The sequence below is a fragment of the Gemmatimonadota bacterium genome (assembly GCA_026705765.1).
Lineage (GTDB): Bacteria > Latescibacterota > UBA2968 > UBA2968 > UBA2968 > VXRD01.
The window spans coordinates 1-57,671 of sequence record JAPPAB010000023.1; the positions used below are offsets into that span (position 1 = coordinate 1).

At 48.9% G+C, this 57,671-nt stretch carries 52 protein-coding genes (1 of these 52 running past the window's edge); 22 read left to right on the top strand and 30 right to left on the bottom strand.

Annotated elements, in window-relative coordinates; genetic code table 11:
• Positions 1-2,733: UvrD-helicase domain-containing protein (locus OXH16_02600; protein MCY3680259.1), on the top strand; the 2,733-nt coding region annotated here is incomplete at its 5' end.
• Here the strand turns inward: OXH16_02600 and OXH16_02605 are convergent.
• From OXH16_02605 to OXH16_02665, 13 genes are all read right to left on the bottom strand, one after another.
• Positions 2,730-4,034: a hypothetical protein gene (locus tag OXH16_02605; protein MCY3680260.1), complete on the bottom strand. Its 1,305-nt coding sequence runs from the start codon at positions 4,032-4,034 to the stop codon at positions 2,730-2,732. The genes OXH16_02600 and OXH16_02605 overlap by 4 nt on opposite strands.
• Before the next feature lie 12 nt (positions 4,035-4,046).
• Complete coding sequence (locus tag OXH16_02610; protein ID MCY3680261.1) at positions 4,047-5,180, bottom strand: FAD-dependent oxidoreductase; 1,134 nt, start codon at positions 5,178-5,180, stop codon at positions 4,047-4,049.
• A 20-nt stretch (positions 5,181-5,200) separates the two neighbouring features.
• Complete coding sequence (locus OXH16_02615; protein ID MCY3680262.1) at positions 5,201-6,043, bottom strand: amidohydrolase family protein; 843 nt, start codon at positions 6,041-6,043, stop codon at positions 5,201-5,203.
• 96 nt (positions 6,044-6,139) lie between these two features.
• Complete coding sequence (locus tag OXH16_02620) at positions 6,140-7,069, bottom strand: hypothetical protein (GenBank protein MCY3680263.1); 930 nt, start codon at positions 7,067-7,069, stop codon at positions 6,140-6,142.
• Between the two features lie 412 nt (positions 7,070-7,481).
• Positions 7,482-7,865 (bottom strand): hypothetical protein, encoded by a 384-nt coding sequence (locus tag OXH16_02625; protein ID MCY3680264.1) that lies wholly within the window; start codon positions 7,863-7,865, stop codon positions 7,482-7,484.
• Positions 7,866-7,877: 12 nt separating this feature from the next.
• On the bottom strand, positions 7,878-8,132 hold the full coding sequence (locus OXH16_02630) for a hypothetical protein (protein ID MCY3680265.1): 255 nt from the start codon (positions 8,130-8,132) through the stop codon (positions 7,878-7,880).
• Positions 8,133-8,309: 177 nt separating this feature from the next.
• On the bottom strand, positions 8,310-8,546 hold the full coding sequence (locus OXH16_02635) for a hypothetical protein (protein ID MCY3680266.1): 237 nt from the start codon (positions 8,544-8,546) through the stop codon (positions 8,310-8,312).
• A gap of 124 nt (positions 8,547-8,670) precedes the next feature.
• Positions 8,671-11,112 (bottom strand): hypothetical protein, encoded by a 2,442-nt coding sequence (locus tag OXH16_02640; protein MCY3680267.1) that lies wholly within the window; start codon positions 11,110-11,112, stop codon positions 8,671-8,673.
• 66 nt (positions 11,113-11,178) lie between these two features.
• Positions 11,179-13,482, bottom strand: coding sequence for a DUF262 domain-containing HNH endonuclease family protein (locus tag OXH16_02645; protein MCY3680268.1), 2,304 nt, complete (start codon positions 13,480-13,482; stop codon positions 11,179-11,181).
• Between the two features lie 93 nt (positions 13,483-13,575).
• A complete protein-coding gene (locus OXH16_02650) occupies positions 13,576-14,382 on the bottom strand; it encodes a phosphoadenosine phosphosulfate reductase family protein (protein ID MCY3680269.1) in 807 nt (268 codons plus the stop codon).
• A 1-nt stretch (position 14,383) separates the two neighbouring features.
• Complete coding sequence (locus OXH16_02655; protein ID MCY3680270.1) at positions 14,384-17,692, bottom strand: hypothetical protein; 3,309 nt, start codon at positions 17,690-17,692, stop codon at positions 14,384-14,386.
• On the bottom strand, positions 17,682-18,596 hold the full coding sequence (locus OXH16_02660; GenBank protein MCY3680271.1) for a DUF4007 family protein: 915 nt from the start codon (positions 18,594-18,596) through the stop codon (positions 17,682-17,684). The genes OXH16_02655 and OXH16_02660 overlap by 11 nt, the downstream gene beginning before the upstream one ends.
• Positions 18,593-19,774, bottom strand: coding sequence for a cysteine desulfurase family protein (locus tag OXH16_02665; protein ID MCY3680272.1), 1,182 nt, complete (start codon positions 19,772-19,774; stop codon positions 18,593-18,595). The genes OXH16_02660 and OXH16_02665 overlap by 4 nt, the downstream gene beginning before the upstream one ends.
• 583 nt (positions 19,775-20,357) lie before the next feature.
• On the opposite strand from OXH16_02665, the gene OXH16_02670 reads away from it, so the two are divergent.
• Complete coding sequence (locus OXH16_02670) at positions 20,358-20,609, top strand: hypothetical protein (GenBank protein MCY3680273.1); 252 nt, start codon at positions 20,358-20,360, stop codon at positions 20,607-20,609.
• 126 nt (positions 20,610-20,735) lie between these two features.
• Here the strand turns inward: OXH16_02670 and OXH16_02675 are convergent, their stop codons facing one another.
• The 7 genes from OXH16_02675 to OXH16_02705 form a co-directional block, all read right to left on the bottom strand.
• Positions 20,736-23,171, bottom strand: coding sequence for an ABC transporter permease (locus OXH16_02675; protein MCY3680274.1), 2,436 nt, complete (start codon positions 23,169-23,171; stop codon positions 20,736-20,738).
• 115 nt (positions 23,172-23,286) lie between these two features.
• The gene (locus OXH16_02680) at positions 23,287-23,544 is read right to left on the bottom strand and encodes a hypothetical protein (protein ID MCY3680275.1); all 258 of its coding nucleotides are present in this window, start codon (positions 23,542-23,544) and stop codon (positions 23,287-23,289) included.
• Positions 23,545-25,671 carry a PBP1A family penicillin-binding protein gene (locus OXH16_02685; protein MCY3680276.1) on the bottom strand — a complete coding sequence of 709 codons (2,127 nt, stop codon included), beginning with the start codon at positions 25,669-25,671 and terminating at the stop codon, positions 23,545-23,547.
• Between the two features lie 69 nt (positions 25,672-25,740).
• The gene (locus OXH16_02690) at positions 25,741-27,348 is read right to left on the bottom strand and encodes a thiamine pyrophosphate-binding protein (protein ID MCY3680277.1); all 1,608 of its coding nucleotides are present in this window, start codon (positions 27,346-27,348) and stop codon (positions 25,741-25,743) included.
• 12 nt (positions 27,349-27,360) lie between these two features.
• Positions 27,361-28,437 (bottom strand): glycosyltransferase family 4 protein, encoded by a 1,077-nt coding sequence (locus OXH16_02695; protein ID MCY3680278.1) that lies wholly within the window; start codon positions 28,435-28,437, stop codon positions 27,361-27,363.
• A 2-nt stretch (positions 28,438-28,439) separates the two neighbouring features.
• Complete coding sequence (locus OXH16_02700) at positions 28,440-29,495, bottom strand: hypothetical protein (GenBank protein MCY3680279.1); 1,056 nt, start codon at positions 29,493-29,495, stop codon at positions 28,440-28,442.
• Entirely contained in the window at positions 29,495-30,397 is a 903-nt protein-coding gene (locus tag OXH16_02705) for a UTP--glucose-1-phosphate uridylyltransferase (GenBank protein MCY3680280.1), read from the bottom strand. Before OXH16_02705 ends, OXH16_02700 begins: the two co-directional genes overlap by 1 nt.
• Before the next feature lie 113 nt (positions 30,398-30,510).
• Here OXH16_02705 and OXH16_02710 point away from each other — a divergent pair, with 113 nt between their 5' ends.
• Genes OXH16_02710 through OXH16_02720 form a run of 3 tightly spaced genes read left to right on the top strand, consistent with a single transcriptional unit; the run spans position 30,511 to position 33,471 of the window.
• Positions 30,511-31,452: a TauD/TfdA family dioxygenase gene (locus OXH16_02710; protein ID MCY3680281.1), complete on the top strand. Its 942-nt coding sequence runs from the start codon at positions 30,511-30,513 to the stop codon at positions 31,450-31,452.
• Positions 31,445-32,569 (top strand): GNAT family N-acetyltransferase, encoded by a 1,125-nt coding sequence (locus tag OXH16_02715; GenBank protein MCY3680282.1) that lies wholly within the window; start codon positions 31,445-31,447, stop codon positions 32,567-32,569. The genes OXH16_02710 and OXH16_02715 overlap by 8 nt, the downstream gene beginning before the upstream one ends.
• Positions 32,570-32,586: 17 nt before the next feature.
• Positions 32,587-33,471, top strand: a complete 885-nt coding sequence (locus OXH16_02720) for a DUF1932 domain-containing protein (GenBank protein ID MCY3680283.1) — start codon at positions 32,587-32,589, stop codon at positions 33,469-33,471.
• Positions 33,472-33,473: 2 nt separating this feature from the next.
• Here OXH16_02720 and OXH16_02725 read toward each other — a convergent pair whose 3' ends face one another.
• Both OXH16_02725 and OXH16_02730 read right to left on the bottom strand, forming a co-directional pair.
• Positions 33,474-33,704, bottom strand: a complete 231-nt coding sequence (locus tag OXH16_02725; protein MCY3680284.1) for a type II toxin-antitoxin system HicA family toxin — start codon at positions 33,702-33,704, stop codon at positions 33,474-33,476.
• Entirely contained in the window at positions 33,697-33,945 is a 249-nt protein-coding gene (locus OXH16_02730) for a type II toxin-antitoxin system HicB family antitoxin (protein ID MCY3680285.1), read from the bottom strand. The genes OXH16_02725 and OXH16_02730 overlap by 8 nt, the downstream gene beginning before the upstream one ends.
• A gap of 209 nt (positions 33,946-34,154) precedes the next feature.
• Between OXH16_02730 and OXH16_02735 the strand changes: the two genes are divergently transcribed.
• The 15 genes from OXH16_02735 to OXH16_02805 all read left to right on the top strand — a co-directional run bounded on the left by OXH16_02735 (position 34,155) and on the right by OXH16_02805 (position 50,817).
• A complete protein-coding gene (locus tag OXH16_02735; protein ID MCY3680286.1) occupies positions 34,155-35,198 on the top strand; it encodes a zinc-binding dehydrogenase in 1,044 nt (347 codons plus the stop codon).
• 52 nt (positions 35,199-35,250) lie between these two features.
• Positions 35,251-36,828, top strand: coding sequence for a gamma-glutamyltransferase (locus tag OXH16_02740; protein MCY3680287.1), 1,578 nt, complete (start codon positions 35,251-35,253; stop codon positions 36,826-36,828).
• Between the two features lie 38 nt (positions 36,829-36,866).
• Positions 36,867-37,985: a PLP-dependent aminotransferase family protein gene (locus OXH16_02745; protein MCY3680288.1), complete on the top strand. Its 1,119-nt coding sequence runs from the start codon at positions 36,867-36,869 to the stop codon at positions 37,983-37,985.
• Positions 37,986-38,041: 56 nt separating this feature from the next.
• Positions 38,042-38,230: a hypothetical protein gene (locus OXH16_02750; protein ID MCY3680289.1), complete on the top strand. Its 189-nt coding sequence runs from the start codon at positions 38,042-38,044 to the stop codon at positions 38,228-38,230.
• Positions 38,231-38,435: 205 nt separating this feature from the next.
• On the top strand, positions 38,436-39,419 hold the full coding sequence (locus OXH16_02755; protein ID MCY3680290.1) for a type I restriction enzyme HsdR N-terminal domain-containing protein: 984 nt from the start codon (positions 38,436-38,438) through the stop codon (positions 39,417-39,419).
• A gap of 232 nt (positions 39,420-39,651) precedes the next feature.
• Entirely contained in the window at positions 39,652-39,960 is a 309-nt protein-coding gene (locus tag OXH16_02760) for a plasmid stabilization protein (protein ID MCY3680291.1), read from the top strand.
• Positions 39,961-39,963: 3 nt separating this feature from the next.
• Complete coding sequence (locus OXH16_02765) at positions 39,964-40,398, top strand: type II toxin-antitoxin system HicB family antitoxin (GenBank protein ID MCY3680292.1); 435 nt, start codon at positions 39,964-39,966, stop codon at positions 40,396-40,398.
• A 102-nt stretch (positions 40,399-40,500) separates the two neighbouring features.
• Positions 40,501-41,292: an Mrp/NBP35 family ATP-binding protein gene (locus tag OXH16_02770; GenBank protein MCY3680293.1), complete on the top strand. Its 792-nt coding sequence runs from the start codon at positions 40,501-40,503 to the stop codon at positions 41,290-41,292.
• A 219-nt stretch (positions 41,293-41,511) separates the two neighbouring features.
• On the top strand, positions 41,512-42,723 hold the full coding sequence (locus tag OXH16_02775; protein MCY3680294.1) for an efflux RND transporter periplasmic adaptor subunit: 1,212 nt from the start codon (positions 41,512-41,514) through the stop codon (positions 42,721-42,723).
• Between the two features lie 95 nt (positions 42,724-42,818).
• Positions 42,819-46,859 carry an efflux RND transporter permease subunit gene (locus tag OXH16_02780; GenBank protein MCY3680295.1) on the top strand — a complete coding sequence of 1,347 codons (4,041 nt, stop codon included), beginning with the start codon at positions 42,819-42,821 and terminating at the stop codon, positions 46,857-46,859.
• A gap of 178 nt (positions 46,860-47,037) precedes the next feature.
• Positions 47,038-48,411, top strand: coding sequence for a TolC family protein (locus OXH16_02785; protein ID MCY3680296.1), 1,374 nt, complete (start codon positions 47,038-47,040; stop codon positions 48,409-48,411).
• A 15-nt stretch (positions 48,412-48,426) separates the two neighbouring features.
• Positions 48,427-48,885 (top strand): hypothetical protein, encoded by a 459-nt coding sequence (locus OXH16_02790; GenBank protein MCY3680297.1) that lies wholly within the window; start codon positions 48,427-48,429, stop codon positions 48,883-48,885.
• 80 nt (positions 48,886-48,965) lie between these two features.
• Positions 48,966-49,460, top strand: coding sequence for a metal-binding protein (locus OXH16_02795; GenBank protein ID MCY3680298.1), 495 nt, complete (start codon positions 48,966-48,968; stop codon positions 49,458-49,460).
• Positions 49,461-49,519: 59 nt separating this feature from the next.
• Positions 49,520-50,350: a peptidoglycan DD-metalloendopeptidase family protein gene (locus OXH16_02800; GenBank protein ID MCY3680299.1), complete on the top strand. Its 831-nt coding sequence runs from the start codon at positions 49,520-49,522 to the stop codon at positions 50,348-50,350.
• Complete coding sequence (locus OXH16_02805; GenBank protein ID MCY3680300.1) at positions 50,317-50,817, top strand: polymer-forming cytoskeletal protein; 501 nt, start codon at positions 50,317-50,319, stop codon at positions 50,815-50,817. The genes OXH16_02800 and OXH16_02805 overlap by 34 nt, the downstream gene beginning before the upstream one ends.
• Before the next feature lie 93 nt (positions 50,818-50,910).
• Here OXH16_02805 and hflX read toward each other — a convergent pair whose 3' ends face one another.
• The 7 genes from hflX to OXH16_02840 form a co-directional block, all read right to left on the bottom strand.
• The gene (gene hflX, locus OXH16_02810) at positions 50,911-52,206 is read right to left on the bottom strand and encodes a GTPase HflX (protein MCY3680301.1); all 1,296 of its coding nucleotides are present in this window, start codon (positions 52,204-52,206) and stop codon (positions 50,911-50,913) included.
• Positions 52,207-52,284: 78 nt separating this feature from the next.
• Positions 52,285-52,788, bottom strand: coding sequence for an HIT family protein (locus OXH16_02815; GenBank protein ID MCY3680302.1), 504 nt, complete (start codon positions 52,786-52,788; stop codon positions 52,285-52,287).
• Entirely contained in the window at positions 52,785-53,252 is a 468-nt protein-coding gene (locus OXH16_02820) for a GNAT family N-acetyltransferase (GenBank protein MCY3680303.1), read from the bottom strand. Before OXH16_02820 ends, OXH16_02815 begins: the two co-directional genes overlap by 4 nt.
• A 4-nt stretch (positions 53,253-53,256) precedes the next feature.
• On the bottom strand, positions 53,257-53,856 hold the full coding sequence (locus OXH16_02825; protein ID MCY3680304.1) for a GNAT family protein: 600 nt from the start codon (positions 53,854-53,856) through the stop codon (positions 53,257-53,259).
• 76 nt (positions 53,857-53,932) lie between these two features.
• Positions 53,933-54,193, bottom strand: a complete 261-nt coding sequence (locus OXH16_02830; GenBank protein ID MCY3680305.1) for a helix-turn-helix transcriptional regulator — start codon at positions 54,191-54,193, stop codon at positions 53,933-53,935.
• Positions 54,194-54,246: 53 nt separating this feature from the next.
• Entirely contained in the window at positions 54,247-54,867 is a 621-nt protein-coding gene (locus OXH16_02835) for a hypothetical protein (GenBank protein MCY3680306.1), read from the bottom strand.
• Positions 54,868-54,919: 52 nt separating this feature from the next.
• Positions 54,920-55,765 (bottom strand): aminoglycoside phosphotransferase family protein, encoded by an 846-nt coding sequence (locus OXH16_02840; protein MCY3680307.1) that lies wholly within the window; start codon positions 55,763-55,765, stop codon positions 54,920-54,922.
• 209 nt (positions 55,766-55,974) lie between these two features.
• Between OXH16_02840 and tnpA the strand changes: the two genes are divergently transcribed.
• Positions 55,975-56,388 (top strand): IS200/IS605 family transposase, encoded by a 414-nt coding sequence (gene tnpA, locus OXH16_02845; GenBank protein ID MCY3680308.1) that lies wholly within the window; start codon positions 55,975-55,977, stop codon positions 56,386-56,388.
• The gene (locus tag OXH16_02850) at positions 56,388-57,494 is read left to right on the top strand and encodes a transposase (GenBank protein ID MCY3680309.1); all 1,107 of its coding nucleotides are present in this window, start codon (positions 56,388-56,390) and stop codon (positions 57,492-57,494) included. Before tnpA ends, OXH16_02850 begins: the two co-directional genes overlap by 1 nt.
• A gap of 97 nt (positions 57,495-57,591) precedes the next feature.
• Here the strand turns inward: OXH16_02850 and OXH16_02855 are convergent, their stop codons facing one another.
• On the bottom strand, positions 57,592-57,671 hold the end of the coding sequence (locus OXH16_02855; protein MCY3680310.1) for an NAD(P)-binding domain-containing protein. It continues 655 nt past the right edge of the window; only the last 80 of its 735 coding nucleotides appear in the window; its start codon lies off the right edge, out of view; the stop codon is at positions 57,592-57,594.

A 57,671-nucleotide genomic window follows, 5' to 3' on the forward strand; every position in this document is an offset into this window, starting at 1 on the left:
CCACCTCACTTCGCGAGCTTGGGCGCGAGTTCCGGGTTTGACACCCTGGAAGAATGTTTTGAAGACATGCTCCCCCACATCTTCGCCGTAGAAACCGGCCTGTCTTCTGATCCGCCGATGAACTGGCGTCTCTCCATGCTGGACAACTACGCAATCGTCTCCAATTCAGACGCTCACTCCCCGCAAAAACTCGCCCGCGAAGCCACCTGCTTTAATACCGACCTATCATTCCGCGGAATGTATAACGCATTAAAAGACCGCGACCCAACGCGCTTCACGGGCACCCTGGAATTCTATCCCGAAGAAGGCAAATACCACTTTGACGGACACAGAAAATGCGACATATGCTGGAAACCCGCGCAAACCCTCGACGCAAACGAAATCTGCCCGGTATGCGGCCGCAAATTGACCGTTGGTGTACTCCACCGCGTTGAAAAACTCGCAGACCGCGCAGAAGGCGACCGCCCCGACATCGCGATGCCCTTTGAAAACCTGATCCCACTGCAGGAAATCATCGGCTCAGTCCTCCAGGTAGGCCCCACCAGCAAACGCGTACAAACCGTGTACGAACAAATGCTATCAACACACGGAGCAGAGCTAAAAATCCTGCGCGAATTGCCCATCGAAGAAATCGCAAAAACAGGAGACCCCCTCATCGCCGAAGGCATTCACCGCATGCGCGAAGGGGAAGTACACATCGCGCCGGGATACGACGGCGTGTACGGAAAAATTCAAGTCTTCTCCGACGAAGACCGCGCACGCCTGAGCGGGCAGAAATCGCTATTTCACATACCAGCCGAGGAGCCTTCGAAAGAGAAAGAAGAGAGCGCAAGCCTGGACAAAAGTGCAGAAATCGAGATCGTCAAAGATTCTCCCGTCTCACTTCCCACTTCCCAATTCCCACTCCTCGACCCCCACCAGCAAGCAGCCGTAACCATGGACAACGGTCCCGTCATCGTAACCGCGGGACCTGGCACCGGAAAAACCCGGGTCCTCACCCATCGCGTAATCGACCTGACCCAGAACCGCGGTGTATCACCCGCTTCTATAATGGCCGTAACATTCACCAACCGCGCCGCAACTGAAATGTGGGAACGGATCGTATCCCTATCCTCCGGGGGCGAAGAACTCGTCCCAATGCGCGTGGGCACATTCCACCGCCTATCACTGGACCTCCTGCGAGAATACGCCCCCGAACGGCTGGGCGCAATAGCCGACCGCGGAGAAGCCCGCACCGTCTTACAGGAAGCAATCGCCGACATCGACACCGAAATACCGGTTGATGATGCCCTCTCCCAAATCTCGCTATGCAAAGCCCAGGGACATGAAATACCCGACATCACCGACACTGAACTCCAAACCATTTACACCAATTATCAACACCGCCTGACCGCTTATGGCCTCATGGACTTTGACGACATCTTGCTCATCCTCCACAATGTCCTCTGCGGCGACATTTTACAAACAGTCCAGGCGCGATTTACCCACGTACTCGTCGATGAATTTCAAGACGTCAACGCCGTACAGTACGCACTAATTCAAAAATTAGCCGGAGATGGATCGGGCCTCTTCGTCATCGGCGACCCCGATCAAGCCATCTACGGTTTTCGGGGCGCGAGCGCGGGATATTTTGCCCAATTAAAAGCGGACTATCCCGGATCAAACGAAGTAATCCTGCGGCACACATATCGCTCCACCCCACAGATCATCTCCGCAGCATCCAGCCTGCTTCGCGGACGATCGTACGTCCCCGTAAGAGAAAACGGTCCTAAACTGAGAGCCTTATCCACACCCGGCGAAACCAGTGAAGGCATCGCCATCGTCGAAGAAATCTCTCGAATGGTCGGCGGCGCAGACCTATTGCAAGCCAATGAAGAAGGCAAACGCAGCCTGGACGACTTCGCTGTCTTATTCCGCACCGGACGCCAGGCAGACGCCCTGGAAACATGCTTCTTACAGGCGGGGATCCCCTACCGCGTCATCGGACAAAAAAACTATCTGGACGCAGCTTCGGTACAGCACGCCCTATCGTTTTTTAAGTGTGTCCTGAGGGACGACATTTCCAGCACCCCAACCTCCAGAGATATAATCGACCTCCTCTCCATCCCCGCATTTGACCCTGGCCGAGAAGCCCGCGCAACAATGCGTCGTCAGACTCAAAACAACACACTATCAGACACAGTGCAGGAAAAATTGGACGCCGCGATGGAAGCTATAGGTCGCTTCCGCAATGAAACATCTCACCTATCGCCTTCCGAACGCATAGCGAAATGGGCAGAAGAATTTGCGACATCAGACGACATCGACCTTGAGCGATTGAGCCTATTGGCTCAGGGCGTGGATACCATCGCAGAGCTATTGGACATCATCACCCTGGGACAGGATGGCGACTTTGTGCGTCGTGGAAAGATAGCGCGGCCCGAAGCCGTCACGCTAATGACCCTGCATGCGTCTAAGGGCCTGGAATTCCCCGTGGTATTTATCTGTGGGGTTGAGGAAGGATTGATACCGCACGCCGATGCGGATATCGAAGAAGAGAAACGCCTATTTTTTGTCGGCATAACCCGCGGACAAGACGAAGTGATCTTGACCCGCGCCCGAAGCCGCAGGCGATTTGGCGAACGCATCACACCTGAAATATCGCGCTTTATAGCCGACATACCCGAAGACATCATCGACTTTGTCGATCTGCGCACCAGACGCAAACCCGCCGAACAACTATCCCTATTTTAAATACCGAGCATCTCGTGTACCGCGTTGTGAATACGGTCTTCTGTATCTTCAATGAACGGACCCGTGCGCTTCCAGTGTTGCTGATTGAACCAGACCTCGTAGCCCCCTTCTGGGATCTGCCGTTTAACGGGAATATAACCCACGATGTCATTCGTATAAGCCGCCACCAGAAGGTTCTGAAAATAAGGCGCCAGTTCTCTTTTCAAACGCAACCCGTGCTCCACATTCATCTCAGCGGCAAGCCCGACAATAGCCAGCGCATTTCCAAAACGCACCGTCTGGATCTCAAACGGAAAGCTGGTCGCAACCGGAATATTGTTTTCAACACTCTCGAACAGATGTCGCGCCCATGCCCGTACATAGTCCGAACCGGCATCCAGGCTGGCCTTGACCAGATCCATATCAATGGGTTCGGTCTCTATATCCAGAATCGTCTGCGCAATAGAAATCGGACCGCTGATGTGCCGCAGGTCTTGCGAAGCGAGTACCCAGGCAACGGACTCACCCAATTCGACGCCAATATCGCGGATCTCATCGACCTCTCGCTGAACAAAAACATTTGACGTCGGATCGACGGGCTTCGTCTTCTGATCTCCGGCACAACCCTGCAAAAAACAAGTCGCGACATCGGGATACGCCGCTTCGATATGATCACACGCAAAACACACGTAATCCCCCCCAATAAGCGTCCCGCTGCGGCTGGTGGGATGACATGCATAAGAAAAAATAACACACCGCAACTCGCCTTCGGGAGACTCCACTGCAATAACCGGCACATCGTGGTCGTGAGGCGCTTCCAAAGAGGGCACCCACGCCACACCGCCTTTCCCATCTGGCTTGCGACGAGACCTCGCGATATCGCAACGCCCCGTACCAAAACGAAGACGCGCAGGAGACCGTGCTTCCCAGGCCATTTTTGCACAGCGCGCGACATTTTCAAAAAGATCTTCGAGATAATCGTCGTCCAGTTCCCCGTGTCGCTCCCTGTCCATCTCCCGGATACAGGGACCGCAATGCGTATGCGAGCCATTGAGAATAATATGCTCCGGATCAATACCCGTAGCCGCGTTAATCCTGCTTCGTACCTCTTCGGTACGCTCGTAAAAACCCAGAATCTCGGCACCGACAATAAGCAGCGGTGTCGCGCCGTCATCTATCGCAACCGCCGTAGCCTTCAAAGGATGATAAACCTCAGTAGAAGGCTCTTGCCGCGCCGCGAACCCGGCCAGATAAATCCCCACGGGCGGGGTAATATCGACCGTGCTAACGCCGACTTGATAGGTATGATTGGATGATGACATGACATATATTCCCTATAAAAATCGCGTAATTTGATACGCATCAATCTCTGTCTCGAGATCTTTCCCCGGAACCAGATCCGCGATGAGTTTCCCGCTATACGGACCGAGTTGCAAGCCCGTGGGACCGTGCCCGGTAGCGAGATAGACATTTTGAATACTGGGAACATGCCCCAGCACCGGCAAATGGTCCTCCGTGTAAGGACGCAGCCCAACCCGAATCTCGCGCACCTCTGCCTGCGCCAGACCGGGTGCAACCCGCAAGGCTTCTGCCAGAACCTCGAGCACCCCCGCAGCAGTGGTGCGAGCCTCAAAACCCGATCCCGTCTCCCGCGTCGCCCCCACAACCACGCGGCCATCCGGCCAGGGAACCATATAATGACCCCGCACCGCACTGATAATGGGCCAGGACGACGTATCTGTATCGCCCAGACTCAGATGAATAATCTGACCGCGCTGAGGCTCAACCGGAATATGAACGCCAAGCTGATCTCCAAAGGCCTGCGACCAGGCCCCACCCGCGATAACAACCTTACCGGCAGAGATCGTTTCTCCGTCTGTAATAACACCCGTAACCGCATCATCCTGGATACATAGCTGATCAACCCCAGCATGTTTGACCACAAGCCCCTTCGCTTCAGCAGCCCGATGCAGGGCAGCCGCCAGAAGCCGACCATCCACGCGGGCGGCATCGCGGTAGTAAATCGCACCGCGCACATCCCCTAGAGCGGGAAAGCGTCTGCGCGCCTCATCCGAAGAAATCTCGTACAAATCTTCCTCAGCCGGTTCACCGCGTTGGTCCCGGCGGTTAAAAATGTGTTGCCGCGCAATAGCAAAGGAATCTATTTCGTCATAAGAAACAGCGACAAGCATCATCCCACACGTTGCAAAACCCGTTTCCCCATCCTGTTCCGCCTGCAAATTATCCACCAATTGTGGATAATATTCGGAAGCAAACGCGGCGAGACGCAGCCAGGGATCTGGATCACGGGTATTGGTAGCGGGCGAAAGAATACCCGCACCAGCATCCGTAGCGCGCCCCGCATCCCTCCGGTCAACGAGCAGAGTCTTTGCACCGTCGCACACCAGATGATACGCGGCAGAAATCCCGACAACACCACCGCCGATAACAATAGTGTCATAAGTCATTTTTTCGATCTCTCTCCGTATTATCCCGACAGACCCCATATCTCAGCCGCAGTCCCGCCCAGAATGCGTTCTATATCCCCATCCGTCAGAAAGGGCAACCCCTCGCGAATAAGACGCAGTTCATCAGCAAGCGTGGGCCACTTGTGCTTGACCCGGTGATACCCGGGATAACCAGTCCCCCAGACCGTACGCTGAGCAGTAAAAACCGCCAGCGCCGCCTCAATATAGGGATGCACATCTTTGTACGGATGAGCTTCTTGCGAACGCCCAGCCACATCCGAAAGTTTAAAAAACACATTGTCAAAACGCGCCAGATCCAGAATCGGCTGATATTTAGCAAGCGGACAATCTATTTGCGGGTACCCCATATGGTCTAAGATAAGAACAGTATCCGGACACCGCCGCGCAATCGCAGCGACCTGATCCGCATCCTCGGGCCGCAAATGAAACTGGATAATCGCATCAAGCGCCGCGATCTCTTCCCACATCGGACCGTTCTGCTCCGTAAGCAGAATCTTCTCATCGAGATAATACATCGGATGCAAACGGAACCCAACCAGACCGCGCTCCCGAATCCAGTAGCGCACCTGCTCGGCATTATCGGGATCCTGGGGATCAACAAGACCATGCCCGACAAACCGATCCGGATACCGAACCACCGAATCCGCGATATAACCATTATCCCAGGTGGACCAACTCGTCTGCACGAGCACCGTCCAATCCACCCCTTCGGCATCCATATCAGCCAAAAGTTCCTCGGCAGTACCCGGCTCATCAGGATAGCTATTCCACGTCGGCGCAGTGGGACCAACCGGATACTTATCCGAAATTTCCCAAATGTGAACGTGCGTATCTACAATCATAAAAAAGTCCTATAAGAAGCAAAAGCCCGATGGATAACCGGTCCACCGGGCTTATTCATATAGCTTGAGGGATGTGCATAATTCCACATAATCGCGTCACACATCCAACGCTTGCTCAAATGCCTCAAGACTGGACACCTGGATCGCCGTACGATGCAACTTCTTCAGGCGTTGCAAATCTTCTATAGCTGCAATGCGTGTGGATAGAGGGTGCGCTTCGCCCAAGTCAAATCGAATCTCCAACACTTCGAGGATATCTTCGAGCGTGCTTTTTCTTTCGCCCTGCTCAATACCTTGCTCAATACCTTGCTCAATACCTTGCTCAATACCTTGCTCAATGCCCTGCTTCATAATGTATTGTGTAAACGATGATTCGCGCATGATTGCGTCCATAAGACCCTCCTGTAAGAGAATGCGATTGATCAGTGTCTGATCATACTCTAACCCACTCAATATCATCAACCGCTCCAAAATGTCAACCTTTATTGATTCATCCACCGGCAACCCATTCGCAGCGTCAACACAGTGACGCAGCCACGCCTCTGAATCTATCCCAACAGGACGTTTCATCAATGATACAAACGGAAACAAGCCCGAAGGTCCGCCATCTATAATGTCCTGTCCGTCTATTCCACTCAGCCGAATCACGCTATATTTGATCACAGCAAGATGGCCGGATATTTTCTGAACAAAGTGCCCCGGATCGCGCCGACCTGCACCGCGCCGCAAGTAGATCACACTGGAATAAATCGGCAGGTCGTGCTGCTCTATCGCACGTATAATATAGCCAGCCATGCGCAGCGGCATAGAAGGATCGTCAGTGGTTTGAAACTCCGTATGGATCAACGCCTCCTCACCTGCGATAAGGACGCGGATAAGGCTGTCCATGTGTCGTGTTTCAACGGTGTTTTGCTCTGTGTCGAGGATGTCGAGGACTTCTACATCGTCCTGTCCGAATGTGAGGCGGATGAAGTCTTTGGGGTAGGTTTGGATGAGGTCTTTAGAGATGGTGTCATATTCGGCCATGTGAGATGCCTCGCGTCTGATGGATGAATTTGATCAGACACAAAGCAAATATCAGGCCAACATCACAGAAATTGAACGATAAATTGTATGGACAGAAACTCAAGAACCCTCATCAGGCTTTTAATATGCTATATTGCGCCTTAACTTAAATGTAGGGATCGCCTTTGGAGACACATACAAATCGAACTCGCCGGGATACAAAAGTGTACGTTTTGATCCATGAATGGCGAGGTATCGTGAAAGATTTTTACATTTAAAAAAATAGCGGTCTGCCGAGAATTGGCCTCCCGCGCTGTGCTTAATGGCCTTTTGGGGATCGGCTGATGGCATAAACAAAAGCCCAATGGATAAATACACCATCGGGCTTATTCATATAGTTTGAGGAATGCGCATAATTCCATATATAATCGCGTCACGCATCCAACGCTTGCTCAAATGCTTCAAGGCTGGACACCTGAATCGCTGCACGATGCAACTGCTTGAGGCGGTACAGATCTTCGATGGCCGCAATGCGAGCAGATAAGGGGTCTGATTCATCCAAATCAAATCGAATCTCTAACACATCCAGAAGGTCTTCAATAGCGCGTTCTCTACTTCCTTCCTCAATACCTTGTTGGGTAAGGGATTGAAAATAAGATGATTCGCGGACGAGATCCATGACGCCCTCTTTGATGAGCGCTTTAGAAATGGTTTCAGCATCGTAATTCAATCCGCTCAAGATCGCCATACTTGCGAGATTATTGGCCTTAGCTAACCGATCCGTATGGGTGTGACGCTGTGGTTTTTCGTCATGCATTGTAAAACCCCCTTAATCCGTTTCATCTAATATTTGTTGAAATGCTTCAAGATTAGACACCTGGACCGCTGCGCGGTGCAACTGCTTGAGGCGTTGCACATCGTTGATAGTGGCAATGCAAGCAGATAGAGGGTCTGATTCATCCAGATCAAATCGAATTTCCAACACGTCGAGAAGATTTTCAATAGCGCGTTCTCTAACCCCTTGCTCAACGCCTTGTTGCTTGATGTATTGTGCAAACGATGATTCGCGCATAATAGGATCCATAAGACCCTCCTGTGATAGAATACGACTTATTGTGCATGGCGCGTAATCCAACCCACTTAAGATCGCAAACCGTCTAAGAAGTCAACCTTAATTGAACCATTCAGAGACGCTACGAATCGGCCTCCTGCGCTGTGCTTCATGGCTTTTTGGAGATTGGATGACGGTATATTTGAAGGCTTATTTTGATTTAGATAGTATCACATCTCTCACTGCCAGTAAAAACGTCTCTATATCCCCATTTTGCTCATAATCCTCAAGCGCGACGGAAAGATATATCTTCGCGTCCTCTGGATCGCGTAGCTGCTCAATGTGATAGTCTTTAAAGTTTCTATAATTACTCATTTTCTGACTCTGTTGAATTATGCTCTCTAAAACAAAAGCCCGCTGGATTTCCATCCCATCGGGCTTTTTCATTTTTTAAATGCGTTCGCTTGGCCCCAACTTTTCTCACCTGCAAAGTTCTCAAGTCATACTCTGGCCGAAGTTCATCCTGTATTTTTGTCTCATCCTTCCTCATAGTTTTGTCTCACCTTTGAAGTTAGTCTCCCACCAATTGCATGATTTCATCTGTATTGAAGTTCAAGAGAAATGCTGCGTACTGGTTTTCAAACAAATCTTTGAGATACTCGTTTAGTTCGACATGGACATCTGGTATGTCTCTTTCTTGCATGAACTTGTATTTGCGATTTTTCGTGATGGTGTAGAGAAATAGCGTGTGGAAATACACGTCAGCGATATATTTTCGATTGGCGATCTCCAACTGCTCCTCATTTGGATTTCGGGTTTTAGACTTGAAATTTTTCAATACGGTGCTATCCATGTTGATATAGATGCGCTCCAACTTCTCACCTTCGACCATGGGATACATGACGGCATCGTAGTCCATTTCCACACCGGATGTTCCTAGCTTTTCCCAGGTGGTAGTGTTATCTTCCTTTTGCGGATTTTGATAAGCCAATATGTACTGTGGTAAGCCCAAGTCAGGTGTTTGTGATATTTGATCTTTCTTACTCGGCTGTTGAGGTGCTTGACGGTCGCTCACCTTAACCCAGAAAATCTCGTCAAAATTCTCACCTGCTCCATTAAGGGTCGCCTTTATTTTTACGGCATCGTCCACATCCACTTTTTGAGTGGGGTTAAAATTCACTTTGATTGTACCTTCATGTGGGCTACTTATATTTACATTGAAGGCATCTTCAATCTCATCAATTCTGCTCGCTTTATCCCCACCTTCGCTATCATTGCTGCTAAAACCGAGTAGCGCAATTCGCATCTCGCCAGGATCTTCGACTCGGTCGAAGTAGTGGTCTTCGACATCGGTCTCAAAGTAAATAGCTTTCTCACCACCAAGGGGAATTTGTGCAACAGGCTTAAGACCATCATTTTTCGTTCTGAGCTTTAGAAATGAAGGAAACCGTTGAGATTTAAACGGCTCTTTGTGTGGCCTTTTAATCGTTTTTGTTTGCCTTTTCTGCTTTCCATTTCCTTGATCCAACTTAAAGGTTTGATTCAGCAATTGCATCAATTCAGGATTCATCGGTAAATTCTGAGTCAATGATTTTAACATCTCTTTTGCGTCTCCACTATCCACCGCAATAGAATCTTTTCTACGCTTCTGAATTTCAGTTAAACGGCCATTTTTACTCCCGAGTTTGTTTCTTAAAAACTCCCTCAATTGCCTTGTCTCATCACCATCCTTTAATCGGTCACGAGATGCCATGAACAATTCCTTGCGGAAAGCAAGGTTCATATTCGAGCAATCGACATGAATGAGGAGATGCTCCTTGAGCAAGTTCAATTTTAGAGAACGGGTTATAAATTCCGATGTGTAGTGTCCGTGTACCTGTCCATTGACAGAAAATAGCACGGACATGTTATTTTTAAAAAACTCTCTGCGAATTGTCTCTTTGGTCTCTTTTACAGTTCTATCATCGAGCTTCGTATTGAATACATAGCACGTCACTTTCATTTTTCCGAATATCTCATCATCGAAATCCTGGGAGAAACGTTCTTCCACATACCTGCTATCATCCTGCTCTAATCTGCGTTTTAACCCATACAAATCCCTTTCCAGGTTACGGTCATCAGGATAACGTTCTTTTTTATCAACTGTAATCACCGGCAAAATAGGTTCAAATAGATATTCATTGATACTCTGGTTCAAATCCCGGGAAATAACGGAACGGCTTCCTGTTGGCAAATCATAAGAATACAGTTTGATAATCGTGCCTGTCCTGAATCTCCTGTTATACAGTCCCAAATCCTGTTGATCCGCATAAAAAGCCGGAATTTTTCCATTAATCTTCAAGTATTCGTACCACGTATTCTTTTTTGTTTTTTCTTCTTCTTTGCTCAAGGGATGCTCTCTGATTAACGTGAAACCGAAATCACCTGTGCTGTCGTATCTCTTTGAGCCGATTAACTGATACCGTTTTTTACCACAGAACACAATCGCACCACTTCCTCCCATATTGTATTTGCCCTGCACAAAGTGGATTTCATTCTTATTGCCAGACAATAATGACAGAAATGTGTCCTCGAATTTTTCAGGGATCTGTCCTTCGCCATCATCATAAATAATCAGAGAAGTATTGAACCTTGGACCATCGGCGATAATTTGAATGCTTTCCGCTTGTTGTTTTTTAGAACTCGAAAGATCCCAGTTTTTGTAATTTTCAAAAAATTTAGCTTTTGCTTCCTCCATGGATTTGGGTGCTTGTTCAGATTTGGGATTGATACCCGCTTCCAAGCATTTCTTCATTAAAACAGCATCTATTGAGTTTGTGATTTTCTCTATCAATGCTGCAATGGGACTCGACTGTTGGTTTTCGATGACCCCGAAATTATTTTCATTGCCGCCGAGAGGACACCAATGTTCCTGAATAAAAATATCAGGATAGGCTCCGATTACCTTATCGACCTCATCCTCAGTCTTGGCGAAATATAATTCTTCGAAAAGTTGCTTCAGGTCCAGTTCCATAAATCAAATCTCCTACTAACTCAACTAAAATCCGGCTCTTCTCTTAAGCGTTTGACCATATATTCTTTAGTATTTGAGCCAGGGAGCTATTACATCCCAAGCGAGTTCAAGCGTGTTTTTTGTCCGTTTTCGAATATGCGCCTCTGTCCAATTGTTCACCTCAGCAATAGGATCTAGCATATGAAGCCGTTCTTGTTTCTTAATTAAAGCTGTGGTTTGATTATTGAACAATAACCCTTCCTTCTTAGCTTTTTCAAATTGTTCATTTCTATCTTTTTTTGTTTTTGCGATCAACGCACGGTAAAATATCTTTTTTTTCTTCCAGGGGGCGTTACCAACACTTGCATTTTCCTTTTGAGGAAGCAGAATGATGTTTCCTATGGTATGACGAGTATATGGCTGTACGTAGATTTTATCGTCCCAACCACCGGAGTTAGAATCCGGTGCTACATGCTCAACAGTTGCATATCTCTCATCTTGCCAAATATCAAAATTAAGAAAATCTATATCACGCCCAGGTCTTATCCCTTCGCGGGTAAGAAGACCCGGATTTCTTTTCTGTGATCTGGCATGATGGGAAGCCGCAAAGAGCAAAAACCGACATAAAGACCGAGGCGCACGATCAGCTAAACCCACTTCACGCACTTTAGAAACCCAAGTTTCTTTGTTTTTCACTCCGATACGTCGAACCGCCAATAAGTCTCGCAATGTCTTCGTAAAATTATCCAAATTCGGAAGTGCCTTTGAGTTCCCTAAGCCTATGCAAAGTCCACTATTCTCATCCTGTGAATCGCCCTGCATTATCTTTCTAAAGTCGGAATCAATCCCTCCAGTACCGCCTGTTATTGACCGCCTTAAGACAAGAAAAGCAGTTAACGCCTTCACAACGGCAGCAAATGTATCCTCATCATGATCTTGCAGATATTGTACCCAGTATCTTGTTAATATGGGAATGGTCAAACTCGTTCTCATATCCGCTATGAACTTGAAGCATAGCTTTAGGCAATCGCTTGTCTCTCGAGGATGAATGCTGTCGAGTTTTGGAATAGAATCGCGGTTCCAATACATCTGTCGAAACTCTGCGATATTCGCTAATGAGTGAACGATTCGGCGTTTAAGTTTTGAAGTCTTCGCTTCTTCAAATTGCGTTCGCAAATAAGCACGCTGGGCGGCAAGGTTCTTCGCTAACTTGTCGCCTCTCATGTATAAGGCAAATGTAACGAGCAACTCTTTTGTTTCTGTTTGGCGTTTCTCGGTTTCAGGGTAAATGTCATTTAAATTTTCTTCCAGCCTTTTGAACTGTGTGTCACTCTTAGATCCCGTATAGCCTTGCTCCTCATTCTCAAAGCGCATTACACGCGGTTTAAAGGTCTCGAGAGCTGTTAGGGGCTCGCCGGTTGTATTAAGAGAGTCAAAAATGTCGAACGCAGATCCTTCATCGCGAGTCTCAACCCGTGTCAGAATAACCGATTTCGTCAAGTAGTGAGAGAATAATATTATGCGGATAAGACCGCTCGAGTCGGAATTTTTAGCAATGTGGCTAATAGCTCGATTCTTTTCGTCTTGGTCACTATCGAGCTTTTCAAATAGATTGCGCAACCCTGCTCGCTCAAAATCCTTCGGTTGGATCTGCTCGTAATCTAATTCGTTTTGACGACTAGTATCCGAGGTATTATTATCTTCATATATACCTCGTTTAACTTGATCTTTTATGTAGTCATAGTTTTGATAATACCGACTTTCCTCTGCATCGTCTTTTTTTGGTTTAAAAGAAAATGACGGGTCGTCTTGTTGATAGGATTCGGCAAATTCCATCAAGAAACTTGCGACTACTGAACGATACTCTGCATCGGTACGGTCAAACGCGCGATTATCCTCTCCGTAACGGACTACGCGAGGAAACCAGGCGCTTCTACCACGGTTTCTGAGTTGTCCTACAACACACTCGAACAGCCTTTCGCGAATGAACTCAATTTCGCTTTCTATCCAACTAGCAGTAGATTTCTGAAGATGCCGAACATCTTTCTCTCGAAGAAACAGTTCTTCAATTAATGCACAGCAAAGAAGGATTAGTGTTGTTAATCGCTGTTGTCCATCAACTATAGAGAGTGAAGTTCCATCAAACGAACGCTCAGATTCCTCTGAAACTAGGATTATTGTTCCAAGGAAGGTATATGACTCTTGATTTTGATATTGGGAAAGATAAAAGAACCCATTTAGACAATCCTCCATAAGCCGTTTTATGTTTTCTGTGCTCCAATCGTAGGTCCGTTGATATTCTGGTACGCGAAAACCGGCGTTTCCGCCTTTAGTCATAGTATCCTCAAAATTAGCAGCCATTGCTTTGAAAGGATCCGAGACCGTTTGCATGTAACAATCTCCTTGATAAGTAATGAGGGAAAATAGTAGAGAGAGGGATTAGATACTAAAGTAACCAGTTTATAATTTTCTCTTCTCCCCGATCTACAAATGACAAATCGCACACCCCTCAGTCTCATCAATCACAGGCAAGTCTCTAAGGGGTTGATCTACAATATCATCCAGGGTTTTGCCATCCACCCAGGTGAATTTCTTTTCATTCTTTTCTTGCTCGTATTCCTTTGCCTTCTCGAACAAATCGGGGTGTTCTTGTTTTAACCTCTGCCACTCCCCAATCTGCTGATAAAAACAAAAATAGCACCCTGACCTCGACCGCCACTTGTAATACTCTGGCAGACCTAAACCAGATTCTTCCAAAATCTGCACAATATCCGATAGACCAAGGCCATCGTCCTTAAATGGATAAATGGGAATAATATTGGGTTGTTGAGAAATTGAGGGTGGCTTTTTTGCGATGTACCCATCTCTGTCTTCATCGTCGCGGATGCCGATATAGCTATATGCCCGGCTATCGCCAACATAATCCTCAAAGGGTTCAATCTTTAGTACGCGCGTACACCACCGTGACCGCGGGCTGGGCAAATAACCGCTGTATATCTCATTCAAATACATATCAAATGGATTGCGCCCGGGCTTCTTTTCCACCCCCAAACTATCGAGTGCATTTAGACGGTGAATATCAACGCCAAGCAGAGCCTCTAAGCACTCCAAATACTCGTACGTTTCATCTAATTCACATCCGGTATCACAGAAAACATACTCCGCAGGGATTTGTGGATAGTTCTGCCGCATATAAATGGCAAGGGCTGCGGAGTCTTTACCTCCTGAAACACTGACGATATGTCGGATTTCATCAGACGGATTGTTCAACGCCTCTTGTATGGTCGCCATGTCAATCTTCTCCAATGTTGTCTTCAATAATATCCACAAACAAAGCACGCGCTTCTTCCTGGCCGACGATATCTGTCAAACGTTCATACAATACATTCATGCGTTCTTGCACCAGATTCGCCAAACCATTTTTGACTGCACCACTTGTCTTGAATTCAAACGACAAGGCGGATTCTTCAATGTGCCTCACTGTACTGCGAATTTCCCGATCAAAATTTGCGATGTAGCTATCATCCCACCGGCTAATCGTCTTTTGGAAGAATAGACCTGACAATGAGTCAATAAGCTTGGCATCCGATTTATAAGTCATACGCATACGGGACAATAGACTTTTCGACTTATTGTCATTTAGCGCATCAGATATTTCATCGGGAAAACACAGTGCCCAGCGATTGGCTATTTCCTTTACCTGTCCGTTTGATTTCCAGTTCAAAGATAGCGCACGGCGCAAAGAAGAAATCGCTTTTTCTCGGTAACTATCAACGACCTCAAAGAGTTCATTCTTGCATTTTTCGAGAGATTCTAACAACACATGTCGCTCATCAATTGAGCAGCCCAATGCTCTTGGAATGCGCTCAAACAGCAGTTGCACCGGATCAGACTGATGGCGAAGTATATCTTGGAAGCGACGAGTTTGCTGTGTCAAAAATCTCGTTGAAAGCGCGCCAGCAGGAAGTCCTGCCTTCCAGTTTTCAAGCGCGTCATAGCAGGCTCGAATGAGATCATTTCCGGTGGCTAACCTTGCTTGAGTATCAAAGAGTTCGAGAACAGCGCTGAGATAATCGCGTTTGGTTCGATCAATATCTAAGACAATAAATTCATACTCTTCCGGTTCACGACATAACTGTTCAATATCCGAAGGTAGAATATCAGATACGTAACTCCCTTTATAGCGTAGCGAATACACACTGGGAAACGCTTTGAGACCTGCGGCGAAGAGAATAGGGAGCAACCCGGCGCGAACCCCGAAAGGTGGTTCCATTAGTTCATCAAAAAATCTTCGTATATCCTTAGGCTGATCCGATGAAACTGTGAAAAATTGCTGGATTTTTTTCCATATTTTTTGAAGCCCAAGATCTTCAACCTGCTCGGGTAAAGCGTAGTTCCAAACTTCATCTTTATTGGTATAAAGACCCGTATGAAAAAGAATAGTTCGGAACATTGATGCATCGGGAGAATTACCTTTAATCCCAAGATTTTCCTGACCCGACCGATCAAGGATCCCGAGCAAGAGCTTCTTACGTGAATTGACCACAGTAGGAGTAGGCTTATGCCGAACGATCATCTCATTATTGATCTTGGGAGTATAGTGAAAAATTTTCTGCATGATCTCGGACAATTCATTCCGCAGGTCATAAGCATTTTTGACTGATAACTCACCCCCCTTGTAAAACCAGCGAGGCCCTTCCCTACTCGGCAGAATCAACCGATCAAGGAGCTTTTGAAGGTGGCTACGGGCATCATCTGTCATCTGTTGAATTTCAGACAATACCATCGGATCTGATTCCACCAACTTATCATCCTCTTGCATCTGAGTTAAACACCACACTTCCAAAGCTGCCTCAAATAGAGGGACGGGCACTCTGGGCACCGCAAGAATGGCTCGGTCATCACACTGGTATTTAGAAGTTAGTTGCTTTGCTTCTTGAAGTTCCTCTACTGTCTCGGCAACTACATATATAATTTTCCCATCACATCTAACAGGCATATTTAGATATTCATCCAATTTTTCCAGACTACAATATTCTCCCTGTAGAAAACGCCTGATATGGAAATCGCTATTATACATGACTGGTCGCCAGACGGGAGGATAGGCCTCATCCATCAAAAAAGTAAGGAAATCGAATGTCCTCCGCTGTCGCGACTTCTCTTCTTCAAGCCTGCCCCGAAGATCGGCATCTGTCCCATGCCAAACAGAAACTTCATCACTGTGTTTTCTGTGTAAAAGGAGTTTCTTATCTATGAGTTCAGCAACAACCGCTTCTTCCTGTTGAGACCCATTACTGACTATCCCGGCACCTGCATAGCCGCGTAGAGCAAATAGCAGCAAATCACGGGACGTACGGGACCGCTCACCATTCACACCAAAACCCAACAGACTTGCGGTTCTCAGCGCTGTTGCCGCCAAGTCATTATCATTATCGAGCTTTGAGAGAGCATTCTGTGTTTCAAGCCATTGTTTATATGTTCCACCTACAGCCGTATCTGTACGCATCTCCGGTGAAAAGTATTCGTAGAGATGATCTGGTCTAACATAATTTTGAAAATCCATGAAATTGAGAAAACTGAACAGCGTCCTTTCATTTTGCGCGACCCGACCTGAAATACGCGGTAACAAGTACAAAGTGGTGGGTTCCAGGGGATATGCACGGCGCAAGAGCGACTGGAGTTCCGATACCGTAAAGTCGGAAAACAGCCCAAGTTGCTTACACTCTTTTGCAGACACAAATACCTGTTTATCAGGCAAGACACCTGAGCTGTTCTGTTCGGAAACCACTTCTGATAGCAAACGGTATATTTCCTTGCTATCGTCGATGTACTGAATAGTCTGGAAGCGACCCTCAATTTTTCTCCATTCTGTACGAACCGAAGCAGGTGAATGGCTCGCATATTGTAACAACTCTTGATGCAACAACAATCCAAGCGTTACGGGAATAGCTATAGACCGACTCACACTCTCAGCTAACAATTGAATTTCACTCAAAGCAGCAGAACGTCCCTCGGCAATCAAAGACTCAATATGGCGCCCAAACTCATCCCACAAAATCACAACTTGATCACAGCCCGCCGCACGCGCCTTATCCCGAACCGCACCAAGCAATTCAATTGCCTGCTCAATCGTCTCACACGGCATGGACGCAATCGTACGCGCTTGACGACCGAGCTTTATGCGCCCCATCCCTTTGAGCGCGGCGTCCTTCAGACTTTTGCCCAAATTTTCACAATAACCCTGCAATGCCAGCACAAGCCCTTTGTCTGTCTCGTTGCGGCGTTCCATAGCAAACTTGTTCAAATCTGGACTAACTGCCTTTAGCTTGTCTTCAATAGCAGATAGTGTTTCATCGGCATCGGGGCGATTCTCAACCAAATGCAACAAATAGGTCGCTGTAATTGATTTACCTGTACCATAGGGCGCAACAACAAAAAATGCCCTGTCTTGTCCAAAACCGAGCAGGGACTTTATAAGAGGGACACTCTTAGCCGTAGGCTGGTAGTGTGCAATCCGATTCGGATATTCTGCATCGTATTGTATGTTGATAGAACGCAGAAATACTTCAGCATCAAATTTGGCTGTTATCTCAAGCTGCATGCTGATCTCTCCATTGGATCATGTCGTAGTGATTTCTCAGCCAATCAACGGGTTGCATTCGTCGAATGCGTATTCTTCTATCTCCTGCAAGACCGACTACCTGGATGTCCCTATTTGGATCTGTTTCTTCCGCATGAAGAGCAAGCGATAATAGGGATTCACTTGTCAATACAAATGCCCTACCTGGACCTCCTTTGCGCGTTGCTGCCTCTCTCAAGGATATATCGACTGTATCTTGTCCTGTCCTGACTTCCTCAAATGCCATAGAGAGGGCATAGCCCAATAAATGAGTGGGAATCTCCTTCTTCCCTTGATGCACCTGGTAATATCTTGATGTGCGAAAATAGCTCAATAATCCCAATTCGACTAATGGACACTCAAGCGCATCTTCTGGATCTTTGTTCTCTGTTGGAATATCCCTGGCATAGCTCTGCAACAGGCAGGCAACATCTCGCTGAATAGTATTTTCACTGGGGGGGCGAGACCGTAAGTTTTCTACATCGCGCATTAGACGATTTATACACATAGACCTTTCAAATCGGGAGTGGGTAAAAGTATTAAAGAACCAGGACCAGGTAAACACCTGATCTCCAGCATTCACCAGATTAACGTGCAAAGCCCACCATGTTCCAATATCAATAAAATACGGATCTCGCTCAAAAATAAGCCTGCCAAGCTCCATTTCTTTCAATCGGGTCTGGCGGCCACTACCTGTCTCGCGCTCTGCCAATCCCGTTACCTCCAGCCAGTGGCGAATAGAACGGGACATATTTTTTCCAACACCAAGCCAATCCGCAACATATTCATCATATAACAACTCGGGGTCCTTCATAAGCAGCTTGAGTCCTTTGTGAAGCCATCCTTCTCGAATTGCAAAAGTTTCATGTCCACTAAATTTCATCATCCCACCTCTGCTAAAAGCGACAACCGCCGCCGACTAAACCTCCGCAATTGTTCACACAACTGCGCCAGATGTGCAACCGTCTCATCGACATCTTCAATTGTATTGAACTCGGAAAAACTAAACCGAATACTCGCATAAGCCTCAGCCTCAGACAGCCCCATAGCTCGCAACACATACGAAGGCTCGGGTCGCTGATTGGTACATGCCGAACTCTGTGAACAGCGAATCCCTTCCTGATCCAACCGCGCCACGAGTGCCTGACCATCCACATCTCGAAACAGCAAATTCGTCGTATTGCAAACCCGCATATCGGGGTCGCCATTGATCTCCACATCGGGCACGCTATCAAGAACGGTCCGCTCAAAATGATCCCGGAGCGAAGCCATAAGCTCCTGCACATCCTCTAACCGCTCCAACCGCAACTGAGCAGCAGTTCCCATGCCAATAATGCCTGGCACATTCTCCGTCCCCGGTCGCAACCCACCTTCTTGTGATCCGCCCCAAAGCAAAGGCAACAACTCTTTGGACGACCTCACATAAAGTGCGCCAACGCCCTGTGGCCCGTGGAATTTATGCGCGGTAAAAGTCAAAAAATCAACGGGCAATTCTATTACAGAAATGGGCAACTTGCCAACTGCTTGCGCCGCATCAGTGTGAAACAACACCCCCCGAGACTTACAAAGCTGAGCAATTCTCTCAACGAGCAAAATCGCGCCTGTTTCATTATTCACCCACTGCACGGAAACCAGATCGGTATCTGGCGTAACAGCCTCATCCAATGCTTCCCAAACCAACTGCCCATAGCGATCCACCGGAACAGACACCACCTCAACACCTTTTGCGTCGAGATAATCGCACATCTTTAAAATTGACGAATGCTCTACAGTCGTCGTCACAATGCGAACCCGTTTTCCGGTTGGGGCACGTTGAACAACAGAATTAAACACCGTGTTATTTGTCTCAGTCCCACTCCCCATAAACACAATCTGACCTGCCTCAGCCCCCACCAAATTTGCAACGGCTTCACGCGATGCAACCATTGATTCTCGCACCCGGTCGCCAGCCGAATGCGCGCTCGACGGATTGCCAAAATCCTCATCCAATACACGCATCATTGCCTCGCGCACCTCGGGCAAAGGTCGCGTCGTCGCATTATTGTCTAAATACACTTCTCGCATAATCAACTCTAAAGCAAAATTCGTGCCTGAAATGGAAGAATTCAATGGGGGAATCGCATTGGGGTTACTGGCAATGTGCTGCGCGTGGCAGCTAAAATCATGCCGCAATGATAGGTGCTATTCCTATCGTCACGCCTGTAGGTCTGAAGTAGGCGTATAGAGGGGAGAGGCTGCTTTTAAAGCTTAATTCGCAGCAAAAACAAAGGGAATTATATACGAAAATGACGAAGATCTTAAAAACAATTTCGAAAGTGCTTGTCTGGGTGAGTTCTTTTTTGTAAAGCCTCTAAAAGTAATAGGTTATTAGCATTTCGTGTTTATTATAGTGAAAAACTGTCCTTTTGTTAAGCGATTTCTGTTACTTTTCTCACAAAAATCGCTCGCATTTAGATCCTGTTTCACCTGGGCATGTGGTACATATCTTTCACATGGCCGCCCATTCATCGCTCAAAATATACAGAGATTGTTCTGCGCCAAACAGACGATTCTCAAATTCAAGTTGTGAACAAGGGTATAATACAGCATATTGAAAACACAATAAAGGTATTTGATGCTGTCCATTATCATTATCAAGGAGGGTCTCATGGATCTCATCCGCGAATCATCCCTTATTCAGCAATTTAAACAAGAAGGCAGAGAGGAAGGTATTGGGCAAGGTATCCAGGAAAGTATCCAGGAAGTTCTGGAGATTCGATTTGATCTCCCTGCATCACATCCCTTATCTGATCGCATTTCGGCTATTGAAGATTTACAACGCCTCAAACAGTTGCACCGCGCAGCGATACAGGTGTCCCATCTTGATAAATTTGAACGCCTGTTAGATTCAACGGTATGACCTGAGACAAGTGCTTTTTTTAGGTCAGACTATATCTCTACCCCATAGGTAATGTCCTTCTGACATAAAACAAAAGCCCGATGAATAACTGATCCATCGAGCTTTTGTTATTTTCACTATCCTAATCTATTCATGCCGCAGTGCTTCCACCGGATTGGACAGCGCCGCGCGAAGGGCGTGGAAACTCACAGTAAATAACGCAATCGCCAGGGCAACTGCGCCACTCAAAACAAATATCCACCACGAAAGATCCGTGCGATAGGCAAAACTATCCAGCCAACTTCGCATCGCAAAATACGCAACCGGCCAGGCAAACAGATTCGCAATCAAAACCATAATCGCAAATGTCCTACAAACCAAAAACACAATATTTGACACACTCGCACCCAAAACCTTCCGCACCCCAATCTCTTTCACGCGCTGCTCAACCGTAAATGCCGCAAGGCCAAACAGCCCCATACACGCGAGCAAAATCGCCATCCCCGAAGAGAGCAATGTCAGCACCTGTGCCCGTTGTTCTGCATAGTACATGAATTCAAACTGCTGATCCCACATCATATAGTCAAACGGCTGATCTGCGGGAGCGAACTGCTTCCAGGTCTTTTCAAAAAAAGCGAGCGTCTCTTCCATGCCCTCGGCTTTGACCCGCGTGCCCAGATTGTAAAATTGCTGGTGCCGAAGCGTCAGTGCAATGGGGCCAATTTTGTCTCGCAACGGACTATAGTGAAAGTCCTGCACCACGCCAATCACCGTCCCCTTCCGATTTATCCCCCGATCAACCCACTCAAAAGACTTGCCAATAGGGTCGTCCCAACCGAGTTGCGCAACCGCCGTTTCATTGATAATAAAGGCTTTTGACGTATCTGTCGGAAATGCCATCGGATCAAATTTTCGTCCTTCTACCAGTCCAATTTGAAACACATCGAGATAATCTTCATCGACCTCCAGAAGGGGCATGCGCCAGTCCGTGCCCTCGTGCCCCTCTGCCCGAATGGTCCGGATAATCCCCCCACTCCATCCAACCCGCCAGCGATAAGCCGTTGCTTCGAGCGCGTTCGGATGGGCGAGGAATGCTTCTTTCACCGTGGCATAACGGGCGGCGAGCTTTTTCCCCGGGTCCAATTTTGTTTCCTGGTCAAGAACAAATATGGGCATGAGAACCATCTGCTCCATATTAAAACCCAGATTCTTGTTTTTAATATAGTCGAGTTGCTGATAGATCACCCCCGTACTCGCAATTAGAGTAATTGAAATTGCAAATTGTGCCACCACCAATCCCCTTCGAATCCACTGCCCCCGAGAACCCGCGCGAAACGCCCCCTTTAGCGTTTCTGTGGGTTCATACGCAGAAAGAAAAAATGCGGGATAGACACCAGCCAACAGTCCGACGAATACAGCAATACCGAGCAAAGCAATTATAAACAAGGGATCGCTCGAAAAATTCAACTCAATCTGCTTGGAGAAAAAGGCATTAAACTCGGGAAGCACGAGTTTGACGGCAACAAGTGCGAGCACAAGCGAGACCAATGAAGTGAGAACAGACTCACCCAAAAACTGACCCATCAGTTGTGAACGATAAGCACCCGACACCTTTCGCAAACCCACCTCGTGCGCTCTGCGAGCCGATTGTGCCGTCGTCAAATTTGTGAAATTGATACACCCAATTGCAAGCACCAGAACTGCAATAGCCCCAAATTGATAGACGCGGTCAATATCGCCGTACCAATCCAGGTTGTAGTCCTGCCTCGAATAGAGATAAATGCGATTGAGAGGCTGGAGATGATACGCATTTGTACGCGCGATCTCTGCCCCCATATAGCGATTCATAAATTCGGGAAGCTTCGCGGCCAGCGCTTTTGGGTCCGCCCCTTCTCGCAGCAGAAAATACGTATTGACGGGACGCCAGCCAGTGGTTGGTTGCCAATTTTCCCAGAGATATTTTGCGCCTCCGGACGTAAATCCACCTGTTGAGACATAATCGAATTGCAGTGTAGAATTGTGGGGCACATCTTTTAATACTGCAGTAATGGTGCGCTCGCCTCCGTGATGATTGCTCTCAGCGGTGATGGTCTTGCCAATCGGATCTTCATCGCCAAACAACCGTTTTGCCGCCGATTCTGTTATGGCGATCGCATTGGGATTGGGAAATGCAGTTTCGAGATTGCCGCGCACAAATGGAAAATCGAAAATTTCAAATATCTCGGGATCCGCAACACAGACACCCATCTCAAACTTTTTTTTATCTAAACGCACATCTGGGAACAACAACATCACGCGCACGGCTTTTTCTACTTCGGGAAAGTCCCGCTCAAGCGCTCCTGCCAGCGCGCCCGACGTTAATGGCAAATAATCCGATTGCCCTCCGGCTCTGGTCTCCCGGATAACCTGATAGATCCGATCTCCTTTTGCATGCCAGCTATCAAAACTCAACTCATCCTGAATATAGAGCACGATCAAAAAGCACGTACCCAGACCAATGGCAAGTCCCAGAATATTAATCGCACTAAAGGTCTTTTGCCGCTTGAGATTTCTCAGCGCGATAATCAGATAATTTCTAAACACAATAACCTTCCCGCAACAAGAGACACACCTGATAAATAATTGGGTGGAAAGTTTTCCACCGCTAAAAGAAAGCAATTTCTATGCCAAAATTCTCTTCTCTATATTTTACAATTAGTTATGAAATGGACAATTGCCTCGTCGCCCCCGTCTCGGGATGTGTAATCCCAACCACGCGGTACATCTGCGTATCCCGATCCACAAAATCGACAACCGCGCCATCGGACATCGTCGGCAGCGGTTCAGACTCGGGAAGCGACGCCACCCGAACCACCTCAAACCCTTCCAGACGAAAATTGCCCTCAGACGACACGATATAAAGCGACCCATCAGAAAAAAATATGGGATGACCCGTCTTCGGATCATCCCACAGCAATCAAAACTGATATTCCCGCTTAGTCCTCGGCTTTTTCGGTTGACTGGGAGTCGGCAAAGACTGCGGATTCGAAGTATGTACAGGACATGGGCGCTTGGGTTCCGTCCCCGGCTTAAACACCTCCGTATAGCGCTTAGAACAATAAATAGACGCCACCTGGTATGTCTCCCCACAAACCTCCACCTCTGGAATATCCTCCGGCAACACAAAATCTTCAACCGGCAACTGGAGCATCGTATGCGCCCGCCGCATAAACTCCGCCCAAATCGGCAAAGCCACAGCCGCACCCGACATTCGGCTACCCATCGACACCTTGGAATCAAACCCCACCCAAACCCCACACACAATCTGCGGCGTAAACCCGATAAACCACGCATCGGCATACTCCTGCGTCGTACCCGTCTTCCCCCCTGCTGGACGACGAAAACCAAAAGCCGTACGCGCAATCCGCCCCGTCCCGGTCAAAACCGCGTAATTTTCACCCGCCCGCATATCCAGAACCGACCGCATCAGATCCACAGTCACAGCCGCAGACGCTTCGCTCAGCACAACCTGTTCGCGCCCCTGCACATTCTCCTCGAGCACATTCCCATTCTTGTCTTCAATCTTCAAAATCGACATCGGTGCCACCCGAATACCCTTATTCGCCAGCGTACCATAAGCCGACACCAATTCCAGCAACTTGACCTCACTCGTACCCATCCCCAAAGACAAAACCGGTTGAACCTGCGAATCAATACCCATCTTCATCGCGTAATCCACCACCGTCTTCGGCCCCACCTTTTCCAACACCTGGGTCGTCACCACATTGCGAGAACCCGCAAGCCCCTCGCGCATCGTCATCCACCCCAAAAATTTTCGGTCGTAATTCTCCGGCTGCCAATACGTCCCGTCGAACATCTTAATCGACACAGCCGTATCGGGCAAACGCCACGTAGGCGTATGACCCTTATCAACCGCAGCCGTATAAATAAAAGGCTTAAAAGCAGACCCTGGCTGTCGCAGAGCCTGCGTAGCGCGGTTAAACTTACTCTCTTCAAAATTGCGCCCGCCCACCATCGCCAGAACATGTCCCGTATGCGGATCCAGCGCCACCAGCGCCCCCTGCAACACCAGATTCGCCAGCGTATCCTGATGCGTCTTAATCTTCGCAAAAAACGCCGCATCTGGGGGATCGCGCTTCCAATTGGCAGCCACGCGATCTTTTATTCGCTCCATCAAATTTTGCGACACCACATCCTCTGCAATCTCCTGTAACCGACTATCCAGCGTCGTCGTAACAGTCGCGCCATCGTAAAGCACACTCAGTCCATAGGTATATTCCAAATACTTGCGGATATCCTCTGTAAAATAGGGCGCCTCCCCCACCTCCTCGCGATTCTCCTTCAAAACAACTGGACGCTGAGCAATCGAATCGTATTCTGCCGCCGTAATCTTGCCCAACCCCCGCATATTGTACAACACCACATTATTGCGCCTATCCAGCGAGCGCTCGGGATGGTAAATCGGCGAATAGGGCGTCGGACCCTTCAAAAGTCCGACCAACAACGCCCCCTCCTCCACCCTCAAACGCTCGACATCCTTCCCAAAAAAGCGACGCGCAGCAGTCTGAATACCGTACGCACTATTGCCAAAATACATCTGATTAAAATACATCGTAATAATTTCGCGCTTGGTATAGGTGCGCTCCAAAAGCACGGCAGTCAACTGCTCCTGAATTTTGCGCGTCCACGTTGGATCCAGCGTCAAAAAAATATTGCGCGCCAATTGTTGCGTCAGCGTACTCGCACCATGCCCTTTCAAAGTACCCGACGTATAAACATTGCGGAACACCACGCGGACAATATCGGGAACACTCACCCCCCAGTGCCCCCAAAAACGCTGATCTTCCGTAACAATCAGAGCATCTATCACAGCACTCGGCAACTGCTCATACGCAATCGGATCGCGCCTCTGCACCCAGAACTTCTTCAACTCGACCCCATCTCGGGAAAAAATATTAGTCGTCTGTGCGGGATCCACATCCTCTAACTTATCAAAAGACGGCAAACCATCTTTATACGCGTAAATCACCGCAACCGCAATGCTCAAATACCCCACCGCGCAAATCCCACAATAGATCGCCATACGGAAAAGATAGGGCCTTATCCAATGGATTATACGATCAATATAGGGTCTTATCCTATCCATCCTGATCTATTCCGGGTAAAGCCACGGCACGCGGCTGATGAGATAATCGCGTTGTTCCTCCATCATCACCTCAATCACAGCAGGACCTTCCAGACCCAGAGTATCGGCAAAAACCGCTTCAAAACGATCGGGATCATCCACGCGAATACCCCGTGCACCCAGAGACCGCGCCAGATCTGCAAGACGGGGCGTCTTCATATCCGTATCGATCACCCGACCATTAAAAGCCTTGGCCTGAGCGCCGCGAATCGCCGAAAGACTGCCATCATTGGAAACAACCGAAACTGTCTCAACGCCGTGTTCGGCCGCAGTAGCGAGCTCGCTCGCCGTCATCTGAAACCCGCCATCGCCACAAAACGCGACAACCTGCTGATCTGGACACGCGAGCTTTGCGCCAATAGCAGCGGGAACCGCAAACCCCAGCGTAACCGAATGACTGGGATAGAGAAACGTGCGCGGCACAGTAATCGGATACTCGTCAAACGCGCGATACCCAATAGACGTAACATCCACCACAATAATCGCATCATCGGGAAGCGACTTGCGCGTAACCCCCATAATGGGCACTGGCGCGCGGTTGGACCCGGCTTCGGCCCACGTGCGATCGACAAAATCGCCCCAATCTGCCGTATAACCACCCGCCACCTCGGCAAGCTGGGGAATCGACAGCGCCAGATCGCCCGCAGCACCCGCTTCAATCGGATACTCGCGCCCAAGCTCTCGCGGATCGGGATCGAGTTGAACCTTGCGATCCGGCAGAGGAAGCGACCAGCTCCGCGTATCGATCTGCGTAAAGCGGCAGCCAATCGCCAGAAGCAAATCCGCACTGCCGAGAACAGTCTTACCCGCCTGCGCCGAACAATGCCCCACAGTCAGAGGATGACCATCTGGCATAACCCCCTTACCCAAACGGGTATAAACAACGGGAATATTGAGCCCCTCTGCAAGAGAACGAAGCGCATCGGTGGCATCGGCGTGAATAACCGCACTGCCCGCGAGAATAGCCGGGCGCTTAGCCATGCGAAGCACCGCGGCCACGCGATCAATATCCGCGCTATCCGGATACAGGCGATCCCCCTCAACCAGAGGCGGAATATCTGCCATACCCTCCTCCGCAGCAACATCGGTCGGTATTTCAATAACCGCAGGACCGGGACGCGAGGCGCGCAGTGCCTTGAACGCACCGACGACCGCATCGGGAATTTCACCAACCGACCTGGGACGCGCAAAAAAGTGCGTAATCGACTTAAAAAAAGTCTCCTGATCCAGACCATGAAAACACTTGGCGCGATCCCGTCCGTCAAAAGCCACCTCTGTCCCCCCGGTAATCAACAGCACGGGAACGCAATCCGTATGGGCATCCACCAGACCCGTAGAAGCATTTGTCGAACCGGGACCCGGAACAGTAAGCGCGACACCCACGCGCCCAGAAGCACGCGCATACCCATTCGCAATCAAAGTCGCGCCCTGTTCGTGACGAATGAGCAGGTGGCGAATACCACCAGCGCGCAGCACCGCATCGTAAAGATGAATATTCTGATTGCCGGGCATACCCGTAAGCATATCAACACCCTGCGCTTTCAGACTTTGAATAAGAACATCAGCACCGGTCATAAAAAATTCCTTTCAACGCACAAAAAGATCAAAATATTCTACAGCAGTCTGATCCCATGTAAACCCAGAACGCACATAATCGCGGGCTTCGCGTTCTATCTCCTCGCGCTCTGTTGCGGACAATTGAAAAAAAGCGTGAATCTGATCGACAAACGCCTGATAATCATTCGGCGGAATCAGATACCCCCCCTTGCTAACACTCTCCGTAAGGGCATCCACAGCAAAAGCAACAACAGGCGTCCCATCGTGCATGCATTCGAGATGGGTAATGCCAAACCCCTCCACATCGTTGGGATAGGGCACATTGGGCATAAGAAAAAGATCGGCTTCACCTCTGATAAACCCCAACTCTTCATCGCTCAGATAAAGCAACAACACCCGACCTTGAAGATTGTTTTCTTCCCAAATCTCGCGAATGCGCTCGGCATCTGGACCCGAACCGCTAACGATCAGTTTGATATCTCGATCGAGCAAAGGCACGCCGCATGCCAAAAATTTAGCCACGCCTTTCCGGGGCACCTGCCTGCCGAAATTCAGAACAATTTTGTCCCGCCCAAATTGAACACCGTGTTCGGCTTCAAATCGCGCTTTGAGAGCCTCGCGCTGCGCCCTGGGAATACTGGGCGGATCGATACCGAGATAAATAATATCAATTTTTTCAGCGGGCACACCAGCCTGAATGGAAAGCTCCCTGGTAATTTGACTGATAACAGCCACCCTGTCACAAAACGAAACACCAAAGCGCATCATGCGGCTAAATATCGGATTGGAAAACGTCATCTCCAAACCGTAAATAGTCACCACAAAACGCATGCGCGTAAACAGCCTCAAAAATGGCGCAATAGAACAAATCACGCCATCGCTAAAATAAATCGCATCAACCCGCCTGAAAATAACACAAAAAAAAGAAATAAAAAACGCATAAGGCACAAACCAGATCAGATGCAAAAGCGAATCTCTACCCAGCGCCACCAGCTTAACCGAACACATCTCAATCAAGCGATGATAGAGATTGTAACAATGCGTCTGAATACCCCCCACACTGGGCGGATAGCGACGCGCGAGAAAAAGGATGCGGGTGTTAGACATAGCTATGTAAGATCCGCCTGCTCACTACGCTGAATCAATTCTCGTTCCGCCCGCTCGCGGTCTGCGGCGTTTTCAAGCGGAACAACAGTCGCGCCGGAACAGGGTTTGGGATACAAAATGCGACTGGCACCGGCCTGTTTCATAGCCTCGACAACCGGTTTTGTATCACGCGCAAGCGCGATAATCGTACCGCCACCCCCTGCGCCAGCGAGCTTCGCGCCCAGGGCACCGCCATCCAATGCAGCCTGAATCAGCCGCTCATTTTCCGGACCCGATCCCCCAAGATCGCGCTGAATCTCGTGGTTCTCAATCATCAGCGCGCCCAGATGCGCCCAATCTTTGGCGAGAATCGCGCGCTTGCCCATACGCGCCAGATGTGCAATCCGCAAATAGCAACGCCTCACCTCTCTATCGCCCTCCAACCAGCGCTCTCGAATCGGCAAGTGAACAGTACCCGACGAACGCTGGACACCCGTATGCCCCAACACAAAGGGATAATTCTCGACGTATTCGTGAAGCGGTTCAACAGTCGCATAAGGTTCATCCCCAAATGCGCGGTAAAACTGCTTGCCATTAAAATCCATATAATTCAAACCGCCAAACATGCACATATACGCATCTTGATAGCCGCATAAAGCCATATAGTTCAATTCAATATGCCGCGCCATCTCAGCGCAAAAAAAAGGATGCTCGTCGCGTCCCAAAAATGCAAAAATCGCGTTGAGAATAGACACGCTCATAGCCGACGAACTGGAAAGCCCGGCGGAAAAGGGCACATTACACGCCCAGCGCAGAGAAAATTTCGCATTGCCGAGATCCAGAAAATGGACGATAGCCTTCGCCACATCAAAATAACCGCCATCCGGATACAGATCTTCCGGGCAATGCACCACAAAACGCTGCCCGGCGACTTCAAAACTGAGCACATCGGACGGCTCAATCAGAACCGCGGCGCGTTCTTGCGTTGAACACGAAATAACGCTACCGCCGTACATATCGGTGGGATTTCCAATAATGCCACACCGCCCTGGGGCAGTGGAAAAAAACGCAGAGGTCATTAGAATTGTCTCAGGCGCTTTTGCAGGTACTGGCGGAGAAGGTACCCATAGCGCTGATCAAAGAGGGCAAAATCGATAAAGGATTTGAAATACGATTCAAAATCGCCGATATCATAGCGCAATTCTTCGGGATACAACTTGATACAGCGAACAGTATGTCCCATTTTAATAAGCGTCGAAATCGCATCTGTAAGCTCGAGCTTGCCCCTGTAACTGGGAGATGTGCGTTTGAGAGCGGTAAAAATTTCGGGATTAAAAATATAACGCGCGGCCACACCGAGATTGCTCGGTGCATTTTCCGGTGCGGGCTTCTCCACAATATGCGCGATTTCAAAATCGTCTTCAGACTCGCCGTTCACAGGCTCAACAATACCATACTGGTCTTCTTCGCCCTGAGGTACTTCAACAACCGCAATAGTACAACTGGACCCATTTTCTCGATGCGATTTGATCATCCGCCTCAAAAGACCCGCATGATTGCCCGACTTGATAATCGTATCGCCAAACGCAACCACAAATGGCTCGCCAGCGACAAAGTCCTCAGCCCTGCTAATGGCATCGCCTATGCCCGCGGGCGTAATATGGCCGGCAGGAATAATTTGTCGCGTATAAAAAAATTTAACTCCTTCTCTTTCGTAATCGAGTTCGTCAAGTGTATGATCGCTCTCCGAAAGATAATTCTGCAATTCCGGATCCCGATCAAAATGATCTTCTATCGTGCGCTTATCCTTTCCCGTCACAAAAAGTATCTTCTTTAACCCCTGCTCAATCACCTCTTCAACCACATACTGAACCACCGGTTTTCTTCCCACGGGCAACATCTCTTTGGGCTGAGATTTGGTCGCAGGCAACAGACTAGTGCCCAAACCGGCAACCGGAATAACGACTTTTTCAATCTCCATAGCGCGATGCTCCTCCAAATGCCAAACGCTTGACAGAGTGCAGTTTGTCCCTTAGAATATCAGTAAAAAATAACAGGAGAAACTTGTAGAAAGCAAGGTAAAAGAGTTTCATCATGTTAAACAAACAAATAACAGACGTCCGCGCGTGGACTGCTGAAACAATTGATGCGTCTCCCGAATGGTATTACCCCTTATCCGAACCCTATTTGTCTGCATTAGATAGCGAAGTGCGAAAACATACGGGCGCAATATCTCATCTACGCGTTTCCGACGCCATAGCCCGTGCGCCGTGTCTCCAGCCCATTCTGGACGCATTGCAAACCGGACGCGGATTTGCCATCATCGAGCACTTGCCCGTAGAATATTACACACGGGACCAGGCGCAAGCCGCATATTGGATGATCGGACAGTGTTTGGGCGTACCCTTTGAACAAAATATCGAAGGCACGCTACTCTACGACGTGCGGGACACCGGGCGAGATGTAAAATCGGGCGCGCGCTTTTCCGTAACCAATGCAGAAAGCTCGTTTCACACAGATGGCGCATTCGGAACACAAGTACCCGAAATCGTCGGTCTATTATGTATCAAAACCGCGCGGTCGGGTGGGCGCAGTCAACTGATCAGTGCCTGTGCAGTACACAATATATTACACCAACAAGCGCCCGATGTTCTAAACGCACTTTACTCATCTTTCTATTTTGACCGACGCGGACAATATCTCCCGGGCGAAGCACCCATAAAAAAGACCCCTGTTTTCTCCTGGGACAAACAAACACTCATGATGCGCTACCTGCATTATTATATCCAGGTGGGACATCGAGAAGCAGATGTACCGCTCACGTCAGAACAAGAGCGCGCACTACAAGTCATTGAAGACGTATTAAAACGTCCCGAAATGCGTGTGGAATTTGATCTCGCCCCCGGACAAATGCTATTTACCAACAACAACTGGATCCTGCACAATCGAACGGCATTTGAAGACCATCCAGACCCAGATCAAAGACGGCATTACGTGCGACTGTGGTTGATGCAAAAGGACAATGTAGATGGCTGAACTGAGAACTGCGATTGAAGACCGCAAAAGCCGGTGGCAGATCAGTCTGTTGTTGGACGAGCAGGCTGTCAGTGGTCTCGGTGTGGTAAAAAAACACATGCAGATCGATTCTGCTGTTGTGAAAATGGGTGGCATTGCTGGTGTATGGACGGATTCCAATCATCGCCGGAAAGGATATGCCAGTCAGGCCATGTGGGAATCAATTGCACTGATGGAGCGCCAGAACTGCGACATGAGCATTTTGTTTGGCATTGACGATTTTTACCATCGATATGGGTATGCCGTGGTGTTTGCCAATCAGTCTATGAGTTTGAAAACATCGCAATTATTCTCGCTGAACGGCCCTTTGAAAGCGCGGAGAGGGCGCAGGGCTGATCACGAGGCAATGCGCCGATTGTACAGAAATTACAATGCCGCGCGCTCAGGCATGGACGCACGTCAAAAGAACTGGAAGCCGAGATGGTATATGCCAAACCTGGGCAAAGATACGGTTCGTCGTGCGGGAAAATTTCTGGTGGTGTATGACGCTCGGGACCGAGTGCGAGGATATGCAGTTTACGACATACAGGCGGGGCGCACCGTGGTAACAGAAGTGTGCGGAAAGGACCGCGAAGCACTTGCCTCTGTTGGGAAAACCATCGCAAGACGAGCAAAACGTGCAGGCGCTGAAGAAGTACTCTTTCATCTGCCTTGCGATGATCCATTTATCTCGCTATGCATACCTCTGGGATGTGCGTGTTTGATCGCATATCCTTTTAATCAAAGCGCAATGGGACGCATTATCCATCTGAATCGTCTGATGAAAAAATTGCTGCCCGTGTTCCAAAAACGATGGGCGCACTCAGAATTGAATTGGACAGGTGAATTTGCCATTGATACGGACATTGGGCGCGTGGGCTTCGAGATTTCCGGGTCGGATATTGTCATGACCGATGTTGGTGGCCGTGCCCATGTGTCAATGCCTCAAATGGCATTGACACAACTGGTGATGGGGTATCGACAGGTGATGGACATTGCTTATAGTGATGGAATAAAAATATCCAGACAACTGCTACCCGTGCTGGATATCCTGCTTCCCAAAGGCAATCCGTATATGTGGTGGACAGATCGATTTTAGTAAGAAAGGAGAGAGCAATGTCAACCTTCACAGTCGGCTTACTCAGTCCCGGAGACATGGGCCATGTCGTCGGACAGGTGGCAATCGCCAATGGCGCCCGGGTAATAACCTGCCTGAATGGCCGCAGTGAGCGCACGCGCAAGCTCGCAGAAATAGCCGGAATCGAAGACGTACCCACATATTCCGACCTCGTGCGCGAAGCTTCACTCGTAATATGCATACTCGTCCCCGCAGCAGCAGAATCGGTAGCCGCCCGCGTGGCTGACGCCCTGAAAGAAACAAATGAACAGATTGTATATACCGATTGCAATGCAATAGCCCCGGCAACAACTGTGCATATTGGCAAAATAATCGAAAACGCGGGCAGTGTATTTGTCGATGCGGGTATTATCGGCGGACCGCCGCGCCAGCCTGGAGGCACGCGGTTTTACTGTTCGGGTCCAGACACATCGGTCTTTGAAAAACTGAACAAATACGGGCTGGACGCGCGAAAAGTCGGCGATGAAATCGGACAGGCATCGGGATTAAAAATGTGCTATGCCGCGCAGACCAAAGGGACGACCGCGCTACAAACAGAATTGCTCATCGCCGCGCGGCGCATGGGTCTGTACGAAGGATTGATCGCAGAGTGGGAAATGAGTCAGCAAGACAGGTTGGCGGGCATGGAGCGAGGCTTGCCGGGCATGCCGACCAAAGCAAAGCGGTGGATAGGCGAAATGGAGGAAATCGCAAAAACCTTCGGTGATCTGGGACTCACGCCCAAAATATACGAAGGCGCCGCAGACATGTACCGCCTCGTCAGCGAAACACCACTTGCAGACGAAGCGCCCGAAACGCGAGATAAGAGCCGAACACTCGCGCAGGTCATCGATATCTTTGCCGAGCAATCGAAAGAAAAATAAATCTAAAGACTATTCCACTCTTGGGCAGAAATACTGCGTTCGAGCTTATCTTCGACCTGAGCGAGTAATTTTCGCAATTGAGGAACAGAATAATCGTCGTTGCGAGGAATAACCTGTTTGTGGGACCCGAGACGCATCACAAAATGACGCGTACCCGGTTCGGGAGGATCGAAACCGAGTAATCGAAGTTTTCGGACAAACTCTCTGCGTTTACACGGAAACCACCTATTCATGGCTTAATACTGCCTGCGCATTAAGGTCAACACCATTAATAATGGGCAGTTCATCACCGTGACGCAACGCAGAAAGAATCCAGTCTTGAAGTGCTGCCTTGAGTTCCTGACGGCATTCTTCAAGTGTCTGTCCAAAAGCAATCGTCCCTGGACATTTGGGAATCTCTCCAGAGAATGAGTTATCATCCAACTCTTCATAGATGGCGTATGTTAATGCCGCATTGATGTAGTCCTGAACCATCCTCATCTCCTTTGAAGTGTTTGGTAAGTTTACGCGATTTGTGAAGTGATAGCAAGGAATATCCCGTCTTCTATCAAATGTAGAAGGGGATTTTATTTTTTATTTATTTTTTCTAAACATATGCCCAATGGTAAATTGACTTTTCGATTGTGACAAGCTATATTACGCGTTCTAAAAAACAGTGGGGAAATTTAAACTGGGAGATGTTAGTGAAAGCAGCACAAATCGTCGCACCCAGACGCATTGTGGTCGTCGAAACAGACGAACCACAACTCGTGGGTGCCGGGCAAGTAAAAATTCAACTCGAACGGGCGTGTCTTTGCGGTTCAGACGTGCCATTATGGGATTACGATCACAACGAACTGGCAGAAAGAGCGCGACTCAACCCGCGCAAAGCAAAACGCGCACCATTTGTCGATTACGTCAATGGGGACCCGTATCCCCTGCGCGTCGGCCTCTCGATTCACGAATGCCTGGGCACAGTCGTTGAATCGACCTCTGACCAATTTCAAACCGGCGATTTTGTACTTGCACTACCCGACGCACAAAGGGGACTGTGCGAATATATCTGCGCCCCCGACAGCCGAACCATTCCACTGCCCAAAGGGGCTGTACCCGACGAACAAATTCTGATGACCCAACCCCTGGGCACAGTCGTATGGGCGTGTCAAAAACTCGGCAACATCGTCGATAGTGACGTGGCGATCGTAGGACAGGGTCCTATGGGATTGATGTTCACGCGCATGCTGGCCAATCTGGGCGCGCGAACCGTAATTGGACTCGACAAATTGGATTACCGCTTACACACCGCAAAAAAAATGCACGCAACCCATACCGTCAACGTCGATAAAGACGATCCAGTGGAAGCCATCCGCGAGATAACAAACGGCAAAATGGCGGACCTGGTGGTCGAAGCAGTCGGCCATCAGACAAAAACGCTCAATTCGTGCATGAAACTCGTGCGCCACCTGGGCACACTGCTGTGCTTTGGCGTACCCGACGATGCGTATTACCCATTTGCATATCCCGAATTTTTCAGACTAAATCTCAACCTGATCTCCACAGTTGGTCCCAATGTGGTGCCCAACTTTTCTCTCGCCCGCGACCTGATCGCACAGGGACGTGTTGACATGGCACCTCTGGTAACGCACGTATTGCCCTTCGAAGAGATTCAGCACGGATATGAGCTATTCACCGATCGCCTCGATGGAGCCATTAAAGTGGTTATCGATTACAATTCGCTGCGAACCTGACCAGCGGGACAACTTTGACAAATACAAAAGGGGGTTTTTGCCTGTGGCAGCAATGTTTGAATACGGCGCAGTAGTTGGACAACCCGAATCCGATTCTACGGCTGTAAGCATATTGAGAAAGGGTGGTAATGCAGTCGATGCCGCTGTAACAGCGGCATTTCTCGCCTGTGTTCTATCGCCCAAATCCTGTGGCATTGGCGGTTATGGCGGCATGATGACCGCCTATATTGGCGGCGAAGTCGTCTGCATCGACTTTAACACAGTCGCGCCCCAGGAGGCCCATGACCGGATGTTTCGCGTAACGCGCTCCGACGGGCGATTTGGTTCTGCAGTCAGCGGATATGCCAATTCAATCGGGTATAAAGCCATCTCCGTACCCGGCGTACTGGCAGGTCTTGGTCTGGCCCTGGAAAAATTTGGCAAAATGCCACTATCTGAAGTACTCGCACCTGCTATTCGCGCATGTGAACGCGGATTTCGGGTATCGGCAAACTACGCTACAGGCGTTGCCCAAAGCGAAGCGCGCATTCGCGAGTTCCCAGAAACAACCCGCTTATTGATGATCAGCGGCGAAGTACCCAAAAGCGGCGACCGTGCACAAAACCCCTATTTGGGCAGAATGCTCAGTCAGGTTGCAGACAAAGGCGTACGCGAATTTTATGAGGGACGCATCGCAGAGCGCATTGTCAAACATATCCAGGATAACGGTGGGATCTTATCGCGAGATGATCTGGCAAATTACGAAGCTCAAGTCGTTGAACCAGTACAAACGGCTTGCATGGAATACGATGTGTACAGCTCGCCCCTTTGCAGTGCTGGATTGAGCCTGGCACAAATGTGTGCCATTGCCGACGAAGCCGAATTAGACCTCTACGCACGAGACTCCGCTCGATTGGCCCATGGCATGGTCGAAATTATTCGCGCAGCATGGATGGATCGCTATCGGAATTTTGGCGATCCAAAGCAAATACCTGTAGATACAGACATGCTGATGTCGGATATCAATATCGGTGCAAATGCCAAAGAAATTGCCACATATATCGCCGAAGGAAAACGCGGACAATCGCTGTTGCGACCATTTTATACGGGCGGTACGACGCATATTTGCACAATAGACGCGCAAAGCAATATGGTCGCACTAACCCTCACACATGGACCGGGCTATGGGTCTTTTGTAACCATTCCCCGCATGGGCTTATTGATGAATGCGGGCATGTCCCGGTTTGACCCCGGATCGGGCTTAAAAAACTCTATTGCCCCCGGCAGAGCACCCATCATGAACATGGCACCAACCATTGTGTTGCAAGACGGCGAACCCGTCCTGACTGTGGGCGCGTCTGGCGGAACGCGCATCCCATCGTCTGTCTTTCAGGTCCTGGCGAGAAGATTAGTACTCGACGAAGATCCCGAATGGTCCATCGCAGCCCCTCGGGTACATTCAGAAGGCAACGAATGGGTAAGCATAGAAGAAGAATTCGGCGAAGCTGCGCCAGATTATCTGAACTCAGTCGGATATAAAATAAACAAAAAGGGCGCGGCAGCCGCCCGTGTTCGGATGATTGAGATTGTGGAAGAAGGATTGCTGGCCATGTACGATCCGCGCATGAAAGCGCGAGAAAAAGGGTATTAAAGCGGCCAGCAAATTCAAATACTCAGGAGATAAATCACATGGAGCGATATCCTTTTGGCAGTGGGCGTCCCGATCCTTCATCATTTCCCAAGCGAGAATTGGCCGAAGCCGCCATGCGTATCTTGCCCGAAATGGGCAATGAACTGGCACTTTATCCCGGCACATTGGGATATCAACCGATGCGACAGGTCCTGGCCGATCGCCTGTTGCGACGCGAAGGGATTGCCCCACCCGTAGAAGAAATCGCATTGACCAACGGCTCAATGCAGCCCGTGACCCTGATGGCGCAGATGTTTATCGATCAGCCTGGCGATGGCGTCGTCATGGAAGAATATTGCTATTCGGGCACAATTGGCGCATATAACAAAGAAGGCGCGGAATTGGTGGGCATTCCCGTGGATGAGCACGGCATGAGGATGGACGCGCTATCCGACGAATTAAAAAAACGGAGCGCCAACGGGAAACTGCCCAAATTCATTTATGTACTCGCAACATTCCAAAATCCCACGGGTGCGATCATGCCCCTCGAACGGCGAAAAGAACTGTTGCAAATTGCCGCACAGTACGAGATCCCCGTCGTCGAAGACCACTGCTATGCCGACACGGTGTACGAAGACGATTATTACGTACCTTCCCTCTATACCCTCCCAGCAGAAGTACCCGTAGTACATATTGAATCCCTCTCCAAAATTTTGGGGCCAGGTGTGCGTCTGGGATGCTTTTTTACCAAACAACCCCTCCTGGGCAAAATTTTGCAAATACGTCGAGACGGCGGCACGAGTTCACTCGCCGCAGCCATTGTGTACGAATACTTCCGCGAGCACCTGTGGACCCATGTCAATAACATCAACGCAATCGTAAAAGAAAAGCGCGACTTGATGTTTGAAATGCTGGGACAATCTCCCGACGCTTTTGAATGGTTCAGCCGTCCCAAAGGCGGATTATTTATCTGGGTCAAATTGCCCGATGCCACCGATGTGATCGAATGCGAACAAATAGCTGAATCCCGTGGAATCGACTACGCCACCGGCAAAGCATTTCACGTACACCACGACGACGTGCCCTATTTGCGCCTCGCATTTGGCTACGCATCCCTCGCGCAAATCCGAGAAGGCATACCCAAGTTGGCAGAATGCGTCATGGCAACGCAGAAGTGAAGTTTTGAGCCGCTTATTGATCTTTCAATTACAATACAATCACGGAGATTTGGTTCATGGAGGATTTACCAGTAGCCTCCGAGCCTGATAAAACAACAGGTCTGCCCTCAAGCACCGCTATCATCTGGCAAGAATGGACACAAAAACACGCGCAAAATGCACCTACGCTTGAACAAGTGCAAGAAATCACAAAAAAAGTTAAACTCAATGTGACACACACCATTCTGGAAGACCAGAAAATCTAATAAGCTCAGATATTGACCTGAATGCTTTAGCTCAGCAAGCCAACATTTTGACATTTGATCCTGAAAATCCTTTTTTTTACTAAAAAACCAAAAAAGGAACTTTCTTCTCCGTTGAAGACACTTTAGGAGAAATGATCAAGAATATGCGCCACTCTTTCTGAAAGCCCACTTATGAACTTATGAATAGAAATATAAAGAGGCTATCATGGATTTAACGAAAGCAGTAGCACTATTTAAAGAGTTGGAAGCGAAGATTTCCAATAACAGAGATTATCTGAGGAGCCATGAATCAGTTACACGAGTACTGCTCGTGGACCCTGTATTAGAGATACTAGGATGGAATGTCAGAGACCCAAATCTTGTTCAGCTTGAATTCAAAACTGCGACACAAAAGAGGAAGCGTGCGGACTACCTTCTCAAACATGACGGCCAGGACCTTGCAATTGTTGAGACCAAACGTTATGATCCATCATTTAACCCCAATGACTATCGCGATCAAGGCAATGGATATGCCACTGATTCTGGTGTCGCGTTCTTCATCCTTACTAACGGAGCGCGTTGGGCTTTGTACAAGCGGGAAGTACTTACGCCCTTAGAAAATCTCGAACCAATAGTTGACTTCAACATAATGGATGATAACCCTACACGATGTGCGCTGAATGCCCTTTCAATTTGGATGCCGAATCTCGCTTCCGGTGATCCCGACCCTGTCAGTACATCTTTGTTCGGCACAGGTAACGAGCAACCAGATACTCCTGTAACAAGTAATCCGCCAACTATCGAACCTGATACTGAGTCTGGGTGGATTTTGCTGAAAAATCTCTCAGGCCTGGACAAGTATAGTCCGAAACCAAGACACATCAAATTCCCTGATGGATGCACTGAACAGTTCCGATCTTCTTCAGTAGGCGTTCTAAAGGAAACAGCGAAGTGGCTCATAGAAAATGGAAAGCTAAAATCTGAAAACGCTCAGATACCACATCCTAAAATTCAAGACCGTTATATAGCGTCCAGTACAGAGCAACTGCACCCTTCAGGCCAGAGATTTACAACTTCTGAATTAGTAGGTGCTGATGTGTATATCGAAAAGAATTGGGAAGCTCAAGACTCGATAGATGGGGCGATAGCACTCCTTGAACACTTCGGAGTGGATCCAAGCAATGTCCAAGTCCGTTTGAATAGGGTATGAGTGCCACTGGTCGCTATTGGGGTAGGCCTATAAAAATAAACTCATCAGCCAAGAGCACGATGTGAATACACTGTCAGTGCCAGAACGTCTGCCAATCTGAGAATGAGGCGGAAGATGACACCTTCGCAGAGCAAGTCGAAAGGCAGATCAAGGCCGTAAAAAAGAAGAAGGTGACCTGGACGAGAGCCAGAGCATCAAAATTGTATATTTTCTCGGAATTGGAGGTAAGAAGATGGCCAGCATGACAATACGTAATCTTAGCGATGACATTAAGCAACGTCTGCGCATCCAGGCGGCTGAGCATGGCCACTCAATGGAAGAGGAAGCGCGGATAATTTTGCGTGCTGCGCTTATGGAGCACACGCCTCCCATCAATTTAGCACGCGCTATACACGATCGATTTGCGCCCCTGGGCGGTGTGGAACTGGATATACCGCCGCGCGAGCCGATGCGCGCCCAACATGCGCCTACGCTTGAACAGGTCCAAGAAATCACAAAAAAAGTCAAACTCAATGTGACACAAACCATATTGGAATTCTGATTCATGCAATACGCTTATCCATGCAATCTGATTCCCGATCACGAAGAAGGCGAGGGATTCGTCGTGACCTTCCCCGACGTACCGGGAGCCATAACGGGGGCGCAAACCAGGGAAGAATCTCTTTGTTTAGCTGAAGACGTCCTTGTCGCTATGCTCGCTGTGTACGTCCAACAGCAACGGACAATCCCAACCCCAAGCCCTGTTGCCGACGGTCAGGAACTCGTCGCAGTCCCGCCTATCGCCGCCGCCAAGTTGGCTCTCTATACGGCCATGCGCGAGCAGGGGATCACTGGGGACGCGCTCGCCGTTCGTCTAAACCTGAGCGATTCCGCCATCCGCAAATTGCTCGACCCGGATTGCTTCTCCCATATCAGTCAGATCATGAAAGCACTCCGAACCGTTGGGCGCAGTCTCGTTATAGAAGACAGAGCGGCATAGTTGTCCAGATGTAAAAAAAATCTGGATCGCGGCTCAAAACCATGCCGCGATGACGGCTTGCATATACAGTAGCAGGCAAAAAAATAAAAATAGGAGTATAATGTGAGCGCACCACCAATCCCAGAGCGTCCACCCATCCCGGGTGTCAGACACATCGTCGCAATCGCCAGTGGCAAAGGCGGCGTGGGCAAAACCACGACCGCGTCAAATCTGGCTGTGGCAATGGCACAATCGGGTCACGCCGTGGGATTGATGGACGCGGATATTTACGGACCCAATGTACCGATTATGATGGGCAGCAAAGCGCAGCCCCAGATGACACCGGAGCAAAAAATTGAACCCCTTGAGCTGTACGGTGTAAAAATGGTATCTCTGGGATTAATCGCCGGCGATGGCGTACCCATCATCTGGCGTGGACCAATGTTAGCCAAAATGGTCACCCAATTCGTGCGCGACGTGGCCTGGGCACCGCTCGATTGCCTGGTTATCGACTTGCCTCCAGGCACTGGCGATGTGCAACTGACCCTGACCCAATCGACCCCATTGGATGGCGCGGTCATCGTAACGACCCCCCCCCTGGTCGCCCTGGAAGACGTGCGGCGCGGCGTCGAAATGTTTCACACCGTTGAAGTACCCGTACTCGGTGTAATCGAAAACATGAGCACTTATATATGCAGCAAGTGCGGCACAGAAACGCCGATCTTTGGTCAGGGAGGCGGCGAACGCACAGCAAAAGCCTATAACGTGCCATTTTTGGGCGCAATTCCCCTGCATCTACAGGTACAAATGGGAAGTGACACAGGAGAACCAATCGTAGCCTCTGATCCCGACTCGCCTCTGGCAAAGATATACCGCGACATCGCCGACAGCATCTGGCAATCGCTGGAGATGTGAAATTGCACGCACAATCGCATGTCACAAGAAGGCGGTCGTTATGCGAGCGCCTTTTTTTATTTCTCTCTTGAAAACTATACACCTGTTCAGTATATTTAATAATGTTTTCCGAAACCAGTCTTCCCACTGGTGCGTCAAAGGTCTTGTAGAATTCAGGCATACTCCAACCTGTGAGGATAAATGATGTTGCAGCGCATATCGGTTATACTCGGAATTCTAATGGTTCTTTGGGCATTTTCCGGCTGCAGCGAGGACGCCACTGCCGACAAGGCATCTGCTGATAGCACGGCAAAGACCAGTTCTGCCAAAGCTGATTCTGCCAAAGCTGATTCTGCCAAAGTTGCCGCAAAGCAGAAGCGCACCAAACAACCGAATCCAAAGGCCAAAAATCAACCAAATCCCAACCGCAAAAATCAAAAACCGAGAGTTGCCGAGGGGGTCCCCGTAAAAGTATCTGTCGTGGGAACGGGCAAAATCTCCCAGCATGTGCTCTATAGCGCCACAGTAGAAGCCGAGGAAACCATCGACATTTACGCGCGAGGCTCCGGATTGGTGCGGCGCGTACTGATCGAAGAAGGGGAGCGTGTGCGCGAGGGCCAGGTACTGATCGAACTGGTTGACGACGAATTAAAACTCAATGAAGCCGAGGCGAAATTGGCGTATCAAAAGCTGGAAAGCCAGCTCAAACGAAAAGAAGAGTTATTTAATCGACAACTCCTGGCAAAAGAAGAATACGAAGACCTCAAAATCAATGTTGAACAGAGCAAAATTCGGTGGGAACGCGCCCGATTATCCCTCGATTATGCGCGCGTGCGCGCGCCGGTAAGCGGAGTCATATCAAGGCGCTCGGTCAAGCTGGGCGACCGCATAGGTGCCAGCACCAAGCTCTACGAAATGGTCAACCTGAGCCGTTTAATCGCGTATGTACACGTACCGGGACAGGGCATGCACAATTTGGCGGTTGGACAGCCCGCACTCATAACAACAGATTTCTTACCCGGTACAAAATTTGAAGGAAAAATCTTGCGTATCAGCCCGGTCGTCGATCCCGGATCGGGCACCTTTAAAGTAACCCTGGAACTGAAATCAAAGAATCGGCTGCTGCGGCCCGGCATGTTTGTCAATGCACACATCGTCACAGCGACCCACCCCCAGGCTATCCTCGTACCCAAGCGGGCTGTGGTGTATGACGATGGCATGCCGCACGTATTCGTCGTGTCGGACAGCACGGTCAACAAAGTGCGCTTTGAAATGGGCTTTGACGACACCGAATTTGTCGAAGTACTCGCGGGCGTAAAAAAAGGCGATCAGATAGTCGTGGTAGGGCAAAACGGTTTGAAGGACAAAGCCAAAGTGCGAATCATCGAAGGTGAAGGATTGCGCATTCCCGCGGAGCCAGATTCAACTGGGGAACAGGCAGAAAAAACGTGATGAGGTATCTCTTGTTTACCTGTCATTGTATGAAAATAGCGAATCGCAGACCTTAATGTGTGGGCGGTTCGCTGATTTTTTATGCGGAGCGATACATGCAAAACAATATGGAATCAGAAATTCAGGACAATGTAAAACGGGATTTTTCTCGCACATTTGAGATTACAACTCGGCGGCCCGTAGCGATCTTTATGGTCGTCCTGGCCGTTGCCGTATTTGGCTATGTGTCTTATCAGCAACTGCCGCTAAACATGATGCCCGACATCTCATATCCAACGCTAACAGTGCGTACCGAATATCCCGATACCGCACCCGAGGAAGTTGAAAATTTGATCTCAAGGCCCATTGAGCAGCGCCTGGGAGTCGTGAGCAATCTCGTAAGCATTACATCGATCTCCAGACCCGGCATGTCCGATGTAATCCTGGAATTTGGCTGGGACACCGATATGAATGATGCCGTGCAAACAGTGCGCGAAAACCTCGACCGCCTCAACTTGCCGCGCGGCGTCAATCGCCCATTGATATTGCGCTACGACCCCACGCAAGACCCCATAATGCGCGTTGGGATTTACGGCAACGAGAATATGTATGTATTGCGCCATATTGCCGAAGAAGAAATCAAGCAAGAACTGGAAGCACTCAAAGGCGTAGCTGCGGCGCGTGTAAAAGGCGGACTCGAAGAAGAAATTCGAGTTGAGATCAGCGAACGACAACTGGCACTGATGGGGCTTAATATCAACACCATCAACCGACGGTTGCAGGAGGAAAATGTCAACCTGGCTGGCGGCAGTTTGCTGGACGGACAAACGCAGTACCTCGTGCGCACGCTGAATGAATTTCGCACCATTGACGAAATTGCCAATCTGGTAGTCGGCGACCGCAATGATATTGAAATCCGGGTAAAAGATGTGGGGCAAGTTTATCGCACGCACAAAGAGCGAGAGATCATCACGCGGGTCAATAGTGTAGAAAGTGTAGAAATCGAAATTTTTAAGGAAGCCGACGCCAATATCGTAGCCACAGCACAGCGCGTGCGCGACCGCCTGTTTGGCACACCCGAACAATTGGCATACATAGAAAAACTCAAAGCGGGCGAGATCGAAAAAGCCAAAGCCAACGACCGGCGAGAACAGGTACGGCAATTTGTACAGATGAAAGAGATGACGAGTTTTATCGCCTTTACATTGCCCGAAGGCGTGGACATGGAAATGCTGTCCGATCAATCGACATTTATTGAATCATCGGTCAATGAGGTCAAGCAAACCGCGCTGATAGGCGGGTTGCTCGCCATACTGGTCCTGTACATCTTCCTTCGCAATCCATCTCACACAGCTATTGTGGGCCTCGCCATCCCAATTTCAATTGTGGCGACCTTTGCCCCTATGAACATCTTTGGCGTATCCCTGAATATCATGTCTCTGGGCGGGTTGGCACTCGGTATTGGAATGCTGGTTGACAATGCCATTGTCGTATTGGAAAGCATTTTTCGGTGCCGCGAAGAAGGCGACGATATGATTTCAGCCACCGTCCGGGGGACCGGGGAAGTCGGTGGGGCGGTTTTTGCATCCACACTGACAACTGTGGCGGTATTTTTTCCCATCGTATTTGTCGAAGGCGTGGCCGGGCAGATCTTTGGCGACATGGCACTAACCGTTGTCTTTTCACTCCTGGCATCTCTGGGCGTCGCGCTATTCTTTATCCCCATGCTGGCTTCGCGGCAAGTGCATCTGGCACGCGGTGATAGCGAAGGGCAAAGCAGGCGTCTGATGCAGTCTGAAGTATTGCAATTGCGTTCAGTCGCGTGGTTACTCGAAGGTATGGGCCTGAAAAACAGGGGCGAAAATGCGCTTCAATATCACGCCATGAATTCTCGTACGCTATTGATGCGCGTGCCAATTGGCTTTGCCTACTTGTTGGGCGAATACGTCGCCCGCACATTGTGGCTTGCAAGTGTAATCGCGATCGTGGCACTCAAAGCCGTATTCACTGTATTGGCGGTTCTTCTATACCCCATCATCTATCCCGGATGGGGATTTTATTGCTGGCTCGGTTCTGGACCATTATGGCGCCAGAAAATAAATCGCCTGTGGGGTCCTTTGTGCGCCTGGGCTGAGGATCGCGACCTGTTTGGCAAAGCATGGGTGCGGATAATATGGGACGATCTGCTGTCATTTATCACACCCCAAAATTTGGGACGCGACCTGGGTGTACAAACGCGATGGACGGGAAGAACATTGAAGCGTCTCTTCCACTGGGTCTGGGACCGCGCGATATGGAAGCGCGTTTTAAAAATCGCACCAGTGCTCCTCGGCGCAGTGGGCGTTTTGCTACTCTTTGTACTCGGCGCGGTTTATTTTCTACTTCGATTCTTGATCTTTACCACACTCATCCTGGTCGGCAAAATACTGATCCTGGCGCTCATGTTTGTATTTTTAACCGGATTGGTCGCATTGCTGGTAATCGCCCTTATCCTCTTGCCCATCCTCGCGCCCGTGCTGTTTTTATTTGAACGCGGTTTTGCAGCCATTCGGCGTGCTTACACACCTTTTATCCGCTGGGCATTACACAACAGACTGAGTATTGTAGCGGGTGCTGTGGTACCTTTTGCAATATGCTGGATGGTCTTATTGCCCCGACTGGGCAATGAATTGATCCCGCAAGTGCATCAGGGCGAATTTAATGTGGATATTGGTTTGCCCGTGGGTACGCCTCTCGAAATGACCGATGAAACCCTGAAGCTCATCGAATCACGGGTGATGGATGCTTATGATGTAGGTGCGATTTCTTCGACAGTTGGCGTGGATAAAACCGATATCACATCGTCTGATCAGGGCGAACACACCGGGGTTGTGTCTGTGGTACTGGAGGATATCGAAACAGACAGCCCCCAAAATGTAATGGCGGGTTGGGGACAGGACCTGCTGACATTGCCCACACGTATTTGGGGCGGCATCAAAGGGGAAAGTGTTTTGGCACAGCGCGAAGACGCATTGATGGCTGACTTGCGAAACAGGCTCTCGGATTTGCCTCAGATAAAAGCCGATTTTTCACGTCCCGCACTATTTAGTTTTAAGACACCTATAGAAGTGGAAATTCGCGGTTACGATTTGCCGACATTGACCCAATTGGGGCGCGAGGCAGAACGGGTAATGAGCGAGATCCCCGGACTATACGATGTGAAGTCGAGCCTTCAACGCGGCAACCCGGAAGTGCAAATTGTCTATAAGCGCGAATTATTAGCCAAATACAACTTGAATGTGCGCCAGGTAGCCTCGCTGGTACGCGAAAAAGTACAGGGCAATGTGGTAACGCGATTTCGAGAGGCTGACCGGCGCATCGATGTGCTGGTGCGCGTAGATGAAGCCGACCGCGCCGGAGTAACTGAATTGCGCCGACTGGTCGTGAACCCGGGCCGCCAGCAAGTGCCCATTCGCCTATCTGCGGTCGCCGACATCGAAGTACACGAAGGCCCGAGTGAAATTCGGCGCATAGATCAACAGCGCGCGGTTCTGATTTCAGCCAATGTGAGCGGTATAGACCTGGGAACAATGACCGCTATGATTCAGCAGGCACTGGAAACAATGGAAGTACCCCAGGATGTATCGATGGTCATTGGTGGCCAAAACAAGGAAATGGAGACATCGCTGAACAGTTTGACCTTTGCATTGGGCCTCGCAATTTTTCTCGTGTACATCGTCATGGCCTCGCAATTTGAATCATTCCTCCATCCATTCGTAATCATGTTTAGCATTCCACTGGCACTGATTGGCGTAATCGTCATTCTATTTCTCACTGGCATATCCCTTTCCGTCGTAGTTTTTCTGGGCGTTATCATGCTGGCGGGCATCGTGGTGAACAACGCCATTGTGCTCGTAGATTATATCAACCATCTGCGGCGCAGTGGGATGTCCAAATTAGAAGCAATTGTACAGGCTGGCGAAGTGCGATTGCGCCCCATCCTGATGACCACATCGACAACCGTACTGGGATTATTGCCCATGGCGCTCGGCCTGGGCGATGGCGCGGAAATCCGTACGCCAATGGCGATCACCGTCGTAGCCGGGCTAATCAGTTCCACCCTATTAACACTGGTCATTATTCCAACCGTATATTCTCTAATGGACCGCAGCGAATGACCAGTCCCCAACTCCTAAGATTTTTTTCCAATTGACTTTTGACAACTTTCCATTTTCTTAAACACTTGTAGTTCTTTATGGCAAGGAAGCAAATACCCGGTAACTTTTTGGGCGTTTTTTCGTCTAACCCTTGTAACAATGATAGTCACCCTATTGCCGAAACATGGAGAATTGAACGATGCGTTGCGTTAGATACATCGCAGTACTGGCAATTATTTTTGCCCATGTGAATACAAGTGCTCAAGAAGCGCGAAAAGAAATGCGCCTCACGCTAAATGAGTGTGTGGAGATCTCGCTGACGAGCAGTGCCCAGATTGAGCAATTTAAGTACACGGTTGCGATTGCGGAGACCCAGGTAGATAATGCACGGAATAGTTTTTTTCCAACTGCTTCTACTATGACCTGGGGGCTCAATAGAAGTGTTCAGGGACCGCGTGAAGGACAGGTTCTGGATCAGACGACCGGTACGCTGGTGCAGTTATTGGGAGAAGATCGAATTGGTGGTGGGCAGAACTTCAGAATTGGTGGACTGTCAATGCCCATTTATGACGGTCAGATCATTTCCCAGCTATCGAGCGCGAAAAACAGTCTGATGCAAACACAAATGCAACAAGTAGGCACTCGCCAAACGATCATTTTTCAAACCAAGCAGCGCTACTTTCTATTGTTACAAGCCATCAAACTATTGGAAGTCCAGCAAGAGCGCGTGCGGGTAGCCGAAGAAAGCCTGCGCAGGGCAGAGACATTGTATGAAATTGGATCCGCGGCAATTTTGCAGGTAACAAATGCAAGATCAAATCTGGCGGGTTTGCGCGCAACCCTGATTCAGCGAGAAAATGCCGTGAGTATCGCTCAGTCGAACCTGGCATTTACAATGGGCCTGGGCACGGATGTAGATATTATCCCCTCAGAAGAAGAGTTTGAACTTCTGTCTCCGAAATATTCTTTTACCGATGCACTGTCTATAGCCCTTAAAGAACACCCCGACATCCTGGGTAGCAAGTACGGTATGCTGTCTGCCCGAGACACTTATAATGCGACGAGGAAAAGTTTGTACCACCCCAGAATTACGATGAACACGGGAGCTTATAGCTGGAGCATTGGTAAGGATGAGGAATTTGGTGGTATAGAAGACATCTTCCTTAAGAACTATAACTATAGTTTTAGTATCGGCGTGACTATGCCCCTTTTTAACTTCAATACGAGCGTCAACTTGAAACGGCAAAAGTTGCAGTATTTGCGCAGCCAGGAACAATTAGATCAGGCAAAACGACAAAAAGCATTGGTCCTCCAGCAACTCTACCTCAACCTGGAACGCTTTCGGCGTTTGATCGAAGCAAATGAAGTAGCTGTGGAAGCGGCTGAAGAAAATTTTAAGCTGGAAGAAGAGCGATATAATTTTGGCGGGGGAACATTTCTCGAGCGATTGACGGCGCAGCGCGATTTGTTTGATGCGCGCAATAATCTCGTGCAGTCAAAATACAACTATCTGATCGAAATGGCGAATTTGGAAAACGAAATCGGCACACCCGTTGTCGGAAATCCTGAATAGTACGGAGGCGAGTTTATGGGTACGTTTTATCGAACTGGTATGGTATTGGTTGTGGTTGCCCTGCTCTTGAGCACGGCTGTACCTGCCCAGGCTGTGGGTAAGGACTTTTTGATGCGATCAAAATTTCACAGTGCATTGATGTTTGGCCTGGGTGGCGTTCTGGTTAAGCAAGCATTCGATGCAAAAAAAGAGGCCAATGATGCGTATGATCTTTACAAACAAGCCAGCACCTCTGCATTGGCACGAGAATTTTACGATAATTCCAAGCGCCATGACACCCGCGCTGCAGTGTTGGGCGTTGCCGGTGGCGCAGCGATTCTTTTTTCCGTGCACCTATTTTTGAAAGAAGACGAGAGTGGTTTGCCTCCCCCGGAAATGAATCGAGGCATTGTGAACATCAAGGGTGTGGCATTAGATATAAAAGGCGATGTGTTTCAGAGAAAGATGCAGGTTCAATTAAAAAAAGGATTTTGAAGCATAAAAAATAAAAAAAGGGTCAATGCTCGCGTGAGTGTTGACCCTTTTTTGCATGGGTATTTGTGGAGGGTTTTGACATGCCATCGGGAAAAACACATACGCGGATTGACCTTTTTTTACTGGTAGTCATCATCGGCATTGGAGCCTGTTTTTGGAATCCCCTCGTCGAATATTTCGGACGCGATGAAATGGTCGAATACGGAACTGTTTTTGTGGCTGCCTACTTATTTGGCACGTTTTTACTATCGCCCGATCTGGACTTAAAAGCCAGTGACCCATTGAAAAACTGGGGGATTTTGCGTTTGCTGTGGCGGCCTTATTCCCATATTTTCAAACACAGAGGAATTTCACATACGCCGATTGTGGGCACCCTGACCCGGGTGCTTTATATTTTCATAGTTGTGTACGCAATCGCAGCTATACCCAACGCATTCTTTGATCTGGGTTGGAAAATGTCGTTTGACGACTTGAAAGACCTGGATCTCAAAATCGTTATATGGGCACTTGCGGGACTGTGTTTGCCCGATCTATTTCACATTTTGGCCGATCACACACTTAAAAACGCCCGTTGACTTCTGGTTTAGTGCCCCTTATATTGCACACCCCATAGCTCAAGACATTGGGAGGCGTGTTGAACTGGCAACGCAAAAATTTTTCAGTGCTGGTCATTCCAGACGATGGTTCACGGACCCTGAAGTTTAAACTCGGTCATCGCATGCTATTGGGGATAGGCTCAGGATTGGCCTTTGGGCTGTTGATGGTATTTATCGGTCTATTTTTTTTCTGGCGAGCCACGCATTGGAAACACACCGCGCAAATACTGGAACAGGAAAATGAGCACCTGCACGCCGATGTTGCCCGCGTGGATGAACTGGCGCAAGTGGTAACGCGCATGCAGGTCGGAGAGCAAAAATTGCGTTCCATATTGGCAGGTCACATGGGATTGCCGCCAATACCCGATGAAGCGCAGTACGTTGAAGGATACTATGAAATAGCAACCCTATTGGTGCAAAACAAGCCGCGCGTTGGTCTGGAAATGCACTGGATTCCCGCAATCTGGCCTGTGCCCCCTTCTCTTGGATGGGTAGCACGTGCATTTGAAGCGGGAGACAACTGTATCAACGGGGTATCTCCGACGGGCGTATTGATAAAATGCCATTCGGGGATTGATATCGCCGCCAGTGCGGGGACACCCGTGCAGGCCACAGCCAATGGACAGGTGACATTTGCAGATTTCGATCCCGAGTTGGGGCATCTGGTGGTTATTGATCACGGTGGCATGTATACGACGCGGTATGGTCACAACCGCGCACTGCTGGTCAAAGAAGGAGACTATGTCAGGCAAGGGCAATACATCGCTCTGGTAGGCACCTCAACGCAAAGCCGTGAACCTCATTTACACTACGAAGTTATCGAAGGGGGACGGGCATGCAATCCGCACGATTTCTTACCTCGAAATTAGCGAAGCTTAACAAACATAATCACGTAGAAGCCATCAATACAATTGTAGGTGAAAGATCGGTTGTGGAAGGGCATTTTCAGATCGCCGATAGCATTCGCGTAGATGGGACTTTTCGCGGAAAAATCACGTCTTCTGGTTCACTGATCGTCAGTACTCAGGGCGAGGTAGATGCCGATTTGATCCACGTAAAAGACGCAGTTATTGACGGATGTGTCAAAGGACCTCTAGATGCCTCCCACTCCGTAAGGCTTGGCCCCAGCGCTGAGGTTGATGGCGACATTACAACTCAGGTGTTGATAGTCGAAAAAGGTGCTGTATTGCGCGGGACCTGCGCTGTAGCCCCCAATGCCGTGGATATAGAAACGCAAGCAGATGTGGATACAGAAACGCAGGAAGATGCAGAAATAGAAGAACGAGAAGATACGGATATGGAAACGCAGAAAGATGTTGAGCAGGTAGCAGATTGATCGACACAGCGATAGACACAAAACGCGCGTTTATATAACGCGCGTTTTTTTGTTGCCTACCCGAAGAGCTGACCCGCTGATACGGAAATGCATTCAGCACATGATTTGATAGCGACCATTGGGCAAAAGACGCCGTGCATTGTGCTGGCTGAGTTTCACCTCCATTAAAACATCATTGCCCTTGTAGTCCGTGTGCAAAACTTCGCCAATTCGGTAGAGTTCTGACAGGAGTTTGCCCTCGCGTTGCGGAATCTGAACCACGAGCGTCAAACGATCGCCCTCAAGGTGATTGTAGATCGCCCATCGCAGGTCTTTGAGTCCATCGCCCGTCTCAGCAGAAAGCCAGACCGCGTCGGGATATGTGGCTTTTAGATACTCGCGTCGAGCCTGATCGTCTAACAGATCATTTTTGTTAAACACCATCATAGTCGGCCTATCGGCCACATCGAGTTCCCCAAGCACCTCAATTACCGTAGCGATATGCTCTTCACAAGCAGGATGACTGACGTCAACCACATGGAGCAAAAGATCGGCTTCGATTGCCTCTTCAAGGGTACTTTGAAAAGAAGCGATCAAATGGTGGGGCAGCTTTTTGATAAACCCAACGGTATCGGACAAAAGAATATCGCGGTTATAACCGAGGGAGATGCGCCGTGTGGTGGAATCAAGCGTGGCAAAAAGTCGATCTTCAATCAACACATCAGCGCCAGAAAGAGCACGCATAAGGGTAGATTTGCCCGCATTGGTATAACCGACAAGTGCTGCGCGAAAAATATCGGTGCGTTGTTTGCGGGCAATCTCGCGTTGTCTGGCAATGCGGTCCAGTGCCTGTTTGAGAATCGTAATGCGGCGATTGGTCGCGCGGCGATCCACCTCGAGCTGCGTTTCACCCGGACCGCGCGTACCCACACCGCCAGAGCCACCAGTACCGCCAGCTTGCCGCGAAAGATGGGTCCATTGACGGGTCAACCGGGGCAACATATAGATAAGTTGAGCCAACTCGACCTGAGTTTGTGCCTCTCTGGTCTTAGCGCGACTGGCAAAGATATCGAGAATGAGTCGGCTGCGATCGATAATTTTAACTTCAAGCAGGGTTTCGAGATTGCGGGTTTGTGCCGGCGAAAGGTCCTCGTCAAAAATAACGACCTGGGCATTGTATTCTGCGACCTGTTCGACGAGTTCTTCGGCCTTGCCGCGACCGATGAGATATGCGGGATCTCTGCGCCCGCGTTCCTGAAGCACCTGCACGGCAACATCAACACCCGCCGTATCCGCCAAAAGCCCGAGCTCGTCAAGCGTGTCCTGTGCCTCGGCCACTGAAACGCCGGGCAACGCAAGCCCGACGAGTATCCCCCGCTCAAACGCGTGTTCTTTTATGAGATCGTACATAGTAGTGTTTAAGTAAGTGTTGGTGTTATTTTAACTCTCATGCATCCATCCGCGTGGATGCACTTTGGGATATCCCATCTAAATCGCCTTAAAATTCGGCCTTATAATAGACGCAATCTCTTCCGCCCGTTCCCATGACACAGTCACCTTCTGCTTCAAACTCCCATCTTTTGGCTGTAAGGCGGCGATATGCGGTGGTCCACTCCCCCATGTGCTCGACTTCCGTCGAGGTACAACGTGCATGTGAAAATGCGGCACCTCCTGCAAGCTGGCCACGCCGTTATTCTGATAAACCGTAATCCCATCTGGATTGAAAGTTTTAACAAGTGCCGCCGCCGCTATCCGGACCGTCTTCACAATTTCATCAGCCTCATCATCCGTCAGATCCAATATCGTCGGCGCATGACGGCGAGGTACAACGAGAAGCTGTCCGATTTCAAACTGCCTGGGATTGAGCAACGCAAGCGTCTTCTCAGTCGAATGGATAACATGCCTCATTTCACCGCGTCCAGCAACTATTTCACAAAATGGACAGGGATCCCACGTCGGCATCTCAAATGCGGCAACAGTATCACTCATCATAATTTCTCATAAGAAACAATCGTCATCCTATCATTGAGCTCTCGCGTAACGCCAGTTCTCCTATAGCCCATTTTCTCATAAAAATAACAGTTACCTTCCTCTTGTAAAATCGTCTCAAGCTCCCAGCGCTCCGCATCAACAACACCCTCAACGAGCCCGATGGTATCTTGACCATATCCCTTCCCCTGATGCTCTGGGACGATAAACATGGGACTAATCCTCGCCCGTCTCACCTCGTCATCGTAGATAATTCTGATCGCTCCGATTCGCACGCCGTCAAGCATAATGAAGTAATAAGTGGTATGGGGCTGCTTTAATCTGTCGATAATCCGTTCAACATCTTCAGTGGCTGGATTAGTCTCGTAATCCCGATACTTGCGAAGCAGTGGCAGAAATGACGCAATCTGAAGTCCGTGAATAGCTTCGGCATCTCTAATAGATGCTTTCTTTAAACTGATTCGCATAAGTTCACCTATTTTTTCGCGCCTCCCATTCATCGCGCAATAAACCACACCACACCATGTCTTTAAATTCGCCTCTCAGATAGATATCCTGGCGCAGGACACCTTCACGGACCATCCCCAGCTTCTCCATTACCCGGAGAGAACCCACATTTCTCTCATCGGCTGTAGCGCGAATGCGATTCAAATCTGGATAAGCTGAAAACGCCTCGTCGATAACAGCACCCACAGCTTCCGTAGTCAATCCTTTTCCCCAAAAGCGTCGGGCAATGCTATAGCCCATTTCGCCAACGCGATTATCAAAATCAAATCCAATATTAATCCCACCAATAACAGAGCCAGCGTGTTCAATCGCCCAGGACACGCGTGTTTTGCGATCCTGCAACACCTGACCTGCCACAAATTTTTCGGCATCTGCTCTCGTGTAGGGTTGGGGAACCGGAAGAAAGCGCGCCCATTCCGGATCAGATGCGTATAACAAAATATCTTCAACATCCACAAGGCTAAACACTCTGAGTATCAATCGGTCTGTTTTAATAAGTTCCGACAGCATTTTAATGGTTTGGAAAGACTTCCAGTCCGTATGTGATAGATAGCGTTTTACCACAGAAATTCTACTAATCTTGTGACACTTTTATCGGCAAAATGGTTTCTATATTGCAAAAGTGAAAATAGACTGTTGCTCAAGCGGCAGTGGTCTGTCTAATTTCCCAACCGGGGAAAACGAGAACAGCCGGATGACATTGCAACGCTCGAGCGAGCACCTTGGCGCGTTCAATCCCAAGCTGGATGCGGTTATTTTCAATGGCCGAAATAGTTGATTGGGGAATGCCCGTGCGCCTGGCGAGTTCATTTTGACTAAGTTCCTGAAGCTCTCGGATAATACGGACAGATTCTCCTACAGATACCTCAATCTGCTTCTTAGCACGACGGTAATTTTCCATTTCACTGTCTCCGGTAATCATGAGCGGTTAGACTTACAACCTGCACGAGGATTCTAGCGCACATCCTCTTCCAACCATTTAAGAAAACTCTCGTCATTGGTGTACTCATAGGCAAAACCACCACAACCTCTGAACAACTCTGGCTCCTTGCTGCCATCTTCAATCAAAAGACTATTTCCATAGTGAATATCATCCCCCAGAGCTTCAAATGCAATGGGCCAGAGTGCGCGCTTGTCGATTTCTCCGTAATCGGAAGAATTGATAATCACATCAAATTTCTCATCCAATCTATGCGCTGGAACAACGACATCTGAGAAAACATCCATATTGGCAGTTACAATCGCAGTTCGTCTCCCTTGACTTCTCTGCGCCAGTGCGAAATTCAAAACTGCCTCGTTGAAGTCAAGATCCCTGCATCCCAACGCCATAGTTTTCAAAACCGCAGAAATATCCATATTCGCATGATCGGAGACAATGGCCGCAATATCTCTGAGACCCAGGGCATTCGTCATCCACATCCTGCAGATATGCCGATTGGCGAACACATGCTCTTGAATAATGTCATGCCACTCAGGACATTCAGGTGGGGATACTTTGAAATAGAGATCCGATGACAACGTAAAACCAAAATCAAAAACAATACACTTGATCTTGTTCAGATCACCAACCTTCATTTTCCACACCCTTTGACTGAACTTTTGGAATAGTCTCGAAATAGTGAAGGCATCAATCTACAAATTGGGATTCAATAGCTCTGACAACACCAGGTACGTACTGCTCAAAGCCGTAATTCAGAGCAAAAAAAACAACAAAAAAGAGCTTTCGCTTTGACTCATAATCCACCCGCGTCCAGAAGTCCTCCCCCAACGGCAATTGGTAGTGTTCAACCATATCCTCGGCAAACTGCTTCCCGAACCTGCGGTAAAACGTTGCGAAATCAGCAGCCGGATCGCTGATACTTATATCGCCGAAATCAATCACCCCAACAATCTTCGAGTGTGCCGCATCAATCAGGACATTGTTGGTACCAAAATCCGAATGGGCAATGACGTTCTGATAGGTGGCAGACGTGACTTTCGGTATTGCTTGTTGGAAGTAGTCTTCGGCTTTCTTCCGAGTATGACTTTGCAGGCGCGGAGACACGGTAGGCCACAATTCTCCCCAGAAATCATTGCCCCCAAATGGAGCAGCCTTGATATGCTGGTGTTCGAATACAACAGCGTGAAGACAAGACAGAAAATTGCCCAAAGCTTCTGCCGTAGTCTTTCTCTCCCTCTGACCGAGATTCTGAAATATCGTCTCAGAAAACTTGGCACCCTCTATCTTTTTGTAGGCTATGTAGTTGTTACCCGAGTACTGTATTTCCGGGATCTGTAAAGGTGAGTCTTTCTGGAAAAGGGGTAGAAAAACCTGTTCAACAGCAAGCTGAGTATTTGATAGATCCCGAACGAATCGGAATATCCACTTCGCGTTTACTTCCAAAACCACATTCGTCCAGCCTTCATCCAACTGAATAATGGATTTGACAGGCTCAGTTAGCGCATTCCGAATGACTGATTCGTACATCTGCATGCGATTTAGCTGAAATGCGCGTAATCCCCAAGTCCTTCACGCTTGGGACGTAACGCGCTAAAATTTATGGGGCGGTGCTTTAGCCTGGGGCATATCGCGAATATGCGATATGGGTGGTGAATCAACCAGACTATTCGAATAATTCTACATGACAATATGCTATGTATTTGTTAGATTTAACCTATACAATCTAACACAAGGGGTTGATCGTGAAGTTGAAAAGTCCTGACATGAAATATCACACCTCGCACAGTGCAGTTTTCAGTTGCCATTATCATGTTGTCTGGTGTACCAAATATCGACGCCAAGTGCTGTCTGTTGACATGCAAACCCGACTGAAAGACTTATTGCTTGAGAAGCAGTGCGAATATGGCTATGAAGTGCAAGGTTGTGAAATCTTGTCTGATCATGTTCATTTGCTTCTTTCTGTTACGCCGTCAAAGCCAGTGAGTAGTGTTGTAGGCAGGCTCAAAGGCTATACGGCTCATATTCTGCGGTCTGAATATCCAGAACTTAAAAGCAGATTGCCGTCTTTGTGGACGCGGAGTAAGTTTGTAGCAACCGCTGGCGAAGTGACGCTTGGAGTTCTGAAACGCTACGTCGAAAATCAAAAGGGCGTATAGTGGACTATATAACTTACAAATTCAAGCTGTATTCGGCGTGTGCCCGAAATCGGTATCTGCACTATGAGATAGACGCTTTTGCGGGCGTGTATAACCACTTCATAGCTTTGCACAAGAGATACTATCAGCGTTTCAATAAGTATCCGAACAAGTATGCACTGAAGAAGCATCTGACAAAACTGAAAAAAACTGAGCGGTTTGGTCATTGGAGTGCGCTACCGTCTCAGGCATTGCAAGATGTGGTATTTCGCATAGATTTTGGCTACCAGAAGTTCTTTGCCAGAGACAACAAGCGACCGCCCACTTTCAGATCACGCTTTCGGTATCAGTCCTATACCCTGACGCAAGCAGGATACAAATTCCTTGAGCGTAACAAAGTGCGTATCGGCAAGCGTATATTTCGCTATCACAAAAGCAGAAACTTCGATGTAGAAAGTATCAAGACGGTCACAATCAAGCGTGACCGTGTAGGCGACTTGTGGCTATGTGTTGTTGCAAAGGCTGAAGGTATCAAGTCATTCAGTGTCAAGAACGGTAAAACCGCAGGCTTTGACTTCGGCTTGAAAACCTACCTGACGGCCTCAGACGCCACACGAACACAATCGCCTTTGTTCTTTTCTCGCAACGCCAGACAGGCCAAAAAAGCCAACCGCAATCTGTCACGTAAGCAGAAGAGTAGCAACAACCGTCATAGAGCAAGAGTGAACCTTGCCAGAGTGCATCGGCGCGTAGCGAATCAGCGCAGGGACTATCACTGGCAACTTGCCCATCAACTGTGCAAAGACTATGATGTAATGTGCTTTGAAACGCTGAACATCAAAGCCATGCAACAGTTGTGGGGCAGAAAGATTAACGACCTGGGATTCTCGGACTTCTTGGCTATTCTCAAGCATGTCGCACAAAAGACAGGCAAAACAGTTCGGCAAATTGACCAGTGGCTACCCACGTCTAAGACTTGCTCCGCATGTGGCACTGTCAAAGAAAATCTTGAATTGCGAGAAAGAACATTTCATTGTTGCGAATGTGGTCTTGAAATAGATAGAGACCTCAACGCAGCGATAAACATTCACAGGTGGGGGCGTCCACCTCTGGCGGAGGCAGCGTAAGACCAGCCCCGCACTTGATGCGGGGTGGCTACTGCCGTTGATACCACAATCCCTGCTGAAGCAACAAGAATCCCAATGCTTCAGCTTTGGGAGTATGTCAATCTCTCCACTTATCGCGCGGATGGGCCTGGAAGTTAAATTCTCCTCTATTGAGCGCCTCATCGAATTGAACAAGAG

Bases quoted from the DNA above. Each gene is read 5' to 3' on its own strand.
- OXH16_02605 (MCY3680260.1), bottom strand. From the start codon at position 4,034: ATGTCATCATCCAATCATACCTATCAAGTCGGCGTTAGCACGGTCGAT.
- OXH16_02610 (MCY3680261.1), bottom strand. From the start codon at position 5,180: ATGACTTATGACACTATTGTTATCGGCGGTGGTGTTGTCGGGATTTCT.
- OXH16_02615 (MCY3680262.1), bottom strand. From the start codon at position 6,043: ATGATTGTAGATACGCACGTTCACATTTGGGAAATTTCGGATAAGTAT.
- OXH16_02620 (MCY3680263.1), bottom strand. From the start codon at position 7,069: ATGGCCGAATATGACACCATCTCTAAAGACCTCATCCAAACCTACCCC.
- OXH16_02625 (MCY3680264.1), bottom strand. From the start codon at position 7,865: ATGCATGACGAAAAACCACAGCGTCACACCCATACGGATCGGTTAGCT.
- OXH16_02630 (MCY3680265.1), bottom strand. From the start codon at position 8,132: ATGGATCCTATTATGCGCGAATCATCGTTTGCACAATACATCAAGCAA.
- OXH16_02635 (MCY3680266.1), bottom strand. From the start codon at position 8,546: ATGAAAAAGCCCGATGGGATGGAAATCCAGCGGGCTTTTGTTTTAGAG.
- OXH16_02640 (MCY3680267.1), bottom strand. From the start codon at position 11,112: ATGGAACTGGACCTGAAGCAACTTTTCGAAGAATTATATTTCGCCAAG.
- OXH16_02645 (MCY3680268.1), bottom strand. From the start codon at position 13,482: ATGCAAACGGTCTCGGATCCTTTCAAAGCAATGGCTGCTAATTTTGAG.
- OXH16_02650 (MCY3680269.1), bottom strand. From the start codon at position 14,382: ATGGCGACCATACAAGAGGCGTTGAACAATCCGTCTGATGAAATCCGA.
- OXH16_02655 (MCY3680270.1), bottom strand. From the start codon at position 17,692: ATGCAGCTTGAGATAACAGCCAAATTTGATGCTGAAGTATTTCTGCGT.
- OXH16_02660 (MCY3680271.1), bottom strand. From the start codon at position 18,596: ATGATGAAATTTAGTGGACATGAAACTTTTGCAATTCGAGAAGGATGG.
- OXH16_02665 (MCY3680272.1), bottom strand. From the start codon at position 19,774: ATGCGAGAAGTGTATTTAGACAATAATGCGACGACGCGACCTTTGCCC.
- OXH16_02670 (MCY3680273.1), top strand. From the start codon at position 20,358: ATGGATCTCATCCGCGAATCATCCCTTATTCAGCAATTTAAACAAGAA.
- OXH16_02685 (MCY3680276.1), bottom strand. From the start codon at position 25,671: ATGGCGATCTATTGTGGGATTTGCGCGGTGGGGTATTTGAGCATTGCG.
- OXH16_02690 (MCY3680277.1), bottom strand. From the start codon at position 27,348: ATGACCGGTGCTGATGTTCTTATTCAAAGTCTGAAAGCGCAGGGTGTT.
- OXH16_02695 (MCY3680278.1), bottom strand. From the start codon at position 28,437: ATGTCTAACACCCGCATCCTTTTTCTCGCGCGTCGCTATCCGCCCAGT.
- OXH16_02700 (MCY3680279.1), bottom strand. From the start codon at position 29,495: ATGACCTCTGCGTTTTTTTCCACTGCCCCAGGGCGGTGTGGCATTATT.
- OXH16_02705 (MCY3680280.1), bottom strand. From the start codon at position 30,397: ATGGAGATTGAAAAAGTCGTTATTCCGGTTGCCGGTTTGGGCACTAGT.
- OXH16_02710 (MCY3680281.1), top strand. From the start codon at position 30,511: ATGTTAAACAAACAAATAACAGACGTCCGCGCGTGGACTGCTGAAACA.
- OXH16_02715 (MCY3680282.1), top strand. From the start codon at position 31,445: ATGGCTGAACTGAGAACTGCGATTGAAGACCGCAAAAGCCGGTGGCAG.
- OXH16_02720 (MCY3680283.1), top strand. From the start codon at position 32,587: ATGTCAACCTTCACAGTCGGCTTACTCAGTCCCGGAGACATGGGCCAT.
- OXH16_02725 (MCY3680284.1), bottom strand. From the start codon at position 33,704: ATGAATAGGTGGTTTCCGTGTAAACGCAGAGAGTTTGTCCGAAAACTT.
- OXH16_02730 (MCY3680285.1), bottom strand. From the start codon at position 33,945: ATGGTTCAGGACTACATCAATGCGGCATTAACATACGCCATCTATGAA.
- OXH16_02740 (MCY3680287.1), top strand. From the start codon at position 35,251: ATGTTTGAATACGGCGCAGTAGTTGGACAACCCGAATCCGATTCTACG.
- OXH16_02745 (MCY3680288.1), top strand. From the start codon at position 36,867: ATGGAGCGATATCCTTTTGGCAGTGGGCGTCCCGATCCTTCATCATTT.
- OXH16_02750 (MCY3680289.1), top strand. From the start codon at position 38,042: ATGGAGGATTTACCAGTAGCCTCCGAGCCTGATAAAACAACAGGTCTG.
- OXH16_02755 (MCY3680290.1), top strand. From the start codon at position 38,436: ATGGATTTAACGAAAGCAGTAGCACTATTTAAAGAGTTGGAAGCGAAG.
- OXH16_02760 (MCY3680291.1), top strand. From the start codon at position 39,652: ATGGCCAGCATGACAATACGTAATCTTAGCGATGACATTAAGCAACGT.
- OXH16_02765 (MCY3680292.1), top strand. From the start codon at position 39,964: ATGCAATACGCTTATCCATGCAATCTGATTCCCGATCACGAAGAAGGC.
- OXH16_02775 (MCY3680294.1), top strand. From the start codon at position 41,512: ATGGTTCTTTGGGCATTTTCCGGCTGCAGCGAGGACGCCACTGCCGAC.
- OXH16_02780 (MCY3680295.1), top strand. From the start codon at position 42,819: ATGCAAAACAATATGGAATCAGAAATTCAGGACAATGTAAAACGGGAT.
- OXH16_02785 (MCY3680296.1), top strand. From the start codon at position 47,038: ATGCGTTGCGTTAGATACATCGCAGTACTGGCAATTATTTTTGCCCAT.
- OXH16_02790 (MCY3680297.1), top strand. From the start codon at position 48,427: ATGGGTACGTTTTATCGAACTGGTATGGTATTGGTTGTGGTTGCCCTG.
- OXH16_02795 (MCY3680298.1), top strand. From the start codon at position 48,966: ATGCCATCGGGAAAAACACATACGCGGATTGACCTTTTTTTACTGGTA.
- OXH16_02805 (MCY3680300.1), top strand. From the start codon at position 50,317: ATGCAATCCGCACGATTTCTTACCTCGAAATTAGCGAAGCTTAACAAA.
- hflX (MCY3680301.1), bottom strand. From the start codon at position 52,206: ATGTACGATCTCATAAAAGAACACGCGTTTGAGCGGGGGATACTCGTC.
- OXH16_02815 (MCY3680302.1), bottom strand. From the start codon at position 52,788: ATGATGAGTGATACTGTTGCCGCATTTGAGATGCCGACGTGGGATCCC.
- OXH16_02820 (MCY3680303.1), bottom strand. From the start codon at position 53,252: ATGCGAATCAGTTTAAAGAAAGCATCTATTAGAGATGCCGAAGCTATT.
- OXH16_02830 (MCY3680305.1), bottom strand. From the start codon at position 54,193: ATGGAAAATTACCGTCGTGCTAAGAAGCAGATTGAGGTATCTGTAGGA.
- OXH16_02835 (MCY3680306.1), bottom strand. From the start codon at position 54,867: ATGAAGGTTGGTGATCTGAACAAGATCAAGTGTATTGTTTTTGATTTT.
- OXH16_02840 (MCY3680307.1), bottom strand. From the start codon at position 55,765: ATGCAGATGTACGAATCAGTCATTCGGAATGCGCTAACTGAGCCTGTC.